Raw genomic sequence first — 57471 nt, forward strand, 5'->3', positions numbered from 1 at the left:
CCGCTCCGCTTCGGTGTGAATGACCTTGAGGCGATTCTTGTAGAGTGCGCATCTGAATGCACCAATTGTTGCACCAATAAGGCAACCGACGAGCGCGGCCTTCACAAGCGCGATGATCCAAAAGAGCCCCTTGGATCCTGGCGAGTAGCCTTGCGCGAGTGCGTCCCGCCCCGCTGCGGTGATACTCGATGGGCAAATCGGGACAAGAAAATCGCAGCCGGCGGCGACGGCCGCGTCTGTACGGTGCGTCTCGATGTCTGTCTGGAGGCGAACTTCGAGCTGGGAAAGTTCGTTTTGTCGGACATGCAGCTCAGCCTTGAGCTGTTTGTTCTCGGCGATCAGTCGTTCCGAATCGTCACAGCCTGACAGGATGACTGCGACGAGCAGTGGGATCACTAGTCGATCAGCTGACATACGAGTTTTCCTTCTATCCATTGAGGAACGGTGTTGACGCCGGTTCGGTGCCACCGACGCTGCTCGTCCTTTTTCCAGATGGAGAACTCCGCACCGGGGGTGAATGCAGTGGTATAGCGCCGGATGATGGCCGGGCTATCACTGACGATCGCCAACTGATCGAATCGATCCTGGTCGGACAGGCCGAGGAGGGATGAGGAGACGAACTGGTCAAGATGGCGATCCCATTTCCCGGATAGCTCAATTTCTACCGCCATGCGTGTGCCGCCGGGGAGCAGCCAGAGGATATCCGGCTGCTTGACGCCCACTTTGGACTGCCGTGCCATCTGACGCTCTGTCAGATAGCCTGTGATGACCCGCGCATTTAGATTGCGCACGGTAGCTGCCTGCGCAATTGCGTCGTGGCGCAGAAGGTCTTGCCTGATTTTGTAAGGATCGAGCTCGTACGGCTGCAGTTCGTCGATCACGCGCTCGACTTCCTGTTGGCCGAGTTCGGTGAGTGTGAGCATCCATTGCGGCACGCCCTTTACATTCCCTGCCGATTCGGTGCGAGTGCGGCTCAGCAGCCCGCGTTTGACCAAGCGTGCCGCGAGCCCGTTCGAAACATTTCCGCTGAGTTGTTCGACGATTGCAATTGTCGACCAACCCCATCGATAAACCCAAATCAGCGCCGAGTGCATCTTTTCCATGCCACGCGCTCGCGGACTTTTGCCGGCAAGCCGCTCGGCGAGTACCGCGCGTGCTGCCGCAGTCCGATCTTGATTAGTCATTTCGGTAGACATATTGTTGGTCATCCTGTCTTTCTAGTGACAATATGATCGGCTGAAGCGCCGGGCTACTCGCATACGAAACTTCGCACCCACTTCGTGGCTGCTGCGCCTTTCAGGCCAGCACCGTTGGGCCGGCTTCGCCGCCCGCCCTGGACGGGCGGGTTCGCCCAACTGGCGGGCTGGACGCCCGCCTGCCGGTCTTCCAGTTGCCTTCGCGGCGCGGCTCGTTGGCCGCGCCTCCAGCGGGACGGCTGCGCCGCCCCTTGGGGGACCGCCGCGCGAAGCGCGGCTACCTGCCTTTGCAGGCTCCTCTACGCACGTTGTGCTTCGAGTCGGCCCTCCGGGCTCGGCTGGACGCCGACCATCGCCGCCTTTGGGCGGCTTGCAAACACAGGTAGCCGCGCTTCGCCCGGCGGTCGGGGCTTCGCCCCCCAATCGACTGCCGGGCGCTGGGGCGCCCTCTGGCGGCTGGGGCCGCCAGCGTCGATCGGCTCCCCCCACGCCTGCCCGCGAGGCGGGCAGGGCTCCGGGCCGCTGGGCCCTATGCCCCGCTTCGCGGGCCCCCAAGTGGTGCGTCTCACGTATCGCTTTATCCATGACTAGAGATCGCCGCACGCCGCTTTTCACTCGGTACATGAGCTTTGCTACTACATGGTTTGGCTGAAGAGGAGGATTGCTCTCGCCTATTGAGCTTGGCCGCGTCGCTGGAAAGGCATTGTTTGTCGCGCTGTCTACCATTTAGTGCGTCATTCTGTTCTCCACTCCGATATATTGGGAGCAAGCAATGGAACTGTGCATCCCCAACATTGTGAGTAGTCCAATACGATCAAGCACGTGTAAGTTGGGGATGCCGGACAAGCGTGAGCGCAAGTGGCAATGAGCAATGCATTGCCCGGGGAGATCTATAGCGCTGACCTTCAGTTCCTGAGTCATGGCGGACTCCTTGCTGATCGCGGCACGCATTGACGCTACGGGCTACGCCCTCCGCCCCGACGCGTGCCAGCATGAGAAACCAACCACTGTCAGATTTAGTCAAGTTCACTGCACATGATGAATGACGATGCGAAGGCGTCTCGCCGAGCTGCCAGCAGAGTTCGCGACCATGCAGTGAAGAATGACGACATCAAGAATTGACTTCATGTCCAAAATGGATCGTCGTGCAGGTGCAGGTGCAGGTGCAGGTGCAGGTGCAGGTGCAGGTGCAGGTGCAGGTGCAGGTGCTCGTGCTCGTGCTCGTGCTCGTGTGGCCATTCATTGTCGTGATGATGGCGCGCACACCTTTCATGGACATGAGGATCGGTGTCGAGATCTTGTGATACCGACTGCGCCAGTATCCAGGCGGTCGAGCCTACATCTGTTGCGTCATTGGCTCTCGACGCCAGCCACGCTTGCGACCCCGGGATCGTTGGATCACATTGCTTTCCCATGTCCTCCCACATCTCGTCAAGGAAACCGTTTGGGACGATTGCTTCAGTCGTGTCATCGGGGCCGTTTGCGCCGAGTTTGCCCGGTCCGGTATTCACGGGACGCATGCAGCGCCACGCGACCGCGAATACTACGGTGGAGAGCAGGACAAGAATTGCTTGAGCGATACTCATTTCCCTGACTCCTTCATCGGTATCGGATCGGCGGTACTCGTGTTGACGGGGATCGTTGTAGTGGGAAACATTTGCTTCAACTGCGCTTCGATGGCGCCGCCTTTTCGCGGCACAATTGCCTCGGACTCGGCCGCCGCCCGTGCTACGGCCACGTCATTCATCGCCCGATCGATGTAAAGCGACCGATTCACATTTTCCATTGTGCCAACCAGAAGTCCTGCACCGACGACATCGAGTCCCACAGCCTGTAGCGCAGTCCCCATGACCGCTTTGGCAACGCTATTACCGGTGCTGTTCGGAGCGCAGCCGCAGATCAGTAGCGGACATACAACGATTAATATTAGTAAACTGGACGAAGTGCTCATTTTTCGACTAATTTTGTAGTGCAAATTGCAGCGAATGGAGCGTGGCCCGTTGGTTTTCAGTGATAGCTCGCCGCAAAGTGCCGCCGCGTGCCATCGAAGGGGTTGCTACCAAGTGCGTCCATCGGAGTACTCGACATCCAAGTAGTGTGTGTTGCCGTACCGATCGCGAGCGCTCCAAATCGCAGCTCGGTCAACACCTGGCACCACTGCTTCGCACTTTGCATGCCATACATGGAAGCCGAAGACTTTCTTGAAAAGGCGTTCGATACAGGCTTTGAGGATCATGCCATTTTTGTATTCCACGCTGAAACGCTTGTCCTTGCCCAGGATTCCAATTAATTTCACTGTCGGCATCTTCATCTGTTCTTCTGTTGTCGGGTATTTGAGTTGAACACCGACTAACCATACCTGAAGTAAATCGGGGCGCGTTTCGCAGATCGTCTCGCTTGATGCTTCTGCCAGTGCCGCAGGTGTTTCACCGATTTCATCCTCGAGGATGTCTTCAATGCGCAAACCGCAGGCGATCAACATCCGACGTCGTGCATCGGGATTCGACGCGAGGTGATTCATGAATGCTTTGATTTCGTGATGCTCGAATTTCGCTGCTTGCATGATTTGTACTCCTATTAGATAGGTTGTCGTACAACGTCGGTTGTTGAGTATTTACCCCAACTTCGCTGCCAGATTTTCCGCGGCGAGATGGGTATATCGCCGCAGCATTGTCAAATTCTTATGTCCGGTGATCGATGCGACTTCCATTGGGTTAAGGCCCCGCTCGAACAGGCGGGATGCGGCTTCGTGGCGCAGGTCGTGCCAGCGGAGGTCAGTTATACCCAGCTCTTTAAGCGTGCGCTTCCACACGCAGACGACAGCGTTTTGGGTGGTCTGGAAGACCGGCCCCCGAGCTGCCTGCGGAATGGAGCGCAACGTTTCGACGGCCTTGCTTGAGAGGGGGATCGCCGCTGGGACAACTTTGTTGCCGACTCCGCGGTGTTCGCCGGGGATGATGACGACGCGACGGTCTAAATGCACCCATTCCCACTGGAGCTTGAACAGCATCCCCTGGCGAAGTGAGGTCTCGATCGCGAGATCGAACGCCGGGCGAACCCAGCTGTTAGCGCTCGCCGAGAGCGCTTCTGCGATCAGTTCATACTCCCCGGTGCGCAGGCGCCGATCGCGCTCACGCGATCCAGACGGCTTGCGGATGTCCTTGAGGGGATTTAGGAGGCCCGACATGCCCCATTCCTTGCGGGCGATCTCGAACAGGTGTGAAACGAGGGCAAGCTCAAGACGAATCGTGTTCTCGGCACGTCCGGCAACGCGGCGCTCGTCACGGTATTGGGCGAAGTGGGCGCCCTTAAGGTTGGCCAGCGCGAAATGTCGGAGAGGTTGACGGAGCCAATGATTGATCCGGTAGCGCTCCTGCCGCGGGTGACGTTTGTGGGACGCGACGCTTGTCCAGTACCGCTCGAGCGCCTGCGCGAGGGTGGTGCGCTCGGCTTCGACTCGCGAGACGAACCGCCCCTGATCCATCTCGGATTCAGTGGCGCGTGCCCAAGCCTCGGCTTCGGCCTTGGTATCGAAGGTGTGAAACTGGGGTGGGAACCCCTTCCGGACAATCTGGGCTCGCCAGTATTTCCCGCGCTTGGTAATGCTTGCCATTGTGAGCCTCGGAATCGTTGATCCGGGGCCGAGTTTCGAGCTATGGCAAAACTATGGCAAACCCCAACATTGAGCGACTTTAGAACGTAAAAAGGGCCTGCACTTTCGTGCAAGCCCTTGAATTCGCTGGTGGGGCGTGAGTGACTCGAACACTCGACCTACGGATTAAGAGTCCGCTGCTCTACCAACTGAGCTAACGCCCCCAACAGAAGAAAGATTATGCCTGGGTAATTCGGGTCTTGCAAGCCCTTTCTGCAAATTTCCCAAAATATTTCGTCACGACTACGGCAGCTGTCGGCCCGATAACGAGCGATCGCAGTTTCCGCGCTCCCGGTATGATGACGCCACCGTGTTGCGCGGCGGTCGCGCAACGCTTTCTGGGCTTTCGAAGATGGACGAAAACGCAGTCCGCGAATTGCTGGATCGCCTGCTGGCCCCCTGGGTCCGCTCGCTCGGTCTGGTCCCCGTGTCGATCGGCGACGACAGCGTCACGCTGCGCCTGCCGTTTTCCGGCGAATTCCGCCATTCCGGCGGTGTGATCTGCGGCCAGGTGTTTACGGCAGCCGCCGACACCGCGATGGTGGTCGCGATCTCGGCCGCGCTCGGCGAGTTCCGGCCGATGACGACCGTGTCGTTGAACACGAACTTCATGCGTCCCGTGCGCAAGGGTGACGTGCTCGTCACCGCGCGCGTGCTGCGGATGGGCCGCAATCTCGTATTCGGCGAAGTCGAGCTGTTCGACGAGGACGGCAAGATGGCGGTCCACGCGACGTCGACCTACGCGCTCGTCAGCTGAGCGGCGCGATGTTCGACCAGATCGTCTTCGCGGGCGGCGGCAATCGCTGCTGGTGGCAGGCCGGCTTCTGGGACGTCGCCCAGCCGGCGCTCGGCTTGCGCCCGCGCGTGATCACCGGCATCTCGGCCGGCGCGGCAACAGCGTGCATGTTGTATACGCGCGATGCCGCATGGGTGATGCGCTATTACGAAGAGGCGCTGCGCCACAACCGGAAGAACGCGTACTGGGGCAACCTGTTCGGGCGTGAGCCCGTGTTTCCGCATTACCGGATTTACCGTCAGGCGCTGCTCGACATCTACGGCGAGCCGTTCGCGAAGCTTGCCGCGGCGCCGGAGATCCGCATCGGCGTGTCGCACGTGCCGCGCTGGCTCGGCGCGCGCAGCGCAGTCGCCGCCGGCCTCGTCGCGTACAACATCGAGAAGTACGTGCGCAAGACGCTGCACCCGACACTCGGGCGCACGCTCGGCTTTCGGCCGGAATTCGTGCGCGCGCAGGCCTGCACGCGAGTCGACGAACTCGCCGACCTGATCCTGCAGTCGTCCTGCACACCGCCGTTCACGCCGGTGCTGCGCCGCGGCGGCCGGCCCGTGCTCGATGGCGGGATGGTCGACAACGTGCCGGTCGACGCGCTCGACCCGACGCCGGGCGACGTGCTGGTGCTCGTCACGCGGCTGTATCCGCGCCCGCAGATGTTCACGGTCGCGCATGGCGAGCAGCAGCGGCTGTACGTCCAGCCGTCGAGCAAGGTGCCGATTTCGAGTTGGGATTACACGAGCCCGTCGCAGATGCGACATGCGTACGACCTCGGGCGGCGCGACGGCGAGCATTTCCTCACGCGCGTCGACGCGATGACGGGCGGCCGCGTGGCCGCCTGATGGCGGGAATCGTAAAAGCGGGCCGCGCGGTGCGCGCAGCCCGTGCGGTCAGCGCTTGCGGATCGGCGTCAGCGCTTCCGGGTTCGCGACGCTCGACATGTCGCCGTCGTCGAACGCGAGGATGTTCCGGAACGCTGCACTGAAATACAGCTCGTAGCTTTCGCGCTCGACGTAGCCGATGTGCGGCGTGCAGATCACGTTTTCCATACGCAGCAGGCTATAGCCTTGCAGGATCGGCTCGCTCTCGAACACGTCGATCGCGACCATCCCCGGGCGGTTGTGCGACAGCGCGTTGACCAGCGCATTTTCCTCGAGCAGTTCGGCGCGGCTCGTGTTGACGAGCAGCGACGTCGGCTTCATCCGCATCAGGTCTTCCTGCTTCACGATCCCGCGCGTGTCGTCATGCATGCGCAGGTGCAGCGACAGCACGTCGCTCTGCTCGAACAGCGCTTCGCGGCTTTCGGCGGCCGTATAGCCGTCGGCGCGCGCGGCCTCGAGCGAATGCTCGCGGCCCCAGATCAGCACGTTCATCCCGAACGCCTTGCCGTAGCCGGCGACGAGCCGGCCGATCTTGCCGTAGCCCCAGATGCCGAGCGTCTGGCCGCGCAGCACCTGGCCGAGGCCGAAGTTCGGCGGCATCGCCGACGTCTTCAGGCCCGACTGCTGCCACGCACCTTGCTTCAGGTTCGCGACGTACTGCGGAATGCGGCGCTGGGCGGCCATCACGAGCGCCCAGGTCAGTTCGGCGGGGGCAACCGGCGAGCCCGTGCCTTCGAGCACCGCGATGCCGCGGTCGGTACAGGCTTCGAGATCGATGTGGCTCGACACGCGGCCGGTCTGGCTGATCATGCGCAGGTTCGGCAGCTTGGCGAGCAGTTGCGACGAAATCGGGGTTCGTTCGCGAATCAGCACGAGCGCCTCGACTTCCGCCAGACGGCTGGCGAGCTGTCCCAATCCGCGCACCGTATTGTTGAAGACCTTCACGTCGTGGTCGGCAAGCATCTCGAAGCAGTTCAGCTTGCGGACGGCGTCCTGGTAGTCGTCGAGGATGGCAATTTTCATGGTGAGCGGGTGTCGCGCGTTGAAAGCGGCGGTGGCGGCGGCGCACGTCGCGCACCCGTCCCGCCCGGCCGGGGCCGACATGATGCTACGTCGGCCGCCTCCATGGTGTCTTTTTAACAGGTTGTTACGCTCCGCCGCAATTGGCGGCAGCCTGACCCGGCGCCGCTTGCGAGACGGGTGGAAGGGTGCGCTGTTGTGTCGCATCAAATACGTCCTTCCTGATTCGGCCACTTACTCGACGAGGTTCACCCAATTGTTGCTCCAATCAGAATAATTGGATCAACTATCCGCAGAAGGCGAGGATTTTTGACTATTTTTATCGTCAACCGGGGCCTTGTTGAGCAACTCTGCATCATTTCCGCTGTCGTAGGAGAATTACGCATTTGCTTCATCTTTTTGAAGTTGTAACAGCGGCAGGAGTCGTTTATGGATCATTTGCAGTCGATGCGCGTGTTCGTCAAGGTTGCAGATCTCGGCAGTTTTGCGCGGGCCGCGAGTGCAATGGATATCTCCAACGCGGTCGCGACGCGTCACGTCGCCGATCTGGAAGGCCGGCTCGGCACGCGTTTGCTGAACCGCACCACGCGCAGCCTTTCCCTGACGGAGTCAGGTCAGGTCTATCTGGAGCGTGCCCGGCAGATCCTCGATGAGCTCGAGGACGTCGAGCAGATGGTCGTCGCGCGCAATCACGAGCCGGTCGGCACGCTGCGCATCGTCGCGCCGGTCGTGTTCGGCCTGCATAACCTCGCGCCCGTGTTGCAGTCGTACACGGAGAATTTCCCGAAAGTGGTGCCGGATCTCACGCTGGTCGACCGGCAGGTCGATCTCGTCGAGGAAGGCTTCGACGTCGGCATCGTCGTTACGCGCCAGATGCGCAGCGCGAGCATCGTCACGCGGCGCCTGACCACCGGCTGCATGACCGTGTGCGCGACGCCGAGCTATCTGGAGAAGCACGGCGTGCCGACCCATCCGGAGCATCTCGCCGCGCACCCGAGCCTGAGCCTGCCGACCGAATACTGGGGCGACGAGCGCGTGTTCACGGGGCCGGACGGCGAAGTGCGCGTGCGCCCGACCAACGTGATCGTCGCGAACAACACCGCGATGCTGCGCCAGTTCGCGCTGCTCGGGATGGGGGTCGCGATCCTGCCGAGCTACCTGATCGGCAGCGACATCGCGCGCGGCGCGCTCGTGCGGCTGCTGCCGGAGTTCCGGCTGCCGCAGGTCGAGATCAACATCGCTTACCCGAGCCGGCGCCATCTGCCCGCGAAGGTGCGCACGTTCATCGACCACCTCGTCGAGCATTTCAGCCACTCGACCGACGCGATGATGGGCGAGCAGTGGGCCGCGCAGAGCTCTGCGCTCGCGCCGATCGGTGTCGAGACGCGTGCCGAGCAGCCGGAATCGGCCGACCCGAACCTGTCGCCGCGCCTGCCGCGTTCGTCGCGCACGCGCGTCGCGGTGCCGTCGCCGCTGTAACAGCGCGACGGCCGGGCGGCGGTTGCCGTCGGCACAAAGAAAAAACGCGGATCGAGTGATCGATCCGCGTTTTTTTATGGCTGCCTGCCGGAGCCGGATGCGCCGGGGGATGCCCCGGCGGCCCGGTCGTTACGAGCCGGTCTTGCGCGCCGTCGTTTTGCGGGCGGCCGTCTTGGTCGTGGTCTTGGCGGCGGTCTTGCGAGCCGGTGCCGGTTTCTCTTCGGCACCTTCCGTCACGGTTTCGGCATCCTTCGTCGCCGATTTTGCCGTCTTCTTCGCGGCGGCGGCCTTCGGCTCCTTCTTCTCGAACTCGAAGCCGATCTTGCCGTCCGGCTGCTTCACGAGGAATGCCTTGAAGTTGCGGCCCGTGCGCGACGACTTGAAGTTCGGCAGCAGATCCGTGCGGCCGTCGGCCAGCAGCTTGCCCATCTGCTCGCGCGTGATCTCCTGCTGCAGGATCACCTTGCCCGAGCGGAAATCGCAGGTCTTCGGGTTGGCCACCGAGTGCTCGCACACGTAGCTCATCCCGTGCTCGAACACGCGGCCCTTGCACTTCGGGCACGCGCCAACCGGTTCCTGCGCGGAGAAGTCCGGCGCTTCGCCTTCCTCGCCGCCCTGGTCCTGGCCGAAATCGAACTCGAGCTTGTAGTTCTTCGTCTCGTCGTCGAAGGACAGCTTGAGGATCGCCGAGAACGGGCGGCCCATCTTGCTACGGAAGCCGGACAGCGGGCCGATCGTCTTCTCGCGCAGCAGTTCCTCGACTTCCGGGATCTCGAACTGCCGGCTGCCCGGGATCTTCGAGATCGAGAACTCGCACTTCGTGCACGCGAAGCGGCGATAGTTTTCCTTCACCTGGCCGCCGCAGTTCGGGCAAGGCGTCTCGAGCGTTGCGTAATCGCCGGGGATCGTGTCGGAATCGTATTCCTTCGCGCGCTTGACGATCTGCTGCGTCATGCGGGCGATTTCCTGCATGAACGCTTCGCGCCCGAGGTTGCCGCGCTCCATCTGCGACAGCTTGTATTCCCACTCGCCGGTGAGCTCGGGCGCGGTCAGTTCCTTCACGCCGAGCCCGCGCAGCAGCGTCATCAGCTGGAATGCCTTCGCGGTCGGGATCAGTTCGCGGCCTTCGCGCAGCAGGTATTTCTCGCCGAGCAGGCCTTCGATGATCGCCGCGCGCGTGGCCGGCGTGCCGAGGCCCTTCGCGGCCATCGCCTCGCGCAGTTCGTCATCCTCGACGAGCTTGCCCGCGCCTTCCATCGCGGACAGCAGCGTCGCTTCCGAGTAGCGTGCGGGCGGCTTCGTGACGAGCGCGACGGCGGCGATTTCGTCCGTCTTCACCTTCTCGTCCTTCTGCACCGGCACGAGGTTCGCGTCCGCGCCTTCGGCGTCGCGGCCGTACACCTGCAGCCAGCCCGGCTCGACCAGCACCTTGCCTTCGGTCTTGAAGTGATGGCCGGCGACTTCGGTGATCCGCGTCGTGACGCGGAATTCGGCGGCCGGGAAGAACACGGCGAGGAAGCGCTTCACGACCATGTCGTACAGCTTCTGCTCAGGCTCGGACAGCGACTTCGGCGCCTGCAGCGTCGGGATGATTGCAAAGTGGTCGCTGATCTTCGAGTTGTCGAAGATCCGCTTGTTCGGCTTCACCCAGCCCTTGTCGAGCACCTGCTTCGCGTGCGGCAGGTAGTTGTTGCTCTCCTTGAGCATCTCGAGCGTGGACTCGACCGTCGACAGGTAGTCTTCCGGCAGCGCGCGCGCATCGGTACGCGGGTAGGTCAGTACCTTGTGCTTTTCATACAGCGCCTGCGCGAGGCCGAGCGTGTTCTTCGCGGAGAAGCCGAAGCGGCTGTTCGCTTCGCGCTGCAGGCTCGTCAGGTCGAACAGCAGCGGCGACAGTTGCGTCGACGGCTTCGATTCCTCCGAGACCGTGCCGACGTGGTCGCGGCACGCGGCGACGATCGTTTCGGCAGCCGGCAGGCTCCACAGGCGGGAGTCGCGCCTTTCCGGATCGAATTCGTCGCGCTTGAATTTCGGGTCGTACCACTTGCCTTCGTAGAAGCCGCCCGCGCACGCGAATTCGGCCTTCACTTCCCAGTAGTCGCGCGGGATGAAGCGGCGGATTTTCTCTTCGCGTTCGACGACGATCGACAACGTTGGCGTCTGAACGCGGCCAACTGTCGTCAGGAAGAAGCCGCCGCCCTTGCTGTTGAACGCGGTCATCGCGCGGGTGCCGTTGATCCCGACGAGCCAGTCGGCTTCCGAGCGGCAGCGTGCGGCGTCGGCGAGCGGCAGCATGTCCGCGTCGCTGCGCAGGTTCGCGAAGCCGTCGCGGATCGCCTGCGGGGTCATCGATTGCAGCCACAGGCGCTGGACCGGCTGCTTCGCCTTCGCGTGCTGCGCGATCAGGCGGAAAATCAGCTCGCCCTCGCGCCCCGCGTCGCATGCGTTGATCAGGCGGTCGACGTCCTTGCGCTTCAACAGCTTGGTGAGCACCTTGAGGCGCGACTCGCTTTTTGCGATCGGGTTCAGGTCGAAATGCGGGGGGATGACGGGCAGATGCGCGAAGCTCCATTTCCCGCGCTTGACCTCGTACTCTTCCGGGGCGGCGATTTCCAGCAGGTGGCCGACAGCGGACGAAAGGACGAAATCGTCGCTTTCGTAATACTCGTCATGCTTGGTAAAGCCGCCCAAAGCGCGTGCGATGTCGTTCGCGACAGAAGGCTTTTCCGCAATGATCAGTGCTTTGGACATGACAGGTGTGTGTTGGTAGACCGGGTTCGCCGGTTGTGGGTCCCTTTTACGACCGCTTTATAGCACACGCCGCAGCGATGGCGGCTCAGCGTGCAAAAAGCGGCCCATCATAGAGGGGGGCCGCAGCGGCGGCAAGCGCCCGGCGCGGCGGGGCGCGCAAATGCGCGCAAAACCACCGGGCCGGCTCGCGAATTCAGGCTTCGACGGTCAGGACGTTGCGCAATTTCGGTGCGTGCGGCGCACCGGGTACCGCGCTCAGGTCGGACAGCATTCGCTCGACGATCGCCGCATGCGGCAGCACCGTGCCGAAGAAGCGGGCGGTGTGGGTATCTTCGATCAGGATCGTCGGGAAATTCTCGACGTCGAGATCGTCGAGCTGGTCGGCATGCGTTTCGATGTCGATCCAGGCGAAGCAGGCGTCCGGATGCGCGTCGGCGAGCTGGTCGAAGGCCGTCCGGTAGTCGCGGCACGTGCCGCACCACTCGGCGCACAGGCAGGCGACGAGCAACGTGCCGGGATCGGCGAGGCGCTCGGCGATCCGATCCGCATCGGTGTCGAGATTCAGCGCGGGCATGGGTTTCCTTGGGTATCGTTGGCGGCCTGGCCGCCCCTATGCGGGGGAATGTAGCACGCCGTGCACGGGCGGGGTGCGCGCGGCGTCAAGCCGCGCGAAGCGTCCGCCGGGGAGGCTGGCGACGCGGCCGGACAGTTCCAGCGCAAGCAGCGCGCGATGCAGTACGTCGTCGGGCAGGCCGCTGTGCTCGGTCAACCATTCGTACGTGACGGGGCCGTATCCCAATGCAGCCAGCACGGCCTGTTCGGACGGGCAGGCGGGCAGCGGGGGCGCCGGCGACGGTGCTTCGTCCCGGACGGGCGCGATGGCTGAAACGGCGTCGCCAGTTTGGGTGACCCCGGCATCTGCGCGCCGAGTGACGGCTTCGGTTTCGCGGAGGTCGCCGGTGCCTGCGCCCGGATGCCCGGAGCACGCCTCACCGCCTGCCACGCCAGCTTTCGGTTCGCCCAGCCCGTATTCCTCGAGCACGTCGAGCGGCGCCGCCGTCAGCTTCGCGCCGTCGCGGATCAGTGCGTGGCAGCCCTGCGCGAGCGGCGCGTGGATCGAGCCCGGTATCGCGAACACATCGCGCCCCAGTTCGTTCGCGAGCCGCGCGGTGATCAGCGAGCCGGAGCGCGGGGCGGCCTCGACGACGAGCGCGCCGATCGCGAGCGCGGCGATCAGCCGGTTGCGCTGCGGGAAGTGTGCAGCGCGGGCGGGCGTGCCGAGCGGCCATTCCGACACGATCGCGCCGCGTGCGGCGATCTCGTGGGCGAGCGCGCGGTGCCGCGCCGGATAGACGAGATCGGCGCCCGTCGCGATCACCGCGACCGTACCCGACCGGCCATCGAGCCCGCCGCGATGCGCGGCGCCGTCGATCCCGAGCGCGAGGCCCGACACGATCGGCAGCCCGGCGTCGGACAACTCGCGTGCGAAGCGCGTCGCGTCGGCGAGCCCCTGCGGCGTCGCGTGACGGCTGCCGACCACGGCGAGCGCGCGCGCGTGCAGCAGGTCGAGCCGGCCCTTTACATATAGCAGCGGCGGCGGATCGTGCAGGTCGCGCAGCCGTGGCGGGTAGGCCGGATCGTTGAGCGTGACGAGCGTATTGCCCGGTGCGTCGAGCCAGGCGAGTGCGGCTTCGGTGCGCGCGTCGAGACCGTCACGCTCGCTCGCGCGCACGGCCAGGGCGGCGGCGGGGCTGGTTGCGGCGGCGATGGCCTGGTCGGATGCGCGCAGCAGCGCGTCCGGCGAGCCGAACGCATCGAGCAGTGCCTGCAGCACGGCGGGGGCGAGGCCGGGCGCATGCGCGAGCTGCAGCCACGCGCGCAGTGCGGAGGTGGTCAGCGCTTGCGGCGACATGAGGCGCCCCTCGAATGCGGTGGCCAGCGGACCGCGTGGCGCCATGATAAAATTTTCATCATCCGAAATACTCGACAGGGCCGCGCGCGCAGGCGCCCGGCCGATTGCAGGAGGCATGATCCGCGGCATTGATTCGCCGCGCGTCCGCCTCATCTTCATTGCATCCCGGCAGCAGCGCCAGCCGGCCGGATGGCCGATGCGGCACGCCGCTCCACCGAATACCGAACGCCATGGCTTTACTCAATATTCTTCATTACCCCGACAAGCGGCTGCACAAGGTCGCGAAGCCCGTCGACAAGGTCGACGACCGGATCCGCAAGCTCGTCGCCGACATGGCCGAGACCATGTACGCGGCACCGGGCATCGGCCTTGCGGCCACGCAGGTCGACGTGCACGAGCGCGTGATCGTGATCGACGTCTCCGAGGAGAAGAACGAGCTGCGCGCGTTCATCAACCCCGAGATCGTGTGGTCGAGCGACGAGAAGCAGATCTATGAAGAGGGCTGCCTGTCGGTGCCCGGCATCTACGACGAAGTCGAGCGTCCCGACCACGTGCGCGTGCGCGCGCTCAACGAGCAGGGCGAGACCTTCGAGCTCGACTGCGAGGGCCTGCTGGCCGTGTGCGTCCAGCACGAGATGGATCACCTGATGGGGCGCGTGTTCGTCGAATACCTGTCGCCGCTCAAGCAGACGCGCATCAAGACGAAGATGAAGAAACTCGAACGCGCGATGTAACGCGCGTTCGCCCAGCCCGACCCCGAACGCTGTCATGACCCATACGTTGCGCGTAGTTTTTTCCGGCACGCCGGAATTTGCCGCGGCTGCCCTCGCCGCGATCCACGAGGCCGGTTTTCCGGTACCGCTCGTGCTCACCCAGCCCGATCGTCCTGCCGGGCGCGGGATGAAACTTCAGGCGAGCGCGGTGAAGCGCTACGCCGTCGAGCACGGGATGCCGGTCGCGCAGCCGCCGTCGCTGCGCCGCGCGGGCAAGTACCCGGCGGAGGCGGCCGATGCGATCGAGCTGCTGCGCACGACTCCGCACGACGTGATGGTGGTTGCCGCGTACGGCCTGCTGCTGCCGCAGGAAGTGCTCGACATCCCGCGCGACGGCTGCATCAACATTCACGCGTCGCTGCTGCCGCGCTGGCGCGGCGCCGCGCCGATCCACCGCGCGATCGAGGCCGGCGACGCCGAAACGGGCGTCACGCTGATGCAGATGGATATCGGCCTCGACACCGGCGCGATGATCGAGGAGGCGCGCGTCGCGATCGCGCCCGACGAGACGACCGCGACCCTGCACGACCGGCTCGCTGCCGAAGGCGCGCGACTGATCGTCGACGCGCTCGTGAAGCTCGAGCGCGACGGCTCGCTGCCGGCGACGCCGCAACCGGCCGACGGCGTGACCTATGCTGAAAAGATCGGCAAGCACGAAGCGGCGCTCGACTGGCGCAAGCCTGCCGACGTGCTGGCACGCCAGGTGCGCGCGTTCGATCCGTTCCCGGGCGGCGTTGCGACGCTCGACGGCGCGGCGATCAAGCTGTGGGCGGCCGAGCCCGTGGCGGCGCGCGGCGACGCGCTGCCTGGCACGATCGTCGAAGCCGCGCCGGAAGGCGTGGTCGTCGCGTGCGGCAGCGGTGCGCTGCGCGTCACGCAGTTGCAGAAGCCGGGCGGCAAGCGGCTGCCCGCGCGCGAATTCCTGGCCGGCTCGCCGCTCGCTGCGGGCCAGCGTTTCGCGCTGACTGACGTTGCCTGAAGCGGCCTGACTGTCATTCGACACGGCCTGCCGGGCGTGCGCAATCGGCCGGACGGCCGAGTCGCGCGGTGCGGCAGGCGCGCGTAGAATTTCCCTGCGCTTCCCGGTTTCGAGGTTTTCATGTTCGGCATCACCCATTTCGGCTTCTTCGTGCTGGCAGTCTTCCTGCTGAACGTCACGCCCGGCCCCGATACGGCTTATATCGTCGGCCGCAGCGTCGCGCAGGGCCGCGGCGCGGGGCTGATGTCGGCACTCGGCATTTCGGCCGGCTGCTGCGTTCACGCGCTCGCCTGCGCATTCGGCCTGACCGCGCTGCTCGCTGCGTCGGCTGCGGCGTTCACGGTGATCAAGCTGGTCGGTGCCGCTTACCTGATCTACCTCGGCGTGCGGATGATCATCGCGAAGCAGGCGGCCGAGCCGTCGGGCACGGCCGCCGCGCAAGCCGCGAAGCCACTGCGCCAGCTGTTCATGCAGGGCTTCTGGACCAACGTGCTGAACCCGAAGGTCGTGCTGTTCTTCGTGTCGTTTTTCCCGCAGTTCGTGGCGGCCGACAGCCCGCACAAGGCATGGGCATTCCTGACCCTCGGCGGCGTGTTCGTCGCCATGAGCACGGTGTGGACCAGCCTGGTCGCCTGGGTCGCGGGCAGTGTCACGGCGCGCTTTTCCGGCAAGCCGGGCGTCAGGAAATGGCTCGACCGCACGGTCGGCAGCGCTTTCGTCGGCCTCGGCCTTCGTCTTGCAGCATCGCAACGCTGAGATTGAATTTTTCCGGCAAGACCTTATCTAACAAATCGCTTACAATTTTCTGCCGTGCCCTTTGATGCGCGGCGGGCCCCTGACGGATAAGGAGTGGGTATGTTCAATTGGGTCAAAACGGCGATGCTGATGGCCGCGATCACGGCCCTGTTCATCGTGATCGGCGGGATGATCGGCGGCTCGCGCGGCATGACGATTGCGCTGCTGTTCGCGCTCGGCATGAATTTCTTCTCTTACTGGTTTTCGGACAAGATGGTGCTGCGCATGTACAACGCGCAGGAAGTCGACGAGAACACGGCGCCGCAGTTCTACCGGATGGTGCGCGAGCTGGCCACGCGCGCGAACCTGCCGATGCCGCGCGTCTACCTGATCAACGAGGATGCGCCGAACGCGTTCGCGACGGGCCGCAACCCCGAGCATGCGGCGGTTGCCGCGACCACGGGCATCCTGCGCGTGCTGTCGGAGCGCGAGATGCGCGGCGTGATGGCGCACGAGCTCGCGCACGTGAAGCACCGCGACATCCTGATCTCGACGATCACCGCGACGATGGCGGGCGCGATCTCGGCAATCGCGAACTTCGCGATGTTCTTCGGCGGGCGTGACGAGAACGGCCGGCCGGCCAACCCGATCGCGGGTATCGCGGTCGCGCTGCTCGCGCCGATCGCCGGTGCGCTGATCCAGATGGCGATTTCGCGGGCACGCGAGTTCGAGGCCGATCGCGGCGGCGCGCAGATTTCCGGCGATCCGCAGTCGCTCGCGACCGCGCTCGACAAGATCCATCGCTATGCGGCGGGCATCCCGTTCCAGGCGGCCGAGCAGCATCCGGCCACCGCGCAGATGATGATCATGAACCCGCTGCACGGTGGCGGCCTGCAGAATCTGTTCTCGACGCACCCGGCCACCGAGGAGCGCATCGCGCGCCTGATGGAGATGGCGCGTACCGGCCGCTTCGACTAAGCCAAAGCCACGGTACACCGTGCGGCAGCTGCCGCGCGGGGCCGCCACGCCACCCCGCACGCTTCGCGCTGCGGGGTGTTTCATTTGTGTGCGCCGTAAAGGGGCCAAAGGGGCTGCTGCGTCGCACGCTACAATGCCCGGTTTGGGATCGCAGGGCCACGCGAGCGCCGCGATTCCGCTGTTTGCCGTATTTGTTTGCCGCGCTTGTTTGCCGAATTTGCTCCGATGACACGAACCCGTTCTACCGCTCCGTCTTCTTCCGGCCGCCCGGCGCGCCTGTCCGCGCTGCATCTCGCGCCCGATTCGCTCGGCTTCGCACTCGACGCGGCCGCGCAGGCGGTCGATGCGGTGCGGCGCGGCACCGCGCTGCCGGCAGCACTGTCCGCGGTATTCGCGCAGATGCCGTCCGGTGCGCAGGCACTCGGGCGCGGCGCGACGCAGGACGTTGCGTACCGGACGATGCGTCGCCTTGGCAGCGCGGACTGGCTGATCGGCCGACTCATCAGCAAGGCGCCGCCCGCGCACGTGCACGCAGTACTTGCCGGCGCGTTCGCGCTGCTGCTCGACCCGGCGGACGAGGCTGCGTATCCGGCGTTCACGGTGGTCGACCAGGCCGTGACCGTGATCGGCTCACGTCGCGAATACGCGTTCGCGAAGGGGATGGTCAACGCGGTGCTGCGCCGTTTCCTGCGTGAGCGCGACGCGCTTGTCGCGGCGCTGCAGGACGATGTCGTCGCACGCTGGAACTACCGTGCGTGGTGGGTCGATTCGGTGAAGCGCGCATGGCCCGACGCATGGCAGGCGATCCTCGCGGCCGGCGAGCGCCAGGGGCCGTTGACGTTGCGCGTGAATGCGCGCCGCGCGAGCGTCGACTCGTATCTCGATACGCTGCGCGCGAACGGGATCGAAGCGATCGCGATCGGCCGGCATGCGGTGCGGCTCGCGTCGGCGCTGCCGGTCGATCGCATTCCCGGGTTTGCCGACGGCGTCGTGTCGGTGCAGGACGCCGGCGCGCAGCTCGCAGCGCAATGGCTCGGCGCGCGCGACGGCATGCGCGTGCTCGACGCATGTGCGGCGCCTGGCGGCAAGACAGGCCACATTCTCGAACTCGCCGATGCGGAAGTCGTTGCACTGGAAAGCGACGCCACGCGTGCGGCGCGGATCGGCGAGAACCTCGTGCGGCTGTCGCTCGAAGCGGACGTGCGCGTCGGCGACGCGGGTGCACCTGACGCGTGGTACGACGGCCGCCCGTTCGACCGCATCCTGGCCGATGTGCCGTGCTCGGCGTCAGGCATCGTGCGTCGGCACCCCGACATTCGCTGGCTGCGCCGCGAGGCCGACATCCCGGCGCTCGTCGCGGAACAGCGCCGCATCCTGTCGGCGTTGTGGCCGCTCGTGAAGCCGGGCGGCGAACTGCTTTACGTGACCTGTTCGGTCTTCCCGGAAGAAGGCGAGTTGCAGGCCCGCTGGTTTGAAGCGGCCTGTGAAGATGCGGTACGATTGGACGCCCCCGGCCAGCTGCTGCCGGGCAGCGTACAGGGAGGGGCGGCCGCCGGCGCACTCGACCACAACACCGATCACGACGGATTTTTCTACGCGCGGTTTCAGAAACGGTGACGATCAAACACCTTTTTCCACTTCGGCTCGCGGCCGTCCTGATGGTCGCGTTGACGCTGTGCCTGGCCGTCGTCCGGCCGGCGCATGCCGAGTCGATCGCTGTGCAGCGCGCGTCGCTCCAGTCCGACGGAAGCGGCTGGAGCCTCGACGCCCGCTTCGATTTCGAGCTGAACCCGAACCTCGAGGATGCCGTCAACAAAGGCATTCCGCTTTATTTCACGACCGACTTCGAGTTGAGCCGTGCACGCTGGTACTGGTTCGACGAGCAGCCGGTGGCGGTGACGCAGACGATCCGCCTGTCGTTCCAGCCGCTCACGCGCGAGTATCGCGTGTCGACGGGCGGCCTGCAGCTCGGCTTCCCGTCGCTGAAGGATGCGCTCGCGGTCATCAGGCACATCACGTCGTGGCACGTGATCGACCGCAACCAGGTGCGCTCGGGTGAAACCTACACGGCATCGGTGCGGATGCAGCTCGATACGGCGCTGATGCCGAAGCCGTTCCAGGTCGATGCCGTGAACAACCGCGACTGGACGCTCGGGTCGGACTGGAAGCGCTTCAACTTCACGGTGACCGAACGTGCTAAATAAAGTGCGCCGCGCGGCCAGCGGGAAGAGCCTCCTCGTTCGCGTAATCGTCTCGACCGTCGCGCTCACCGCGCTGCTGCTGCTCGTGCTGCTCGCGGCTGCGAGCGCGAACACCGAATTCTTCGACCGCTATTACTCGTGGCTGTACGCGACGAACATCGTCGTCGCGCTCGTGTTCCTGCTCGTCGTGCTCGGGCTGATCGGGATGATCGTGGTGCGCCTGAGGAAGGGCAAGTTCGGCACGCGGCTGCTCGCGAAGCTTGCGGTGTTCTTCGCGCTCGTCGGCGTGGTGCCGGGCGGGATCATCTACATCGTGTCGTACCAGTTCGTGTCACGCAGCATCGAGTCGTGGTTCGACGTGAACGTCGAGACGGCGCTGACGGCCGGCCTGAACCTCGGCCGCGGGATGCTCGATGCGTCGCTGTCCGATCTGCAGACGAAGGCACGGCTGATGTCCGACCAGCTCGCGAGCGTCGATGCGAACACCAACGGCACGACGCTCACGCTGCTGCGGTTGCGCGACCAGTTCGGCGTGCAGGACGCGACGATCATCGAGCCGAGCCGTGCCGGCTCGGGTGCGGCGCCCGAACTGCACATCGTTGCGCAGGCATCGGGCAATTTCGCGGCGCTGATTCCGGACGACCTGCCGACACCGCTGATGCTGAACCAGGCGCGCGAACACGGCGCGTACGCGGCGATCGAGGGCGAAGTCGACGGCGACCCGCGCGCGCACGGCGCGAAGGGGGCGCTGCGGTTGCGCGTCGTGCGGCCGATTCCCGACGCAACGACGTCGCTGCTGCAGCCGGCGGAACGCTTCCTGCAGCTCACGCAGCCGGTGCCGCCCACCCTTGCCCACAACGCGGACGCGGTGCAGCGCGCGTATCGCGAGTATCAGGAAAAGTCGCTCGGCCGCACGGGGCTGCGCAAGATGTACATCGGCACGCTGACGCTCGCGCTGTTCCTCGCGACCTTCATCGCGATGATGCTCGCGCTCGCGCTCGGCCAGCAGCTCGCGCGGCCGCTGTTCCTGCTCGCGCAGGGCACGAAGGAAATCACGGAAGGCGACTACACGCCGAAGCGCGAAATCAAGACGCGTGACGAGCTCGGCTTCCTCACGCAGTCGTTCAACGCGATGACGCGCCAGTTGTCCGAGGCGCGGCTCGCGGTGGAGAAGAACCGCGTCGCGCTCGAGCATTCGAAGACGTATCTCGAGAGCATCCTCGCGAACCTGACGGCCGGCGTGTTCGTGCTCGACCGCCAGTTCCGGCTGACGACGGCCAATCGCGGCGCCGAGCGGATCTTCCGGCAGCCGTTCAACGCGCTGATCGGCACGACGCTCGACCGGATCGGCGTGGCCGCCGGGTTCGGCGCGATGGTGCGCAAGGCGTTCGCCGATCGCGAGGCAGCGTCCGACGGCGGCAGCGGCGATCACGGCCACTGGCAGCAGCAGTTCGCGATCGAAGTGCCGGGCGAAGCCGATCCGCTGACGTTGCTCGTGCGCGGTACGCGCCTCGTGTCGACCGTCGAGGGGCAGGCCGACGATCCGCAGACGTCCGGTTACGTCGTCGTGTTCGACGACATCTCCGACGTGATTTCCGCGCAGCGTTCGGTCGCGTGGGGCGAGGTCGCGCGGCGGCTCGCGCACGAGATCAAGAATCCGCTGACGCCGATTCAGCTGTCGGCGGAACGGCTGGAGATGAAGCTGTCCGACAAGCTCGCCCCGCCCGACGCCGACGTGCTCAAGCGCGGCGCGACGATGATCGTCAACCAGGTGGCCGCGATGAAGCGGATGGTCGACGATTTCCGCGAATACGCGCGCACGCCGCCGGCGGTGCTCTCGAATCTGCAGTTGAACGAACTGGCGAGCGAGGTGCTCGGGCTGTACGGCGTGGGTGAAGGCAAGAGCGCGATCGTCGCCGAACTCGCGCCGTCGCTGCCGGTGATACGCGGCGACGCGACGCAACTGCGCCAGGTGATTCACAACCTGCTGCAGAATGCGCAGGATTCGGTCGCGGAGTCGGCGCATCCGCGTGTGTTGATCGAAACCAAGACAGTAGAATATGGCGATCCCGACGCCGAGGGCAAAACGCGCGTCGCGGTACGTCTTACCGTGTCCGACAACGGGCCCGGTTTTCCGGCGCGCATCCTGACCCGCGCGTTCGAGCCTTATGTAACGACGAAGGCGAAGGGCACGGGTCTGGGGTTGGCCACGGTCAAGAAAATCGTCGATGAGCACGGTGCGCGGATCGATCTGCGCAATCGCATGCACGGCGAGACCGTCGAGGGTGCGCAGGTGTCGATCCTGTTCCTGCAGATGGCGAGCGATGCGCCAGGCGCCGAATCGGGCGTGCAGGACGGGGCGGCCCCCGCCAAGACAAAAGCAAGTGAGCAGACAAAGGCAGCGTAAATGGCAACCATCCTGGTGGTAGATGATGAAATGGGCATCCGGGAATTGCTCTCGGAGATCCTCAGCGATGAAGGGCATGTCGTCGAGGCGGCGGAGAACGCGCAAGCCGCGCGGGAATACCGGTTGAATCAGGCGCCCGATCTCGTGCTGCTCGATATCTGGATGCCCGATACCGACGGCGTGACGTTGCTCAAGGAGTGGGCAGCGCAGGGGCTGCTGACGATGCCCGTGATCATGATGTCCGGGCACGCGACGATCGATACGGCCGTCGAGGCGACGAAGATCGGCGCGCTCGATTTCCTCGAGAAGCCCATCGCGCTGCAGAAGCTGCTGAAGTCCGTCGAGCACGGTCTCGCACGCGGCGCGGCGCCGGTATCCGCGAACGCGGCCGCGAAGGTCGGCGCGGGGCAGGCGGCAGGGCCCGCGGCGGTTGCGTCCGCGGCCGCGCTGCCGACGCTCGGCGACGACATGGCTTCGGCACTCGGCCTCGCGGGCCAGACGGCCGCGATCCCGTTCGACATCCCGTTGCGCGAAGCGCGCGATGCGTTCGAGCGTGCGTACTTCGAATATCACCTCGCACGCGAAAACGGCAGCATGACGCGCGTCGCGGAGAAGACGGGCCTCGAGCGCACGCACCTGTATCGCAAGCTCAAGCAGCTCGGTGTCGAGCTCGGCAAGAAGCCGTCCGAAGGCGCCGTATAAAATATTTCGTGAAAGTACTTGATCAAGTAACGAAGGGTGGATATACTTTCTCTTCTTCGTTGGCCCGGTAGCTCAGTTGGTAGAGCAGCGGATTGAAAATCCGCGTGTCGTTGGTTCGATTCCGACCCAGGCCACCAGAATTAAAACCCCAAGAATCGGAAGGTTCTTGGGGTTTTTCGTTTGTGGTGGGGTTTGCGTGGTGAGTGGCAAGCGGAGTGGCTGCCCGGCAGCATTCGTGCGGGCATGATAAAATCCTTGCCCGCTCAATAACTTAGCGCATCGCTTCATGCGCACGGCAGGCTGCCAGCGTGGCGCCGCCGTGGCGCGCGGCAACGATGCCGCGCGATGGGCGGTATAAGCGCTCCGCCGCGTTCGCGGCCGATTGCGCTGCCTATACTGGTCGAGCCGGCCCAGGCCGGCACGCGTCGGGCCGCCCGGCGGCAGCCGGCCCCGGGGCGCAGCGCGACGCGAGCCTACACATTCACGGAGTATCACGGTGATTCGGACAGACGCTAAAGACGGCGCGCTCGTGTTGTTTTCCGGCGGGCAGGACTCGGCCACGTGCGTGGCATGGGCCCTCGAACGCTACCAGACGGTCGAGACGCTCGGCTTCGATTACGGCCAGCGCCACCGCGTCGAGCTCGAATGTCGCGAAGGCGTGCGCGAAGCGCTGAAGCGTGATTTTCCCGCCTGGTCGGAGCGGCTCGGCGACGATCACATGATCGACCTGTCGGTGCTCGGCGCGATCAGCGATACCGCGATGACGCGCACGATCGAGATCGAGACGGCGGCGAACGGCCTGCCGAACACGTTCGTGCCGGGCCGCAACCTGATGTTCATGACGATCGCCGCGGCGATCGCCTATCGCCGCGGGCTGCGCGTGCTGGTGGGCGGGATGTGCGAGACCGATTTCTCGGGCTATCCCGATTGCCGCGACGACACGATGAAGGCGCTGCAGGTCGCGCTGAACCTCGGGATGGACACGCGCGTCGTGCTCGAGACGCCGCTGATGTGGCTCGACAAGGCGCAGACCTGGCAGCTCGCCGAACAGCTCGGCGGCGACGCGCTCGTCGAACTGATCCGCGTCCAGACGCACACGTGCTACGTGGGCGAGCGCGCGGAGCTGCACGAGTGGGGCTTCGGCTGCGGCGAATGCCCGGCCTGCAAGCTGCGCAAGCGCGGCTATGAGGCCTACCTGAAGGGCGAACGCGTGACCGAAGCGCCGCTGTGAAGCGCGCCGCGGCACGGTGAATGAACAACGGATTCCGATCCGGATTTTGATCGACAGCGAGCGGCGCGAGCCGGACGAAGCACGATGACTTACGCGGTCAAGGAAGTTTTCTACACGTTGCAGGGCGAGGGCGCGAACGCCGGCCGGCCGGCCGTGTTCTGCCGGTTCGCCGGCTGCAATCTGTGGTCGGGCCGCGAAGAGGATCGTGCGGAGGCCGTGTGCCGCTTCTGCGATACCGACTTCGTCGGCACCGACGGTGAGAACGGCGGCAAGTTCAAGGACGCCGACGCGCTCGTCGCGACGATCGCCGGCCTGTGGCCGGAGGGCGAGGCGCATCGCTTCGTCGTCTGCACGGGCGGCGAGCCGATGCTGCAGCTCGACCAGCCGCTCGTCGACGCGCTGCACGCGGCCGGCTTCGAGATCGCGATCGAGACCAACGGCTCGCTGCCGGTGCTCGAATCGATCGACTGGATCTGCGTGAGCCCGAAGGCCGACGCGCCGCTCGTCGTCACGAAGGGCAACGAACTGAAGGTCGTGATCCCGCAGGACAACCAGCGGCTGGCCGACTATGCGAAGCTCGACTTCGAGTATTTCCTCGTCCAGCCGATGGACGGCCCGTCGCGCGACCTCAACACGAAGCTCGCGATCGACTGGTGCAAGCGTCATCCGCAGTGGCGGCTGTCGATGCAGACCCACAAATATCTGAACATTCCCTGAGCCACGGCTTTTGACATCGTGCTGATTACCCGAAAACTCGAATTCGACGCGGGCCACCGCATTCCCGACCACCGCAGCCAGTGCCGGAACCTGCATGGTCATCGCTACGTGCTCGAAGTCACGCTGCGCGGCGATCTCGTCGATACCGAGGGGGCGCCCGACCGCGGCATGGTGATGGATTTCGCCGACGTGAAGGCGCTCGCGATGGAGCACCTGGTCGGCAAGTGGGACCATGCGTTCCTGGTCTATGCGCGCGACGACGTCGTGCGCTCGTTCCTCGAGCAGATGGCCGACCACAAGACGGTCGTGATCGACCGGATCCCGACCGTCGAGAACCTTGCGGCGATCGCGTTCGACATCCTCGCAAGCGTGTACGACGCGCACTACGGCGTGAACCTGCGGCTCGAGCGCGTGCGCCTGTACGAAACGCCGAACTGCTGGGCCGACGTCGAGCGCCAGCCCGGCCGCTGATCCCGCCTTCCCGGCAGCCCCGCCAGCCGGCGCGGGCTGCCGGCGCCGCATCCCGCGGCTTCCCCGTCTCGCTCCCCGTCCGTTTCCACATTCCGCGTAACGCCGCGCTATGATCGTTGCGTGGCGCCGAAAAACGCAGCCGTGCGCCATCGCGCGGCCGGCGCTGTCAGATCGGCCGTCCACGGCCGACTGACGTTCCAGGGCCCGGTCCTGGCGCCGCCGTGCTTCGCTGCCCGGCGTGTCGCGCTCCGCTTTGCCCGTTGCTTGTCCCGTTCGATTGCCGTTCCGTCCAGGAGGCCGTATCGATGAGCACGCTCACCAATTCCCTCAAACAACGCCTGCGCGACGGCGACGAGCCGCTGTACGGCCTGTGGCTGTCGCTCGGCAGCGACTCGGCTGCGGAAGCGCTCGCGCATGCCGGCTACGACTGGCTCTGCATCGACATGGAGCACGCGCCGAACGACAGCCGCGATGTGGCATCGCAGTTGCGCGCGATCGCCGCCGCCCATCTGCCGAGCGAGCCCGTCGTGCGCGTGCCGGCGCGCGAACCGTGGCTCGTGAAGCGCGCGCTCGATGCGGGCGCGCGCACGCTGATGTTTCCGTGCATCGAGACCCCCGACGACGCCGCGCACGCGGTGCGGCTCACGCGCTATCCGTCGCCCGATTCGCGGGACGGGCTGCGCGGCGTCGCGGGCATGGTGCGTGCGGCGGCGTTCGGCATGCGCCGCGACTACGTGCAGACGGCCAATGCGCAGGTCGCGGTGATCGTGCAGATCGAATCGGCGCGCGGGGTCGACGAAGTCGAGCGGATTGCGGCGCTGCCCGGCGTCGACTGCCTGTTCGTCGGCCCGGCCGATCTCGCGGCGAGCCTCGGGCACCTCGGCGACATCCGCCACCCGGACGTCGAAACCGCGATGGCGCGCGTGCTCGCGGCCGGCCGGCAGGCCGGCGTCGCAGTCGGCATCTTCGCGGGCGATACGGCGGCCGCGCGCCAGTATCGCGAGGCCGGCTATCGGATGATCACGCTGTCGGCCGACGTAAGCTGGCTGTTGCGCGCAACGCGGCAGGCGCTGCAGGAGGTACGGTCATGAACGGTGGCGATGGCGCGTGCCGTGGGCGCGCACGGGGCGCGATCGGGGTGCGCGGGCAGGTCGGCGCGATGCTCGGCCTGTGGGCCGTGTGTATCGCGGCCGCTGCGCAGGGCGCACCGCAAGCGAAGCCCGATCCGTCGCGCGAGACGCAATCGGCGGTCGCCGACTACAACGCCGGCGACTATCGCGCGGCGCTGGTGCAGTTCCACGACGCGGCCGAGCGCGGCGACCGTCTCGCGCAATTCAACTACGCGATGATGCTGCTGACGGGCGAAGGCGTGACGGCGAACGTCGACGAAGGGCTGCGCTGGCTGAAGCGCGCGGCCGACGCGAACATGTCGCATGCGCAGTACGTGTATGGCCGGATGCTCGACGACGGCGAGTTCGTCGCGCGCAATCCGGCCGAAGCGCATCGCTGGTTCCTGCGGGCGGCGAAGCAGGGGCATGTGCAGGCCGAGCTGTCGCTCGCGAACCAGTTCCTCGACGGGCGCGGCACGCCGCGCGACAACCGGCAGGCGTTCGCGTGGTACAAGCAGGCCGCCGATGCGGGCGAGCCGACCGCGCAGTACGTGACCGCGTCGTTCTACGAGCGCGGCGGCGACGGCGTCGCGCAGAACCTGAACATCGCGCGGGCGTATTACGCGGCGGCCGCCGCACAGGGCGACGAGACGGCCGGGCTGAAATTCAAGGAGCTGAGCGCGCGGCTGAAGGCGCAGGGGCCGGCATCGGGTGCCGGCGCGGAGCCGGGAGGGGCGCACGCGCCGCCGCCGTGAGCGGGCGCTGCGCTACGCTGCGCTACGCTGCGCGGCCGCGTTCGGCACACGCGGTCGAAAAAAACGGCGCCGAGGCGCCGTTTTTCTTGGTGTGATGCGTGCCGCGCGGTCAGCTCTTCATCAGCCGCCGCTGCCGCCCGACGCTCATGATCATCCCGATCGCGATGCCGAGCGTCGTGAGCGCGGTGCCGCCATAACTCATGAACGGCAGCGGCACGCCGACGACCGGCAGCACGCCGCTCACCATCCCGATGTTGACGAACGCATAGACGAAGAACGCGAGCGTGAGCGAGCCCGCGAGCAGGCGGCCGAACAGCGTCGCGCCCTGCGCGGCGATATAGAGCCCGCGTGCGATCAGCGCCATGTACAGCGTCAGCAGCACGAGCCCGCCGACGAGCCCCCATTCCTCGGAGAACACCGCGAAGATGAAGTCGGTGTGCTTTTCCGGAATGAATTCGAGGTGCGCCTGCGTGCCCTTCAGGTAGCCCTTGCCGAGCACGCCGCCCGAGCCGATCGCGATCACGGCCTGGATCGTGTGGAAGCCCTTGCCGAGCGGGTCGGAGGTCGGGTCGAGCAGCGTACACACGCGGTGCTTCTGGTAGTCGTGCATCAGCGGCCACTGCACTTCGGGCTGGCAGATGCGTTCTTCGAACACGGCGATCGAGCCGACCGCGATCACGCCTGCGACGAGCACGGGCACGATCAGCTTGAACGACAGGCCGGCGAGGTAGATCACGAAGAAGCCGGCCGCGAACACGAGCAGACCCGTGCCGAGGTCGGGCTGCTTCGCGATCAGCCCGACCGGCACCAGCAGGATCCCGAACGCGGCGACGAAGTCGTACCAGCGCACGCCGCCTTCGCGGCGCTGGTAGTACCACGCGAGCATCAGCGGTGTCGCGATCTTGAGGATTTCCGACGGCTGGATCACGACGCCGACGTTCAGCCAGCGCTTTGCGCCCTTCTTGGTCATCCCGAACAGCGCGACCGCGACCAGTAGCGCGACCCCGAACGTGTAGAGCGGGACCGCGAAGCGCATCAGCGTGGTGGGCGGGATGTTCGCGATCACCCACATCAGCACGAACGTCAGCAGGATGTTGCGCAACTGATCCTCGACCCGGCCCGGCATGTCGATCGCCGCGCTGTACAGCGTGACGATGCCGACGCACAGCAGCAGGAACACGATGAGGGCGAGCGGGCGGTCGAAGCCCGCGAACATCTGCTTGATCTTGTCGAGCCAGGCGCGCTTGTCGAATTGCATGCCTTTCTCCGTTAATGAGCGGTGCCGGCGTCCGCCGCCTTCGCGGGGGCCGTCGCACGGTGGTTGTCGTCGCGCGGCGTGGCGACGAGCGGCTGCGCATCGCTGGCGGGCCGGCGCGGCCGGTGCGGGCGCCGGATCGGCGGCAGGCTCGCGGCCCTCGGCGCCGCGGCGTTGGCGGGCAGGGCGGCGCTCGCGGCGGCGGCAGCCGACGCTTCGGAGGCCGCTGCGGCCGATGCCGCTTCCGCCGCGCTGGCCGCGGTCGGTACGACCGGCTGCGGCAGCGCGGTGAAGCCGGCCGCGACGGCAGCAGGCTTGTTCGCGTCGCCGATCACCGGTGCGTTGACGGGTTCGGTCGCCGATGCCGCGGCAGCCACGGCCGCCGCCTCGTTCTGCGCGTTCTGGCGGTCGATGAGATAGAAGTCGAGCACGCGGCGCGCGATCGGGCCGGCAGCCTGCGCGCCCCAGCCGCCGTTCTCGACGACCAGCGCGACGGCGATCTGCGGATGGTCGACCGGCGCGTATGCGATGAACAGCGCGTGGTCCCGCAGGTGCTCGGCGAGCAGGTGGCCCTTGTAGTTGGAGCCTTGCAGCGAGAACACCTGCGCGGTACCGGTCTTGCCGGCGGCGAGGTACGGCGCGCCGCGGAACACCTTGTACGCGGTGCCGGACGGATTCTCGATCACGTTCTCCATCCCGCGCTTCACGACGTCGATGTCGGCCTGCTTGAGCGGGATCACTTCGCTTTCCTTCGGCACGGTCAGGTGGCGCCCGCGCGTGATCGGATCCTCGACTTCCTTCACGAGGTGGGGTTTCATCACGACGCCGTTGTTCGCGAGCGTCGCGGTCGCGTGGGCGAGCTGCAGGATCGTGAACGAGTTGTAGCCCTGGCCGATCCCGAGGCTGATCGTCTCGCCGTCGAACCATTTCTGCTGCGCGGCCTTCTTGAACGCCTTCTTCTTCCAGTCGGTCGACGGCAGGATCCCGCGCGCCTCGCCCTGGATGTCGATCCCGGTGATCTGGCCGAAGCCGAACGGCTTCATGAAGTTCGCGATCGAGTTCACGCCGAGGTCGCGCGCGAGCATGTAGAAGTAGGTGTCGTTCGACACCATGATCGCCTTGTTCATGTCGACCCAGCCCTGGCCCGAGCGCACGTCGTTGCGGAACGTGTGGCCGCCGAACGTGAAGTAGCCGGGATCCTGGAAGCCCCAGCCCGGCGTGCGCTTGCCGAGCGTCAGGCCGGCGAGCGCCATGAATGGCTTGTACGTCGAGCCGGGCGGGTAGGTGCCGTGCAGCGGGCGGTTCAAGAGCGGCTTGTCGGTCGAGTTGTTCAGCTCGTCCCAGGTCTGCTGGTCGATGCCGTCGACGAACGAGTTCGGGTCGAAGCTCGGCGACGACACGAACGCGAGCACGTCGCCCGTCTTCGGCTCGATCGCGACGAGCGCGCCGCGCTTGCCGGCGAACGCCTGCTCGGCGACCTGCTGCAGCCCGATGTCGAGCGACAGCACGAGGTTGTTGCCGGGCGTCGCCTGCGTGCGCGACAGCGTGCGCACCGGCCGGCCGCCGGCCGTCACCTCGACTTCCTCGAAGCCCGTCAGCCCGTGCAGCTCGGTCTCGTAGCTCTGCTCGACGCCGATCTTGCCGATGTAGTCGGTGCCCTTGTAGTTGTTCGCGTCGCGGCGCGGATCGTAGTTTTCCTGGTCGCTGTCGTTGTCGTCGCTCATCGCGTCGATGCGATCCTGGTCGCGCTTCGAGATCCGGCCGATGTAGCCGATCACGTGCGCGGCCGTCGTGCCGAGCGGATATTGGCGGAACAGCCGCGCGCGCACGTCGACGCCGGGGAAGCGGAAGCGCTGCGCGGTGAAGCGCGCGACTTCGGCGTCGGTGAGCCGGGTGCGGATCGGCAGGCTCTCGAAGTTCTTCGAGTCTTCCTGCAGCTTCTTGAAGCGGCGGCGGTCGCGCGCGTCGATCGGGATGATCTCGGACAGTTTGTCGATCGTGTTGTCGAGCGTGTCGTCGAGCTTCGATGGCGTGATCTCGAGCGTGTACGCCGAATAGTTCTTCGCGAGGATCACGCCGTTACGGTCGGTGATGATCCCGCGGTTCGGCACGATCGGCGCGACCGAGATGCGGTTTTCCTCGGCCTGCAGCGCGTATTTGCCGTGCTGCATCAGCTGCAGGTAGAAGAAGCGGCTCGCGAGCAGCCCGAAGCAGACGAACACGAACACGCCCGCCGCCGCGACGCGCAGGCGGAACTTCGAGAGCTGCTGTTGAGTGTCGTTGAATTCGGTCATGCGATTAGGAGCGATCTGGCCCGCGCACGGCGTGCCGGTGCGGGCGAGGTGCCGCCCCGGAGCGCGGCGCGCGGCGGGCGTGGGGGCGGCGGGTATTCAAGGCGGGCCCCTGGCTCAGATGGGGCGCGTATCGTCCGGATCGACCGGGCGGCGTTGCGGCATCAGCAGCAGGTGGCTCGCGATCGGCCACAGCGCGGCTTCGACGAAGCCGTCGACCAGGTAGCGCCAGCCGGGGAACGCGGCGCCCATCACGAGGCGGATCACGAACGGGACGAGCTGCGCGACGACCAGCAGCGGCGTGACGTACAGCACCTGCACGCCGATCGGCATCCACAGCACGCGGCGGTGGATCGTGATCGCGCCGTACGACAGCAGCGTATAGGCAAGCGCATGCTCGCCGAGCAGCCCCGCGTCATGCACGTCCATCAGGATGCCGAGCGCGAACGCGACGCCCATCCCGACCTTGCGCGGCTGGTGGATGTTCCAGAACAGCAGCACGAGCGCGACGAAGTCGGGCACGCCGGGCAGGCGGCCCCACGGCATCAGGTTCAGCAGGAACGCGGCGGCGAGGCTGAAGACGATGAAGTACGGATTGACCGGCTGCAGGATGTATTGCGGGCGATTCATCGCTGGGCTCCTGGTTGCCCGGCCGCGGGCTTCGCGGGCGCGGCGGCGGGCTTGGCCGGAGCGGCCGGTGCCGCAGGCTTCGCGCCAGGCTGGGCCGCGGCGGCCGGCTTCGCATTCGCGTCAGCCTTGTCGGCCTTCTCGCCCTTCGCGGCGGCTTTCGCGCCCTTCTTGCCCTTCGCGTTCTTGTCGGCGGCCGGATCGGGCTCGGCCGGGCGCGGCGGGATGTCGTTCTGGTAATGCAGCACGAGCATCTGGCGCGCCCCGCGCACGGCGGCGAGCGGGGCGCAGGTCACGCGCGCGAACGCCGTATCGGCGAGCTTGTCGACGCGCGCGACCTTCGCGACCGGCAGGCCGGGCGGATAGACGCCGTCGAGGCCGCTCGTGACGAGCTCGTCGCCGACGACGAGATCCGCGCTCGTCGGCACGAAGCGCAGGTCGAGCGAATCGCCCTTCGGCGTGCCGTAGATCACGCTGCGCAGGCCGGTGCGCAGCACCTGCACGGGAATCGCGAGATCGCGGTCGGTGATCAGCGTGACTTCCGACTGCAGCGGGAACACGCGCGTGACCTGGCCGACCACGCCGTCTTCGCTGACGACGGGCGAACCGCCCTGGATGCCCTGCTGCGAACCGTGCCCGACCACGATCTTCTGCGTGAACGGATCGCTGGTGTCGTACTGGATCTCGACCGGTGTCGATTGCGTCGCGATGTGCTGGCGAAGCTCGAGTACCGCGCGCAGGTGCATGTTTTCCTGCGCGAGCACGGCGGCCTGGTTGGCCTGCGTGGACAGTTGCAGGTTGCGCTTGCGGAGATCGTCGTTCTCGTGGCGCAGCGACGCGCCGGTGACGGCGATGTCGGCCGCGCCCATGAACAGGTCGCGCGGCACGAGCGCGGCGCGCTGCAGCGGATAGAGCACGGTGCCGAGCACGCCGCGGACGATTTCGAGCGTGCTGAAGCGCGCGTCCGATACGAGGAGCGCGATGGCGAGGGCGACGAAGAAGATGAGCCGCGCGAGCGCGGGCGGACCTTGCTTGAAGAGGGGCGGCGGACTGTATTCCATGGTCGGCGCCGGGCGCGTGTGATCGGTTAAATGATGCTCAGACGCGCAAACGGCGCGGCGGTTCGTTCTGAACGAGCGATCCGGCCACGCCGCGGGTGCGTCATGTCAAGAAACTGCCTAGACGATCACTCGTACGAGAAGATGCTGCCCAGCTTGTCCATGCGTTCGAGCGCCATGCCCGAACCGCGTACGACGCAGGTGAGCGGATCTTCCGCGACGAGCACCGGCAGGCCGGTTTCTTCCGCGAGCAGGCGGTCGAGGTCGCGCAGCAGCGCGCCGCCGCCCGTCAGCATCATCCCGCGTTCGGCGATGTCGGCACCGAGTTCCGGCGGGGTCTGTTCGAGCGCGATCTTCACCGACGACACGATCTGGTTCAGCGGATCGGTCAGCGCTTCGAGGATTTCGTTGCTGGAGATCGTGAAGCTGCGCGGGATGCCTTCCGACAGGTTGCGGCCCTTCACTTCCATTTCCTTGACTTCGGAGCCCGGGAACGCGGAGCCGATTTCCTTCTTGATCGCCTCGGCGGTCTGCTCGCCGATCAGCATCCCGTAGTTGCGGCGGATGTAGTTGACGATCGCCTCGTCGAACTTGTCGCCGCCGACGCGCACCGAACCCTTGTACACGATACCGCCGAGCGAGATCACGCCGACTTCCGTCGTGCCGCCGCCGATGTCGACGACCATCGAGCCGGTGGCTTCCGACACCGGCAGGCCCGCACCGATCGCAGCGGCCATCGGCTCTTCGATCAGGTAGACCTGCGATGCGCCGGCGCCGTGCGCGGCTTCCTTGATCGCGCGGCGCTCGACCTGGGTCGAGCCGCACGGCACGCAGATGATGATGCGCGGCGACGGCGAGAACATGCGCGACTCGTGGGCCGTCTTGATGAACTGCTTGATCATCTGCTCGGTGACGGTGAAGTCGGCGATCACGCCGTCCTTCATCGGGCGGATCGCCTCGATGTTGCCCGGCACCTTGCCGAGCATCTGCTTGGCTTCCTTGCCGACTGCCTGGATCGTCTTCTTGCCGTTGGGGCCGCCTTCCTGGCGGATCGACACGACTGACGGCTCATCGAGCACGATGCCCTTGCCGCGCATGTAGATCAGGGTGTTTGCGGTGCCGAGGTCGATCGCGAGATCGTTGGAGAAGTAGCTGCGCAAAAAACCGAACATTCAGAATCCTGTTTCGCTCTGGGCCGGCCCTGCATAGCGAGCGCTGAGGGCGGCAGCGGAAAAAATAACAGCCTCGGGAAGCGTGGCGGAAGCGGCCGCCGCGGCGCACGAAGCTGCGAGTGATGTCTACCGGGGATCGCACGATGCACGCATGGCTTGCCGAAGCGGGGCGAAACGGTGCGGGAAAAGGCTGCCGGGTTTGGGTCGAACGCGTAATGATACCTTATAATTTCACGGTATTTGAATCGAAACGGGCGGTATTTTTGCCGCTTCGGCCCCGATTTTTGAGGGTGGGATCGCACCCTCCAACCCCCCGCCGCAGTGCTGCTTTTGATGCGCTGCGCAGCCTTGTTTTTCCGGTGATCGCATGGCCCTGACCCTGACCGATGTGAAACGCATCGCGCACCTGGCGCGACTCGAAATGGCCGACGCCGACGCCGAGCACATGCTCGGCCAGCTCAATGAATTCTTCGGCCTCGTCGAGCAGATGCAAGCAGTCGACACCGCCGGCATCGCGCCGCTCGCCCACCCGATCGAACAGATCCAGGCAGTCGCGCAGCGCCTGCGCGACGACGCCGTGACGGAAGTCGTCAATCGCGACGACAACCAGCGTCCGGCGCCGGCCGTCCAGGACGGCCTCTATCTCGTGCCGAAGGTGATCGAGTAAGCATTCGATGACAAGCGCGCCGCCGTCTTCGCGCCGCGCGCCACCCAGAATTCCCAGGAAAACCACTCAATGCACGCAAAAAGCCTGACCGAACTGCGCGCCGCGCTCGCCGCCAAGGAATGCTCGGCCGTCGAGCTCGCGCAGCTCTACCTGAAACGGATCGATGCCGCGCGCGACCTGAACGCGTTCGTCCACGTCGACGCCGACCTGACCCTCGCGCAGGCGAAAGCTGCCGACGCGGAGCTCGCGCGCGGCGCGGGCGGCGCGCTCACCGGCCTGCCGATCGCGCACAAGGACGTGTTCGTCACGCGCGGCTGGCGCTCGACCGCCGGCTCGAAGATGCTCGCGAACTACGAGAGCCCGTTCGACGCGACCGTCGTCGCCCGCCTGCAGGCGGCCGGCATGGTCACGCTCGGCAAGACCAACATGGACGAGTTCGCGATGGGCTCGTCGAACGAGAATTCGGCGTTCGGCGCGGTGAAGAACCCGTGGGACACGAACGCGGTGCCGGGCGGCAGCTCGGGCGGCAGCTCGGCCGCCGTCGCCGCGCGCCTCGCGCCGGCCGCGACCGGCACCGACACCGGCGGCTCGATCCGCCAGCCCGCGTCGTTCGCGGGCGTGACGGGCATCAAGCCGACCTACGGCCGCGTGTCGCGCTACGGGATGATCGCGTTCGCGTCGTCGCTCGACCAGGGCGGCCCGATGGCGCAGAGCGCGTCCGACTGCGCGCTGCTGCTGAACGGGATGGCCGGCTTCGACGAGCGCGACTCGACGAGCCTCGAACACGACGACGAAGACTTCACGCGCCACCTCGGCCAGCCGTGGGTGGCCGGCAACGACGCGGGCAAGCCGCTCGCGGGCCTGCGCATCGGCTTGCCGAACGAGTATTTCGGCGACGGTCTCGCCGACGACGTGCGCGCGACGATCGACGCGGCGCTGAAGCAGTATGAAGCACTCGGCGCGACGCTCGTGCCGGTGTCGCTGCCGAAGACGGAACTGTCGATCCCCGTGTATTACGTGATCGCGCCGGCTGAAGCCTCGTCGAACCTGTCGCGTTTCGACGGCGTGCGCTTCGGCCATCGCGCCGCGCAGTACGGCGACCTGCTCGACATGTACAAGAAGTCGCGCGCGGAAGGCTTCGGCCCCGAGGTGAAGCGCCGGATTCTGGTGGGCGCCTACGTGCTGTCGCACGGCTACTACGACGCGTACTACCTGCAGGCGCAGAAGATCCGCCGCATCATCGCGAACGATTTCCAGGAAGCGTTCGAGTCCTGCGACGTGATCATGGGCCCGGCGTCGCCGACGGTCGCATGGGATCTCGGCGCGAAGGGCGACGATCCGGTACAGATGTATCTGGCCGACATCTACACGCTGTCGGTGAGCCTCGCCGGCCTGCCCGGCATGAGCGTGCCGTGCGGTTTCGGCGCGGGCGCGAACGCGAAGCGCCCGGTCGGCCTGCAGATCATCGGCAACTATTTCAACGAAGCCCGGATGCTGCAGGTCGCGGACGCGTTCCAGCGCGCGACCGACTGGCACAAACAAGTTCCGGCGGGAGTGTAAGCACATGACTCAATGGGAAGTCGTCATCGGTCTCGAGACGCACGCGCAACTGTCGACCGTCTCGAAGATTTTCTCCGGCGCGTCGACGCAGTTCGGCGCCGAGCCGAACACGCAGGCCTGCCCGGTCGACCTGGCGCTGCCGGGCGTGCTGCCGGTGCTGAACCGCGGTGCGGTCGAACGCGCGATCCGCTTCGGCCTCGCGATCGGCTCGACCATCGCGCCACGCAGCATCTTCGCGCGCAAGAATTATTTCTACCCCGATCTGCCGAAGGGCTATCAGATCAGCCAGTACGAGATTCCGGTCGTGCAGGGCGGTCAGATCACGATCCAGGTGCCCGCCAATGAAAAGGCCGGCAAGGAAGCGTACGAGAAGACCGTCAACCTGACCCGCGCGCACCTCGAGGAAGATGCGGGCAAGTCGCTGCATGAAGACTTCGCCGGGATGACGGGGATCGACCTGAACCGTGCGGGCACGCCGCTGCTCGAAATCGTCACCGAGCCGGAAATGCGCAGCGCGGCCGAGGCCGTCGCCTACGCGAAGGCGCTGCACGGGCTCGTCGTGTGGCTCGGCATCTGCGACGGCAACATGCAGGAAGGCTCGTTCCGCTGCGACGCGAACGTGTCGGTGCGTCCGGTCGGCCAGGAGAAGTTCGGCACGCGCGCGGAAATCAAGAACCTGAACTCGTTCCGGTTCCTCGAGGAAGCGATCAACTACGAAGTGCGTCGCCAGATCGAACTGATCGAGGACGGCGGCGAAGTCGTGCAGGAAACGCGCCTCTACGATCCGGACAAGCGCGAGACGCGCTCGATGCGCAGCAAGGAAGACGCGCATGACTACCGTTACTTCCCCGACCCCGACCTGATGCCGCTCGTGATCGGCCAGGACTGGATCGAGCGCGTGCAGTCCGGGATGCCCGAGCTGCCGGTCGCGATGCAGCAGCGCTTCGGCGACGAATACGGCGTGTCCGCGTACGACGCGGGCGTGCTGACGTCGAGCAAGGCGATGGCCGCGTACTTTGAGGCCGTGGTCGCGAAGGCTGGCGTGGCGAACGCGAAGATCGCCGCGAACTGGCTGATGGGCGATGTGTCGTCGCAGCTGAATCGCGATGGCATCGAGATCGACGCGATTCCGGTCTCGGCCGCGCAGCTCGCGCTCGTGCTGCAGCGCATCGCCGACGGCACGATCTCGAACAAGATCGCGAAGGAAATCTTCGCGACGATCTGGGACGAGAAGGCCGAAGACGAAGGTGCGGCGGATCGCATCATCGACGCGAAGGGGCTGAAGCAGATCTCCGACACCGGCGCGCTGGAAGCGATCATCGACGAGGTGCTCGCGGCGAACGCGAAGTCGGTCGAGGAATTCCGCGCGGGCAAGGAAAAGGCGTTCAACGCGCTGATCGGCCAGGCGATGAAGGCGACGAAGGGCAAGGCCAATCCGCAGCAGGTCAACGAACTGCTGAAGAAGAAGCTCGGCTGAGCATGACCGCGCGCCTGAACCGCGCTTGACGACGGGCCGCTCCGAACCAGTTCGGGGCGGCCCGTTGCGTTTGGTGGATGCGTTATCGTATGCACCACAGCGTCCAACGGAGGAACGAATGGCGAAACAACCATCGCTCGACGATTTCCGCGTGCCGTACTGCACGCGCGAGAAGGAAGCCGCAGCATTCAAGCTCGATGCGTTCGACCCGGCCGCGAAGCCGTTCTCGTCCGGTTCGAAAGACGACGATCGTGTACGGCTGTCGGCCGTGTCGACCGAGCTCGACGTGCAGCAGGAGCGCCTGCACACGCAGCAGAAGAAGCGCGTGCTGCTGGTGCTGCAGGGGATGGATACCAGCGGCAAGGACGGCACCGTGCGCGCGGTGTTCCGCGAGGTCGATCCGCTCGGCCTGCGCGTCGTGCCGTTCAAGGCGCCCACCCCGATCGAGGCCGCGCACGACTTCCTGTGGCGCGTGCATGCGCAGGTGCCGGCCGCGGGCGAGCTCGCGATCTTCAATCGCAGCCACTATGAGGACGTGCTCGTGCCGCGCGTGCTCGACCTGATCGACGCGAAGGAATGCGAGCTCCGCTACCGGCAGATCCGCGATTTCGAGACGATGCTGGTCGAGAACGGCACGACGATCATCAAGTGCTTCCTGCACATCTCGAAGGACGAGCAGCGCGAGCGGCTGCAGGCGCGCATCGACGATCCGACCAAGCACTGGAAGTTCGACATCTCCGATCTCGACGCGCGCAAGCACTGGGACGCGTACCAGTCCGCCTACCGCGACGCGCTCGCGGCGACGTCCGCCGAGCATGCGCCGTGGTACGTGATCCCGGCGAACTCGAAGACGCACCGCAACGTGATGATCGCCGAGCTGCTGCTGCGCGCGATGACCGACATGAAGCTGGAATTCCCGCCGCCGAAGCCCGAGCTCGAAGGCGTGAAGATCCGCTAAGCTGCACCCCTGAAAAAACATCGAACTGAACGGAATCCGACATGATGCGAGTGATTACCGCCAACCTGAACGGCATCCGCTCCGCCGCGAAGAAGGGCTTCTTCGAGTGGCTCGGCGAACAGAATGCCGATTGCGTGTGCGTGCAGGAAATCAAGGTCTCGGCCGACGACCTGCCCAGCGAATTCGTCGAGCCGCACGGCTTCAAGAGCTACTTTCACCACGCCGAGAAGAAGGGCTACAGCGGTGCGGGCGTGTACAGCCGCCGCGAGCCCGATGACGTGATCATCGGCTTCGGCAGCAGCGAATTCGACGCCGAAGGGCGCTATGTCGAAGCGCGCTACGGCAAGCTGTCGGTCGTGTCGGTGTACGTGCCGTCCGGCTCGAGCGGCGAAGAGCGCCAGCAGGCGAAGTACCGCTTCATGGACGCGTTCATGCCGCACCTCGCCGAGCTGAAGAAGAAGCGCGAGGTGATCCTGTGCGGCGACGTGAACATCGTCCACAAGGAAATCGACATCAAGAACTGGAAGAGCAACCAGAAGAACTCGGGCTGCCTGCCGGAAGAGCGCGAGTGGCTCACGAAGCTGTTCGACGATGTCGGCTATGTCGACGTGTTCCGCACGCTCGACCCGCGCGCCGAGCAGTACACGTGGTGGAGCAACCGCGGTCAGGCGTACGCGAAGAACGTCGGGTGGCGGATCGATTACCAGATCGCGACGCCGGGCGTGGCCGGCACCGCGAAGAGCACGTCGATCTTCAAGGACATCAAGTTCAGCGACCATGCGCCGCTGACGGTGGACTACGACTACAAGAAGTGACCTCCCGCGCTGCGCCGTGCGCGTAGCAGTCGAACCGTCCGGTCGCCGGATGCAGAAACGGGCCGCATGTCGAACATGCGGCCCGTTTCGTTTGGGGCGGCGATCGTGCATGCCGCCCGGCGGCGCTTACTGCTTGATCGACGCCATGTCGATCACGAAACGGTACTTCACGTCGCTCTTCAGCATCCGCTCGTAGGCCGCGTTGATCTGCTGCATCGGAATCGTTTCGATATCCGACGTGATCCCGTGCTCCGCGCAGAAGTCGAGCATCTCCTGCGTTTCCGCGATCCCGCCGATCAGCGAACCCGCGAGGCGGCGGCGCTTGAAGATCAGGTTGAACACCTGCGGCGACGGATGGTCGTGCTCCGGCGCGCCGACCAGCGTCATCGTGCCGTCGCGCTTGAGCAGGTGCAGGAACGGGTTCAGGTCGTGCGGCGCGGCGACCGTGTTCAGGATGAAGTCGAAGCTGTTCAGGTGCGCGTTCATCTGCGCTTCGTCCTTCGAGATCACGACTTCGTGTGCGCCGAGCCGCTTGCCGTCCTCGACCTTCGACGGCGACGTGGTGAACAGCACGACGTGCGCACCCATCGCGCGCGCCAGCTTCACGCCCATGTGACCGAGGCCGCCGAGACCGACGATCCCGACCTTCTTGCCAGGGCCGACGTTCCACTGCCGCAGCGGCGAGTAGGTCGTGATCCCCGCGCACAGGAGCGGCGCGGCGCCGGCCGGATCGAGCGTCTCGGGTACGCGCAGCACGAACGCCTCGTCGACGACGAGCTGCGTCGAATAGCCGCCGAACGTGATGTCGCCCGTCACGCGATCCTGGCCGTTGTAGGTGCCGACGAAGCCGTTCTCGCAATACTGCTCGAGGCCGTCGGCGCAGCTCGGGCAGGTGCGGCACGAATCGACGAGGCAGCCGACGCCGACCAGCTGGCCGACCTGGAAGCGCGAGACCTGCGGGCCGGTCGCGGTCACGCGGCCGACGATTTCATGGCCCGGCACGACCGGGTAGATCGTGTTGCGCCATTCGTTGCGGGCCTGGTGCAGGTCCGAGTGGCAGACGCCGCAGTAGAGGACGTCGATCTGGACGTCGAGGTCGCGCAGCGCGCGACGCTGGAATTCGAACGGGGCGAGCGGCGAGCGCGCATCGGTCGCCGCGTAGGCATAGGTAGTGCTCATGCAGGGGGCTCCTTGTCCGGGATGGATGACCGGCAAAACAGACTGCCGTCGCACCATGTGGCGATGCGGCGAGGCAGGACGTCATCGTAAGGATCGCGGCGCCGCGGCGAAATACACGAAGGTCTGGAAGATTTGCCTATTCCTCTCTAACTGCATCCAAACAGCCGTCAAAACACGTTCAAGGTGCTACATTGCGAGCCAGATTCTCTTGCCGGACAGGACTACGCAGATGAGCTTCGAGCCCCTTTTCGCCGACTCGGGCGACCGTGTGCAGCGCCGCATGATCGAGCTGCACACGCGCCTCGCGCCGAACGAGGGCGACACGCTTGCAACGCTCGACGGCGTGCGCTTCTTCCGCGTGAGCCGTCCCGCGCCGCGTATGCCCGTGCTGTACGAACCGAGCATCATCGTCGTGTGCCAGGGGCGCAAGCTCGGCTATCTCGGCGACCGTTCGTTCGTCTACGACGCGCAGCAGTACCTCGTGCTGTCGGTGCCGCTGCCGTTCGAATGCGAGACCTTCGCGAGCATGGACGAGCCGTTTCTCGCGATCTCGATCCGCGTCGATCTCGCCGTGATCGCCGAGCTCGCGATCCTGCTCGACGAGACGCTCGGCGCGGCTGTCAGCGAACCGGTCGGCGTGTATTCGACGCCCCTCGACGCGCCGCTGGCCGACGCGGTCGTGCGGCTGCTCGAAGCGCTCGCGTCGCCCCACGACACGCGCGTGCTGGGCCCGGCGATCATGCGCGAGATCGCGTATCGCGTGCTGACGGGCGAGCAGGGCGACGCGATGCGCGCGGCGCTCGTGCAGCAGCATCACTTCGGCCGCATCGCGAAGGCGTTGCGACGCATCCATGCCGACCTGAGAACCGATCTCGACGTCGAGACGCTCGCGCGCGAGGCCGGGATGAGCCTCGCGGTGTTCCATGCGCAGTTCAAGCACGTGACGGCGACGTCGCCGATGCAGTACGTGAAGGCCGCGCGGCTGCACCAGGCGCGGCTGATGATGGTGCAGGACGGAGTCGGCGCCGGCACGGCGGCCGCGCGTGTCGGCTATGCGAGCGCGTCGCAGTTCAGCCGCGAGTTCAAGCGGCTGTTCGGCCGCAGCCCGGGTGACGAGGTGCGCTGGATGCGCGAAAGCGTAAGCCGGCCCATCGGCAATCGGGGGGCGATCGACCTGACGACCTGAGCGAACGGCGACGCGCAGCGGCATTGCCGCGCGTGTGAAAGGGGTGTGCAGCGTTGTCGCGTGTTCAGCGCCGCACGACCTTGCGGCGTTGCGCGCTGATGCCTGCGTAGTCGGGCAGCGTGTCGACGTGCTTGCCCACCGCTTTCGCGTACAGCGGCATGAGATCGGGCAGGCGGTTCAGCAGATCCTGGCGGCGGGCCGTGCTGTACGGATGCGTGTAGATGTAGCCCGTCGCCTTGTTCCCGCGGGTTGCGACCGCGAGCTTGTCCCACAGCGTGATCGCCGCGCGCGGATCGAAGCCCGCGCGTGCGGCGATGTCGCCGCCGATCACGTCGGCTTCGGTCTCGTCGGTCGCGTTGTAGTGGAGCGCCTGCAGGCGCTCGCCGAGGTTCAATGCTTGCGGCAGCGGGTCGCCGACGCCGAACAGCGGCGGCAGCGTGGCCGCGCGCAGCGACGTTTGCGAGGTCGCACTGAAGTTGCTGCGCGCGTGTTCGCGCAGCGCATGGGCGATGCCGTGCGCGAGCAGCACGCCGAGCTCGTCGTCGTTCAGGCGGACGCGGTCGAGCAGGCCGCCGTACACGAGCACCTTGCCGCCCGGCAGGCAGGTCAGGCGAATGTCGCGCGAGCGGATCGCGTTGACGTCCCACGCCCAGCTTTTCACGCGGTCGTTCCATTTCACCGAATACGGTGCGAGCTTCGCGACGATCGCACGCAGGCGCTTCACGCGCGGCTGGTTCGCGGGCAGCAGGCGGTTGCTGTCGGCGGCTGCCTGCACGATCTGTGCGTATTCGTTTGCGGTGAGCTGCTCGAGCAGCGGCGACGGGATCAGCGTGCGGAAGGCAATGGCGTCGCCGTAGCGGACCTGCTGCGGCGTCTGCGCATAAGCCTTCGCCGATGCGGCCGCGCCGGTCGGCTGCGCGGGTTCGGCGGCGGCCGGCTGGGCGGCGGTGGGCGTCGAGGTCGCAGTCGCAGGCGGTGAAGCCTGCGTAGTGGCCGGCGCGGAGCCCGCGGCGGTTGCGGCGGGTGCGCCGGTATCGGCCGCATGGGCGAACCCCGCGGCAAGCGCCGCGGCACCGACGCTCAACGAAGCCGCAACGCGCGCGAAGCGGTGCAGGCCGTTACTGCGCACGGCTGGCCTCGCCGTTGCGTGCGGCACCGTTCCACGGCGCGATCTTGAACAGCAGCAGCATGCCGGGAATCGCGAGCGCGGTACACACGATGAAGTAGTCGAACCAGCCGATCTTCGCGACGATGAAGCCGCTCGCGGCCGATGCGAGCGTGCGCGGCACCGACGCGAGGCTCGTGAACAGCGCGAACTGCGTGGCCGTATAGCGCGGGTCGGTCGTGCTCGCGATGTACGCGACGAACGCGGCCATCGTCAGGCCGGTGGTGAACGTTTCGACGCCGTAGACGAGCGCGAGCGCCACGGTCATCGGGCTGAAGTGCGGCGTGACGGCAATGCCGAACACCGACAGCACCGACGCGATCGCATGGCTCGTCGACACGGTGAAGTCGTAGAGCATCGCAAGCACGGGCGAACCGGGGCCAAGCTGCGCGAGCCACGCGAAGCCGAGCGTCGACACCATTTGCAGCGCGCCGAAGATCCACAGCCCGCGGCCGATGCCGATCTTCACGAGCCAGACGCCGCCGATGATGCCGCCGGCGACGCTCGCGACGAGCGCGGTGGTTTTCGCGACGATGCCGATCTCGGTGCGCGAGAAACCGATGTCGAGGAAGAACGACGTCGACAGCGTGGTGGCCATCGTGTCGCCGATCTTGAACAGGAAGATGAACGCGATGACGAGCAGTGCGCCGGCCCAGCCGTCGCGCTGGATGAATTCGCGGAACGGCAGCACGATCGCGTCGCGCAGGTTGCGCGGCGGCGTGCCGACCACTTCGGGCTCGCGCACGACGAGCGTCATCAGGATGCCCGGCAGCATGAACGCGCCGGTGAGCGCGAACACGGCGTCCCACGGCATGTGGTCGGACAGGATCAGCGCCAGCGAGCCGGGGATCAGCGCGGCGAGCTTGTACGCGTTCACGTGTATCGCGTTGCCGAGGCCCTGCTCGGTGTCGCGCAGCAGCTCGCGGCGGTACGCGTCGATCACGATGTCGGCGCTTGCGCCGAAGAACGCGACGAGCGTGGTCAGCGCGGCGACCGTCCAGATCGAGTCGCGCGGCGACACGAAGCCGAGCGCGGCGATCGCACCCGCGACGAGCAGCTGCGTGAGCAGCAGCCAGCCGCGCCGGCGGCCCGGCCGCCAGCCGGGCAGGCGCGGGACGTAGCGGTCCATCAGCGGCGCCCACAGGAACTTCCACGTGTACGGGAACTGGATCAGCGCGAACAGGCCGATTTCCTTCAGGTTCACGCCCTCGGAGCGCAGCCATGCCTGCACGAGGTAGACGAGCGTGAAGAGAGGCAGACCCGACGTGAAGCCCAGGAACACGCAGATCAGCATGTGCGTGTTCAGGTAGGCTCGCCAGCCGGGGTGATCCTCGTGAGCGGTGAGTGCGGGCGCCTCGTGTGGCGTTTTCGACATGGACAGAAACTGGGTAGCGTTGACTGATTGCGGCGGCAGCGCAGGCGGCGGCGCGGGTAGCACAGCGGCTCGGCCGCACGGGCGTGCAGGCCGTCTGCGTTCGTCAACGGCTCCCCGGCTCAGCTGCGCTTGACGCGGTAGACAGCAAGACTACCACGCCAGTTCGCTCCCCATCGAATCGGTTGGCCTCCGTGCAGCACCACGCGGTCGAGGATCGTCACGCCGACTTCGGGCGCGAGCGCCTCGAAATCCTCGATCGTCAGCACCCGGACGTTCGGCGTGTTGTGCCACTGGTAAGGCAGCGACTTCGACACCGGCATCCTGCCGTTCAGCACCGACAGCCGGTGCGGCCAGTAGCCGAAATTCGGGAACGACACGATGCATTCGCGCCCGACCCGCGCGGTTTCGCGCAGGATCGCGGCCGTCTGGTGAATCGTCTGCAAAGTCTGCGACAGGATCGCGATGTCGAAGCTGTGGTCCTCGAACAGGCGCAGGCCGTCTTCGAGGTTCTGCTGGATCACGTTGATGCCGTTCTTCGTGCTGGCGAGCACGCCGGCGTCATTCAGTTCGATCCCGTAGCCGGTCACGTCCAGTTCTTCCATCAGCAGCGCGAGCAGCGAGCCGTCGCCGCAACCGAGGTCGAGCACCGTCGAGCGCGGTTCGACCCAGCGCGCGATCGTGCGGAAGTCCGCGCGCGCGGACAGGGAATTCAGCGCTTGCTGGTTCATGCACCCACCTCGTTGGCGATTCGTTCGTAATACGCGCGGATCAGGTTGTGATAGCGCGCGTCGTCGAGCAGGAACGCGTCGTGACCGTGCGGCGCATCGATTTCCGCGTAACTGACCGTGCGCTTGTTGTCGAGCAGCGCCTTCACGATCTCGCGCGAGCGGGCCGGCGCGAAACGCCAGTCGGTCGAGAAGCTCGCGATCAGGTATTTCGCCTGCGTGTGCGCGAGCGCGGCCGTCAGGTTGCCGTCGAACGCCTTCGCCGGGTCGAAGTAGTCGAGCGCGCGCGTGATCAGCAGGTAGGTGTTTGCGTCGAAGTAGTCGGCGAACTTGTCGCCCTGGTAGCGCAGGTACGACTCGACCTCGAATTCGACGTCGAAGCTGAAGTTGTACGCGTCGAGCGCGCCGTCGGCGCGGCGCAGCGCACGGCCGAATTTCTCGGCCATGTCGTCGTCGGACAGGTAGGTGATGTGGCCGATCATCCGCGCGACGCGCAGGCCGCGCTTCGGCTTCACGCCGTGCGCGTAGTAGTCGCCGCCGTGGAAATCGGGATCGGACAGGATCGCCGAGCGCGCGACCTCGTTGAACGCGATGTTCTGCGCGGACAGCTTCGGCGTCGACGCGATGTCGATGCAGTGCGCGACGCGCTCCGGATACATCAGGCTCCACGCGAGCGCCTGCATGCCGCCGAGGCTGCCGCCCATCACCGCGGCGAAGCGCTCGATGCCGAATGCGTCGGCGACGCGCGCCTGCGCGTGCACCCAGTCCTCGACGGTGACGACCGGAAAGCGCGCACCGTACGGCTTGCCGGTCGACGGGTCGACGCTCATCGGGCCGGTCGAGCCGAAGCACGAGCCGAAGTTGTTCACGCCGATCACGAAGAAGCGGTTGGTGTCGAGCGGCTTGCCCGGGCCGACCATGTTGTCCCACCAGCCGGTGCTGCGCGGATCGTCCGCGTAGACGCCGGCGACGTGGTGCGACGCGTTGAGCGCGTGGCAGACGAGCACCGCGTTCGAGCGCGCGGCGTTGAGTTCGCCGTACGTCTCGACGACGAGCTGATAGTTGCCGATCACGCTGCCGCTTTGCAAGCGCAGCGGTTCGGCGAAGTGCATGGTCTGTGGAGCGACGATGCCGATCGATTCCATTCGTTCCGCCTTATGACTGGGCAGCTAAATGGTGTCGGCGATGCGCGGAGTCGGAGGTGCGCGGCTGACGACCTCTTTAGCCGCATTTGTAGTGAACCGCCGGGACAAGGACGAATCAAGGCCCCGGCTGGTTCGCGCGCCCGCAATCGAGTCAGCAAATCGGCGCGTTTCTGGCTGCCGCCCGAGAGGCGACAGTCGGCAAAGTATAGCGGAAATTGCGGGGCGCGGATTCGGGCGCGCCGGGGTGGCCGGCTGGCGGCCACCCCGCGTGTTGCTGCGTCGGATGCGGCGGCCTGCACGGGAGGTGTCGCTCGGCACCGCGTATGGCAGGGGCGGCGTGGCCCGTCAGGCCGCCGCCGCCGTGCCGTCGCGTCGCGTTGCGTTGCGTTACCAGCGGTACTTCGCGGCGAATCCGCCCTTGACCACTGCGTAGTCGGACAAATTCGCCTCCACGCCGAGGCTGGCCGATACCGCGAAGCGCTTCGATATCTGCCCCGTCGCGCCGATGCGGAACGCGGCGCGGTCGCGCGGCACGCTGAACGAGAACGCGTTGCCGTCGAGCGTCAGCGACCGCGAGCCGGGGCCGTGCCACCAGTTTGCCTCGACGAACGGGCGCAGCTCGCGGCCGGCCGCGATCGCGGTGACGCCGTGCACGCGTACGCCGACGCGGGTCAGCACGTCGGTCGAGCCCTGGCCGTCGAGATAGCCGCCTGCCGTATGGTGCGCGGCCGCACGGTAGTCCGACACGACGAGTTGTGCCTGCGGCTCGACGAAGAAGCGGGTATCGCCGCGCTCGTAGAAGCGCAACGAGTGGCCGGCTTCGACCGAGCCCGTGACGGTGCGCGACCGGTACGAATCGCCGGCCAGACTGCCGCCGATCCGGTTCGCATACGCGCCGTACATGAACCACGCATCGACATACGGGCCGGACAGGATATCGCGGTTGCCGTACCACGTGCCGTACAGGCCGACGTTGTAACCTTCGACGCTGCCGCGCGCGGTGGCATCCGCGATGCGTTGCTCGGCGGCATTCCACAGCGGCCGCGTCGACCAGCTCGTCTGGCTGCCGTACATGCCCATCGCGCCGGCCCGGATGCTGCCGCCGCGGCCGTCGTCGAAGCGGAGCAGGTCGGCCCCTGCGTGTACCAGGCGGCCGTTACCCGACACGCTGCGCGCACCGCCCGACATCGACGTGAACTGGCCTTCGGCGCGCAGCCACGCGGCGCCGTCGAGCGGTTGCGATCCTGTGCGATCGGTGCGCAGCGACTGGTCTTCGCGCTGATGCAGCGTGTGGATCGCCATCATCGCGGCTGCGTCGGCGTTCGCGAGATACGCGTCGGGCTCGGGTGCGGCGGCGCGCGGTGGCGGTGGCGTGATTTCCGGGCCGATGGGCGGCTCGGGTTTCGCGGCGGAAACGAGATACCAGTCGTCTGCGTTGCCGCCGTTGCCGCCGCGCGCGAGCATGTAGTCGTAGCCGCCGGCGGACAGCGTGCGGAAGCCGCGACGGTAGCCGTCCGACGCGGTGTCGAGGGTGAATGCCGCGGCATCGGTCGTGCCGCCGTTGCGGGTCTCGACGATCGGGATGCCGACCGCGGTCTGCGCGCCTTCGCCAGCCGTGCGTTGCACGACGATGTTCGTGTTGCCCGACGCATGGCCGCCGTCGATCACGAGCCGGTCGGTGGGCGACGTGTCGTCGTGCAGCGTCGTGTGGACCAGCAGCCGGCCGTTCCGGGCCGCATAGTCGCCGCTGACGACGAGCGTGCGCGGGGTGCCGGCGCCCGGTGCGGCGAACGCGATGGTCGAATCGTTCAGCGTGACGGCGCCGACCGCCGAATCGCGGGTGACCGTCCACTGGCTGCCGCTGTCGAGCGACAGCGTGCGGACGACGTCGGTCGCACCCGTCCACGTGGAGGCGCCGGTGAGTGCGACTTCGGTGACGGGCGGTGTCGGGTTGCCGTCGTCGTCCGGGACATTCACGATGTCGCCGTCGGCCTGCGCGCCGGTATCGAGCGACAACCGAACGGGCTCGCCGGACGCTGCGTACACGGACATCAGCGTTCCATTGCCGCCAAACGCGCGCGCGCCGTTTCGCAGTGAAATGGCCGCGCCGGATGCGGCGATCGCGTTGCTTCGTTCGCTGACGAGCGAGCCGCCATCGACATTCAGCATGCCGCCTGCGCCGACAGCGGCTGCGGCAGCGCCGTTGCCGGTCGTCCGCGCATCGGTGCCCGCGAGGTCGATCGTGCCGCCGGCACCGACATAGACCGCGGTGGCGTTCTCGCCATGCGTGTCGACGGTCATGTCCGCCAGTGTGGCGCGGGAGCCGTTGCCGCTCGACAGCACGCCGTACGCGCGCTCGCCGCGGGTTTCGATGCCGCCGCCCTTCATCGCGACCTGGCCGCCGAGACGCGCGATCGCGCCGATCGAGCGCTTGCCGGTGGTCGTGACGAACGTGTCGCTGGCCTGCACGACGGGGGTATCGGTGTATTCCTTCGACGCGTACAGCCCGTGTGCGCTTTCGCCATGCGTGACGACACGCGTGCGGGCCAGCTCGACGCTGGCTTCACGCGTATCGACGCCGACCGCGGCATAGCCGTCGGTTTCCAGGTGTGAATCGGAGAGCGCGGCCGTGGTAGCGCCGGGCAGGTGGATCGCCGATGCGTAGTCGCCGGTCGTCCGGATGTCGGCGCGAGTCAGCGCTGCGCGGACATCGTCGTAGCTGATGGACATGCCATAGGCGAACATGCCGCTGGTGCGGATCAGCGTGTCGGCGACGTTGATGATGCCGCCGGGTGCGTAAGTGACGGCGATGCCGTATGCCTCCTTGCCGCGCGTCACGATCACGCTGTCGGTGAGGTCGAGCCGGCTGCCGTTGCCGTCGAGCGATGCGCCGTGCGAATAGTCGCCATCGGTATCGATGGACACGCTGTCGGCCGACACGCTGCCGCCGTAACGGATGTCGAGGCCGGCGCTGGAACCGCCGCGGGTCCGGATTTCGGTGTCGCGCAGCTCGACGCGCGAGCCGCGCCCCCACGCGGCAGCGCCCGCCGCGACGTTGCCGGACGAGAACAGGCGAGTCTTGCCGGTGGTGGTCAGCACGCCGCCGTTGACGGCGGAGAACACGGCTTCGCCGGAGACGAGCGTCGAGTAGAAGCCCGGTGCGACCTCGAGCGTGACGCCGTCCGCCTGCTGCGCGCCGCCGCCGTTGATCTCGGCCGCCGACGGCCACGGCATCACCGCGCCGGCGAGCAGCGCAGAGCGTGCGAGACGCCGGCCGGTGCGGACGGGAATGAATGGGAACCTGCGATTCACTTGCTCACCTCGATATCAATGAAATAGGTGAAAGTTAGCCTGTGTGGGGGATGTGTGAAATTGGACGAGTTCGAATTTCGACGGAAGCCGGTTGATTGCATGGCGTGTCATCGAAATCCGGGATACGCGATCCGGGCGGTGCGGGCATGCCGCGGGCCGATCAGGGTCGAACGGGCGATGGATGCAACGGCATGCCGTGCACGGCGATCAGGCTGCGTCGCGCGTGCGTCGTGTCACCGAATGGCGGTGCCGCATGCCGCGGCGATGGTGCGAGGCACGGGCAGGGCGCCGCGCAGGCGCATTGGTGTTGCCGGCGTGGTGGCGGTGCGATGCCCGAGCGTGCCCGCCGCGTGTGTATCGGCAAGCGATGCCGGACAAGCGGGGCATGTGCATCGCGATGCCACCGCGCCACGGCAACGAGCCGGTGCGCGGGCGCGCATTTACTGGTAGCTCATGGTGAACGTTGCAACGCCCTTCACCGTTCCGGCGGAAACGGGCCCGGTGGCGACGTATTGCGCGCTGAGCGGAATATTCGTCAATCCCGACGACGGTGCGACATACCACTGGTTCTCGTTGCCGATCGCGGCCGAGTCGGGACCGTAGAAAACGGGTTGCCCATTCCTCGTCACGCGGAGCTTCACGCCGGTCGCAGATGAGCCCTGCGCCAGCGTCAGCAGGTCGCTTCGGTTCGTGACGTCGGTCAGATCGGTCAGCGTCACGAATACGTTCGAGCCTGCCTTGCAGGACAGTCCGATGTTGAAGCCCGTATCGCCCGCCGTGGTGCCGACACCATTCAGCTTGCCGCTGCTGACCGGCGGCATCGGTACGCGGACATCCGTCGTCGTCACGTCGCAGCTTTTTTTCATCGGCTCGATCGTTGAGCCAGAGCTGGTCCAAGTAATGGCGTGGTACCCCGCCGTACCGCTTCCAGGCCACCGCCTCCGGAAATCAAAGTCCAGCATGCGGAAAGCTGCCGACGGTAGTTTGGCGCTGTAGATTTTGTCGCTGAGCTTGATCATTTCATACTTGATCCTGATCGTGCCCGTGATGTTGGTGGGCGCGGGAATCGGTACCCCCCATTTCTGCGGGTTCAGGGGTACGACTTGGCCTGTCTCCAGGTTTGTCACGCGAAAGCCGATCCATTCAAGTATCGGATGCAGTGACCAGAAGCCGCCCCATCGCCCGACGTCCGGGAACTGGGAGGGGTAGGTCGCCTGGCTCAGGACCAAAATTTCGTACCCGCCGTCCCCGCCGTTGCCCGCCTTGTTCGGGGGGCAAGAATAGGGAATGTTCACAACCAAAGTTGCAATGACGGCGCCGTCCGGTGTTTGGGGCGGGACGACGACTTTCGGGAAATCGATGTACGTAAAGCCACTTTTATTCTCGCTACTCGGGATATCGCCTGACGTGACACAGACGAGCGGGGCCGCATGGGCGAAATTGATCGTGCCCAGCCAGGCAATGCCGAGGCTCAACGAGTACTTCAATATTCGAGCGATAAATCTATTTTCAATCGAAATCATTTGCACCTCTTATGGCCGGCCCGACCGATTTCCCTGGAAATATTCCGCGGTAAAGCGAGTGGCAAGGCCGCAGAAAAAGCTTTTCATGCAGAAGTCGCGGTTCAGTGAAGAGCAGGCGATCGGGGTGTTTGCGTTGCTTCGAGCGACTTCGATCGCCGCCGCGTAGGGCGGCATGCGCAGCGGCAAGCGCCTTTCCATCGCCGATGACGCTGGCGCGCACGGACGGTTGCCCGCGCATCGATGGATGTCCGACGCGCGGGCGCGCGCATGACGCGCGCGGGGTGGTTACTGATACATGATCGAGTACATCACCGACGTCTTCACCGTGCCCGGGACCGCGGCGCCGGCCGTCGCGACGTACTGCGCGTAGTACGGCAGCGTCGCGGCGCCGCTCGCCAGCTCGACCGCCGTCGAGTTTTCGTCAGCCATGCCGAGGTTGATGCCGCTTTGATCGGCGCCGTTGAGCAGGCCGACTTCGACGTTCTTCGCGGTGCCCGTTGCGTTGAGCAGCTTGCCGGTTGTCGAGTTGACCGTCGTGCCCGGCTCGAAGTGCGTGTAGACGTTGCCGGTTGCCGGCGAGCAGTTCTTCAGACCGATATTGAACGGCGTGCGGCCGGCGGTCATGCCGCCGGCCGCGAGCGCCGACGCCGACACCTTCGGCAGTGCAACCGCGAAGTCCTTGCCGCCGGTACCGTTGCCGTCGATCGTGCAGGTCTGCGTGCCGATATTGCCTTTGATCGTGATGGTGCCGTCGGCGGCGTGCGAAACGGCCGGCAGTGCGGCTGCGGCAGCCACGGTCAGGGCGGCGATGCTGGAGAATGCGAATTTCATGTCAATTCCTCTGGTACTAGGTAGATAAACGGACTCCACCGTCGCGCCGTCCGCATGCCGTGACGGGCGATGCGGATGACGCGCGGTTTCGTCCAACAGTGGCCTCCCGATGCAACCCGTTCGGATTGCTGAGCAGAAGCCTGTTCCGGCCACCGGCTGAACCGGTGGCACGCCGGGGAGGCGTGCAGGTCGTCCGCGACAGGCCGGACAACCTGACGCTTCCCCGAAAGATGGTTACACCGGGCGCATTTGCCGGAACGAGCACGTTGCCGAATGAAAACGAATACCGATCGATATTCGCCTCGTCCGGGCTGATGCATGCGGCCCGATGTGCGCACGACAATTTCGAATCGAATGCCGCCAGCGCTGCGGCGAATCCGCACGCCAGGCATGCAAGTGGATTCGTTGCATCGATGCGGCGAGTCGAGTTCATCTAAAGACATCTCCCATTCCAGGACACTCAGTGTTGTGTCGCCGTGTCGTCGTGTGCATTTGCGTGAGACTCGGCATTGCCCGGCGTCGGCGAGCTGCGCTGACTGTCGGTTTTGGGTACGCAGTAATCGCAGATCGCGTCGGCGCGCGTATACACATCGCTGCCGCGTTGCTTGGTCGGCAGGTGATAGGTGAACGTGCAGGATTCCGTCGCGCGATTGCCCCATTTCGCGGTCAACGTGCCGGACTCGTTTAGCCCGCGAACGAACAGGTTGCCGCCTTGTCCGAGCGTGCCGACCATCTGGCCGTGTTCGTCCAGCACGCTGGCGCCGAACGGCAACGCGCCGCCGTTCGGCTGACGCACCGTGAGCAACGCCGCACGCCCGCTGACGGTCGCGAACCTGATCTTCACGATCGAGTTCGCGCGCGGCGCGATCTGCTGGCTCGTCGACAGCATTTCGACGTCCAGCGGAATGCCCTTCGGATCGAGTTCGACCGTATTCATCTGGTACGGCGTCAGATACGGCAGTACCGCATAACCGCGCCGGTCGATCCGGACGTCCGCGCCGCTCGTGATGCGCGCGCCGACGGCGTCCTTCGCCTCAACGATCGCGGCTGTTTCGCCGAGGTCGTTGGCCAGCGTGACGCCGCCCGCATGACCGACAAGCGCGCCCGATACGCCGGCGGACACGCTCGAGTAGCCGCTGCCGCCGCTCGCGCTGCCCGACAGGGTCGCGAACGGGCTGCGATACTGTGCGTTGCCGCCGCCGGAGGTCGTACCGCCGCCGGTGGCGGCATTCACGCTGTACGAGAACGCGTTGGTCGCGCCCGCGGTGCCGCTCAGCGACATCTGGCCCAGCGTGCCGCCCTGGTTGTCGTGCGTGACGCTCGTGCTCAGCGTCGGTGCGTACGACCCGCGGCCGAGCGGGAGCGTGACGTTCGCGTACACCTGGTTGTTCAACCGGCCGGTGTAGCCGTCGCGCTGCCGCGAGACCGACAGGTTGTAGCTCAGGTTGAGACGGCCCACGCGGAGGTTGTTGTTGTAGCCGAGCTGGAACTGCGTGGTGGTGCCCTGACGATTCCAGTAGCTGGCCGTCGAACCCACCGCGAACAGGCTGCCGCGCCCTTCGCCGAGCGTCTGGTTCAGCGTGAGCTGGACCTGGTTGCGTTGCCGGTACGCGTCGTTCGGATCCGCGCCCGCGGCCGCCTGCTCGCGGGCGTACATCGCATCGCGCATCGTCCAGTAGCCGCGCGACGAGTAGCGATACGCGGCAACCGCGATGTTCGTGCCGGTCGGCTCCAGGAACTTGCTGTAGCTCAAGCGCACGCTCTGACCGCTCGTCGCCGATACGCCGGGGATGCGCGCGCTGGCGTGCGTGACGTCGACGGCGAGTGCGCCCACCGGCGTGTTGAACGCCGCGCCGACCAGCCCGGCCAGGTAGCTTTCCGCGACGATTGCGCCGACATAGCCGGTCAGCAGGTTGTTGATACCGCGCTGATACGTGGCCTGTGCGAAGTTCGGGTGACGGTCGAGCTGGGGCTCGCGCATCTGGCCCACCGCGATCCTGTAACGCTTGATGCCCGGGCGCAACGATTGCACGACCGACGCGTACGGCACGGTGAAGCTGTGTTTCCTGCCGTCGGCTTCGGTCACGGTGACGAGCAGGTTGCCGCCGTAGCCGGTCGGGTACAGATCGTCGATCTGGAACGGACCCGGCGCGACGTTCGTTTCGTAGAGCACGTTGCCGTTCTGCGACACCTTGACGTGCGCGTTGCTCGACGCGACGCCGCGAACCACCGGTGCATAGCCGCGCATCGAATCGGGCAGCATCCGGTCGTCCGTCTCGAGCGTGGCGCCGCGCATGCCGACGCTGTCGAACAGCGTGCCGTCGGTATAGGTCTCGCCGAGCTTCAGCTGGCTGCGCCAGGCCGGCAGGTCGCGCTGCACATATGTGTTGAGGCTCTGGTAGCGGTTGTCGCCCTGCGATTGGGCCGTATAGGTGCCGTCGTGGCGGAAATGCCAGTTCCCGACGTTGACGCCCGTGTTCAGGCCCAGGTATGCCTGGGTGCTCTCATAGCCTGACGCGGTGTTGCGGAACACGTTCGCGTTGTACTTGACGGTCGCGCTCGGCACGCCGCTGTCCCACAGTTCCGGACTGACGTAGCCGCGCGGGTTGCGCAGCAGCGCCGCCTGCGGAATGCTCACGTTCAGGCGCAGGTCGGCCATGTCGAATTCGTACGTCGCGTCGGCAACGAGCTTCTCGATGTCCGTGCATTCGCCCGCCTGCACGCGCACCAGTTCGGCGCGCGCGGCGTCGGTGAGTGCCTGGTCGTCGAAGCCGAGCCTGGAGACCAGCGTGCGATCGAAGCACGGCTTTGCATTGACCGATCCGCTTTCCGCGGCGAAATTCACGGTCGAGCGGCCGTTCCACTGGCCGTTGACGTAGAGATCGACCACATAGTCGCCGGGCGTGACCGGATTGCCTTTCGCAAAGCGGTCGAGATCAAGTCGCTGCCCGCGCGGCTTCATCATCAACGTGTCGTTGAAGTGAACCTGCGCGACCTCGAAACGGGCCGCCGGCTCGACGGTGGCGTCGGCCGCGGCCGCATCGACAGCCCAGCCGCCGAGTGCCGCCATGACGAACAGGCAGCTCGGCCTGAGCTTGAAATGTGTGGTGGCCTCCGATGGCCAAATTTGATGATTCGCTCGCATGAGTTCAACGTTTTGATGCCGCATCGTCATAGTGCGAGCGACGGTGTGCCCTCGTCGGTGCGATCACTGCACCGACGATCCGACACGGGATGGAGTCAGGTACGGACGAAGACTTCAGCGCGCCGCTTTTGGCGCGTAGGTGCCCTTGACGCCCGCGCCGTAGTCGTCGAGGAACGTGTAGTCGACTTCGATCGGCCCGGCAGGCTGCGACGGCACGTTGCCGACGTCGAAGCGCTCGGTGGCCCCGGGCTTGACCATGCCGCCCACCGCGTTGGTCCAGGTCGTGGCGCCGGACTTGACGGTCAGCTGGGTGAACGTCACGTGGTAAGGCGTCGGATTCCTGGCTTCCAGCGCGTAGCCGCCGCCGGCCTTCGGCGCGAAGTTCCAGGTCACCTTTTCGGCGGATTCGTCGGCCACGCCCTGCAGCGCGGCGGGACGGAAGAACAGCTTGATGCGCGAACGGAACGCGAGCTGCAGCAGGTTCGGTGAATCAGGGTCGTCGGCCGCCTGCGGCGGGACGTCGAGCACGTTCAGCCAGTACAGCGTTTCCTTGTCCTGTGCGAGCGGTTCCTTCGTGTAGATCAGTCGCAGGCTTTGCCCCTTCTTCGGATCGAGGCGGAACAGCGGAGGTGTCAGCATGAACGGCACCTTCGAGTCGTCCGGCAGCGCGCTGGGGTTGCCGTCGTCGATCCACGCCTGCACGAGCGACGGCCTGTCGCCCTCGTTGGTCAGCTTGACCGTGACCTCGCGCTCCTTTTCCGGATACACAACGCGTGTGCCGCCGATCACCACGCTTGCCTCCGCCGCACCCGCGCCGGCCAGCGACGCGATCAGCATCGCGGCACCCATACGCGAGCGCCAGTTCATTGGCATCCCCATCGTCGATTTCTCCTTCTCGATTGACAAACATGTGCCCCGTCTGCCGGGGGAGGCGGCCCGTGCCACCATTGCTTCAAGTGCCCGGGCCGCGGGTCGGGAGGCCGGTTTACTGGTACGAGACCGAATACATGACCGACGTGTTGACCGAGCCGGCGGTCGATGCGCCACCCGTTGCGACGTACTGCGCGTAGTAGTCGAGGGTTGCCGCGCCGCCCGCGATCGGGACGGTTTGCGAGTTCTGCTGCGTCTGGACCGCGCCGAGCTTGATGATGCTGGTGTCCTTGTTCAGCAGGCCGACCTCGACGTTCGTCGCCGTGCCCGTGGCGTTCTTCAGCTGGCCGGTCGTTGCGTTGACCGTGAGGCCCGGCTCGAAGTACACCGATGCGTTGCCCGAGTTCGGCGAGCAGTTCGACAGCGCGATTCGGAACGGCTTGCGGCCGGCGGTCGCGCCGGACGTGGCGAGTGCCGACGTCGACACGTTGGGCAGCGTCACCGTGAAGTCCTTGCCGCCGCCGTCGCCGGAGATGTTGCAGGTCTGCGCGGTGATCTCGCCGGTGATCGTGATCGTGCCGTCGGCTGCCTGGGCCGACGAAGCGACGGCGAGGAGACCCGCTGTTGCCATCAGAATGGAAAGTGCTTTTTTGGACATGTAAGTACCTGTTGGTAAGGGGCTTGCGTCGAAAGACGACGCACCGACGTTTCCTTCGCGCTGACCATCGCCGGCGTTGCGATCGGGCGGTCGACAACAGCGCCAGGAAACAGAAAGCATTATTTCCAAGTAAGGCAGGCGAAAGAATTGGACGTTTTCTAAGTCGCCGCCTGAATGGATGGGACTGGTACTAAATTTGTTTGAAGAATGGTTAAGCGCAACGGGCGCACGGCCGAGGCGTCGCGTAGCGGTGGCGGTGGCGGTGCAGGAGCGAGACGGCGAGCAGTGTGGTCAGCCGGAGCGGCAGCGCTGGAGCGCCCGCCCGCATGTCCGGCGAAGTGACGCTCAGAAGAGCGGCGAGGATATTGATGTGGAATGCGAACTAATTGGCGGAGATTGCGTGTGCCAGTCAGACACCGGATCCGGCATCAGCAGGACCGGTTCGAGCGTATGCCCGCGAGTCAGCTCACGCGGCGTGCGGCCTGGCCTTCGTGCGTATCGACGATGCCGGCGGACGAGCCCGGCGACCGGGCGCGTTCGTCGCCGCGAACGTCATTGCAGGATCAGCTGCAGGTGCGCGTCGGCCTGCTCGGAGGGCGGTTTCTGAAACCCGCCCTTCGCGAAGCGGTGCCACCGGCCGATCACATAGCAGACGAGCAGGCTCGCGCGCGCGCCGGGATCATAGTCGGCCGGCAGCACGAACGGCGTCGCGCCTTCTTGCGGCGTGTTGGCCTCGGTGCGGGCAACACGCAGGCACTGCTTGACGGTCGCCTCGATGCGGTCGAGCAGCTGGTTCACGCGCTCGGTCAGCCGCTCGTCCTCGCCGACCAGCGCTTCGCCGGTCAGCACGCGTGTCATGCCGGGGTTCTTCGCGGCGAAGTTGAGCATCGTCAGCGCGATCGTGCGCGCCTGCTGCACGCCGTTCGGCTCCTTCGCGACGATCTGGTTGACGAGTCCGAACAGCGCCTGCTCGATGAACTCGATCAGCCCTTCGTACATCTTCGCCTTGCTGGTGAAATGCCGGTACAGCGCGGCTTCCGACACGTCGAGCCGAGCCGCGAGCGCGGCGGTCGTGATTTTCTCGGGCTTGGGGGCCTCGAGCATCGCCGCGAGTGTCTGCAGGATCATCACGCGGCGCTCGCCCGGTTTCGGGCGCGCGCGGGTGGGTGTGGCCTGGCTTTCGGTTACGGCTTGGTCCTGCGGGTAAGTCGGCTGCATTTCTGTCGCCCCGATCGTGTGCCCAGTCGGAGCGATTTTAACGAACGAATGCGTTGATCGACATAGTGCGGGCGACCGGTGGTCGGTAAATGGCCGGGCAGGTGGCCCGTGATCCACACCGTACCGATGCCGAGGCGCTTGTAGCGCTTCAGGTGGCCGCGCGTATCCTCGACGAGGATCGCGTCGGCCATGCGCGCGTTCGCGGCGCGCAGCGTCCGGCGCAGCATCGTGTGATCGGGCTTCGCGCGCCAGGTTCGGCGGTCGCGCATGTGCTCGATCGAGATCACGCGTTCGAACAGCCGCTCGATGCGCAACTCGCGCAGTACCGCGCGCGCGTAGTTCTCCGGCGCGTTGGTCAGCACGAACTTGCGCCCGGGGAGCGCGGCGACGATGCGCGCCAGCCCGCGTTCGGCGCGCAGCATCGCGGGCAGGTCGGAAAACGTATGCACCGCGCGCAGGAAGTCGTGCGGGTCGATCGGATGATGGCGCGTGAGGCCGAGGAGCGCGGCGCCGTAGCGCT

General features: G+C 66.1%; 50 protein-coding genes and 2 tRNA genes (2 of these 52 cut by a window edge). 24 read left to right on the forward strand and 28 right to left on the reverse strand.

Annotated elements, in window-relative coordinates:
• Both LGN19_RS33970 and LGN19_RS33975 read right to left on the reverse strand, forming a co-directional pair.
• On the reverse strand, positions 1–414 hold the 5' portion of the coding sequence (locus tag LGN19_RS33970; RefSeq protein WP_226219652.1) for a hypothetical protein. Its footprint begins 246 nt before the window's first position; the window shows 414 of its 660 coding nt (coding positions 1–414); the start codon lies at positions 412–414; its stop codon lies off the left edge, out of view.
• Entirely contained in the window at positions 396–1208 is an 813-nt protein-coding gene (locus tag LGN19_RS33975; protein ID WP_226219654.1) for a hypothetical protein, read from the reverse strand. The genes LGN19_RS33970 and LGN19_RS33975 overlap by 19 nt, the downstream gene beginning before the upstream one ends.
• 1106 nt (positions 1209–2314) lie before the next feature.
• Here LGN19_RS33975 and LGN19_RS33980 point away from each other — a divergent pair.
• Positions 2315–2500: a hypothetical protein gene (locus tag LGN19_RS33980; RefSeq protein ID WP_226219656.1), complete on the forward strand. Its 186-nt coding sequence runs from the start codon at positions 2315–2317 to the stop codon at positions 2498–2500.
• Positions 2501–2778: 278 nt separating this feature from the next.
• On the opposite strand, the gene LGN19_RS33985 is transcribed toward LGN19_RS33980, so the two are convergent.
• From LGN19_RS33985 to LGN19_RS34000, 4 genes are all read right to left on the reverse strand, one after another.
• Positions 2779–3147, reverse strand: a complete 369-nt coding sequence (locus LGN19_RS33985; RefSeq protein WP_226219658.1) for a hypothetical protein — start codon at positions 3145–3147, stop codon at positions 2779–2781.
• A gap of 105 nt (positions 3148–3252) precedes the next feature.
• Complete coding sequence (locus LGN19_RS33990; RefSeq protein ID WP_226219660.1) at positions 3253–3759, reverse strand: hypothetical protein; 507 nt, start codon at positions 3757–3759, stop codon at positions 3253–3255.
• A gap of 51 nt (positions 3760–3810) precedes the next feature.
• Positions 3811–4809, reverse strand: a complete 999-nt coding sequence (locus tag LGN19_RS33995) for a tyrosine-type recombinase/integrase (protein ID WP_226219662.1) — start codon at positions 4807–4809, stop codon at positions 3811–3813.
• A gap of 127 nt (positions 4810–4936) precedes the next feature.
• Positions 4937–5012 (reverse strand) — tRNA-Lys (locus LGN19_RS34000).
• A 188-nt stretch (positions 5013–5200) separates the two neighbouring features.
• On the opposite strand from LGN19_RS34000, the gene LGN19_RS34005 reads away from it, so the two are divergent.
• Positions 5201–5605 carry a PaaI family thioesterase gene (locus LGN19_RS34005; RefSeq protein WP_027785770.1) on the forward strand — a complete coding sequence of 135 codons (405 nt, stop codon included), beginning with the start codon at positions 5201–5203 and terminating at the stop codon, positions 5603–5605.
• A gap of 8 nt (positions 5606–5613) precedes the next feature.
• Entirely contained in the window at positions 5614–6480 is an 867-nt protein-coding gene (locus tag LGN19_RS34010; protein ID WP_226219664.1) for a patatin-like phospholipase family protein, read from the forward strand.
• A 48-nt stretch (positions 6481–6528) separates the two neighbouring features.
• Here LGN19_RS34010 and LGN19_RS34015 read toward each other — a convergent pair whose 3' ends face one another.
• Positions 6529–7542 (reverse strand): D-2-hydroxyacid dehydrogenase family protein, encoded by a 1014-nt coding sequence (locus LGN19_RS34015; RefSeq protein WP_043184746.1) that lies wholly within the window; start codon positions 7540–7542, stop codon positions 6529–6531.
• Between the two features lie 426 nt (positions 7543–7968).
• On the opposite strand from LGN19_RS34015, the gene LGN19_RS34020 reads away from it, so the two are divergent.
• Entirely contained in the window at positions 7969–9018 is a 1050-nt protein-coding gene (locus LGN19_RS34020; RefSeq protein WP_226219666.1) for a LysR family transcriptional regulator, read from the forward strand.
• Between the two features lie 129 nt (positions 9019–9147).
• Here the strand turns inward: LGN19_RS34020 and LGN19_RS34025 are convergent, their stop codons facing one another.
• The 3 genes from LGN19_RS34025 to dprA all read right to left on the reverse strand — a co-directional run bounded on the left by LGN19_RS34025 (position 9148) and on the right by dprA (position 13726).
• Positions 9148–11769: a DNA topoisomerase III gene (locus LGN19_RS34025; RefSeq protein ID WP_226219668.1), complete on the reverse strand. Its 2622-nt coding sequence runs from the start codon at positions 11767–11769 to the stop codon at positions 9148–9150.
• A gap of 193 nt (positions 11770–11962) precedes the next feature.
• Positions 11963–12343, reverse strand: a complete 381-nt coding sequence (locus tag LGN19_RS34030) for a thioredoxin family protein (RefSeq protein ID WP_021159864.1) — start codon at positions 12341–12343, stop codon at positions 11963–11965.
• A 36-nt stretch (positions 12344–12379) separates the two neighbouring features.
• Positions 12380–13726, reverse strand: coding sequence for a DNA-processing protein DprA (gene dprA, locus LGN19_RS34035; protein ID WP_226219670.1), 1347 nt, complete (start codon positions 13724–13726; stop codon positions 12380–12382).
• Positions 13727–13911: 185 nt separating this feature from the next.
• Between dprA and def the strand changes: the two genes are divergently transcribed.
• The 14 genes from def (at position 13912) to LGN19_RS34105 (ending at position 26739) form a co-directional block, all read left to right on the forward strand.
• Positions 13912–14415 (forward strand): peptide deformylase, encoded by a 504-nt coding sequence (gene def / locus LGN19_RS34040; protein ID WP_011353573.1) that lies wholly within the window; start codon positions 13912–13914, stop codon positions 14413–14415.
• A gap of 34 nt (positions 14416–14449) precedes the next feature.
• Positions 14450–15433, forward strand: coding sequence for a methionyl-tRNA formyltransferase (fmt, locus tag LGN19_RS34045; RefSeq protein ID WP_226219672.1), 984 nt, complete (start codon positions 14450–14452; stop codon positions 15431–15433).
• A gap of 120 nt (positions 15434–15553) precedes the next feature.
• Complete coding sequence (locus LGN19_RS34050; protein ID WP_205824028.1) at positions 15554–16189, forward strand: LysE family translocator; 636 nt, start codon at positions 15554–15556, stop codon at positions 16187–16189.
• Between the two features lie 99 nt (positions 16190–16288).
• The gene (htpX, locus tag LGN19_RS34055) at positions 16289–17146 is read left to right on the forward strand and encodes a zinc metalloprotease HtpX (protein WP_011353570.1); all 858 of its coding nucleotides are present in this window, start codon (positions 16289–16291) and stop codon (positions 17144–17146) included.
• Positions 17147–17371: 225 nt separating this feature from the next.
• A complete protein-coding gene (gene rsmB, locus LGN19_RS34060; RefSeq protein WP_226219673.1) occupies positions 17372–18763 on the forward strand; it encodes a 16S rRNA (cytosine(967)-C(5))-methyltransferase RsmB in 1392 nt (463 codons plus the stop codon).
• Positions 18760–19350, forward strand: coding sequence for a DUF4390 domain-containing protein (locus LGN19_RS34065; RefSeq protein ID WP_175222406.1), 591 nt, complete (start codon positions 18760–18762; stop codon positions 19348–19350). The genes rsmB and LGN19_RS34065 overlap by 4 nt, the downstream gene beginning before the upstream one ends.
• Entirely contained in the window at positions 19340–21754 is a 2415-nt protein-coding gene (gene esaS / locus LGN19_RS34070) for a sensor histidine kinase EsaS (protein ID WP_226219674.1), read from the forward strand. Before LGN19_RS34065 ends, esaS begins: the two co-directional genes overlap by 11 nt.
• Positions 21755–22456, forward strand: coding sequence for a response regulator transcription factor EsaR (gene esaR, locus LGN19_RS34075; RefSeq protein WP_060125975.1), 702 nt, complete (start codon positions 21755–21757; stop codon positions 22454–22456).
• A gap of 61 nt (positions 22457–22517) precedes the next feature.
• A tRNA-Phe gene (locus tag LGN19_RS34080) sits at positions 22518–22593 on the forward strand.
• A 359-nt stretch (positions 22594–22952) separates the two neighbouring features.
• A complete protein-coding gene (gene queC, locus LGN19_RS34085) occupies positions 22953–23687 on the forward strand; it encodes a 7-cyano-7-deazaguanine synthase QueC (protein WP_226219675.1) in 735 nt (244 codons plus the stop codon).
• An 84-nt stretch (positions 23688–23771) separates the two neighbouring features.
• Positions 23772–24404 (forward strand): 7-carboxy-7-deazaguanine synthase, encoded by a 633-nt coding sequence (gene queE / locus LGN19_RS34090; RefSeq protein ID WP_226219676.1) that lies wholly within the window; start codon positions 23772–23774, stop codon positions 24402–24404.
• An 18-nt stretch (positions 24405–24422) separates the two neighbouring features.
• Entirely contained in the window at positions 24423–24875 is a 453-nt protein-coding gene (gene queD / locus LGN19_RS34095) for a 6-carboxytetrahydropterin synthase QueD (RefSeq protein WP_089451443.1), read from the forward strand.
• Between the two features lie 305 nt (positions 24876–25180).
• Entirely contained in the window at positions 25181–25966 is a 786-nt protein-coding gene (locus tag LGN19_RS34100; protein WP_226219677.1) for an HpcH/HpaI aldolase family protein, read from the forward strand.
• On the forward strand, positions 25963–26739 hold the full coding sequence (locus LGN19_RS34105; protein WP_174962953.1) for a tetratricopeptide repeat protein: 777 nt from the start codon (positions 25963–25965) through the stop codon (positions 26737–26739). Before LGN19_RS34100 ends, LGN19_RS34105 begins: the two co-directional genes overlap by 4 nt.
• 109 nt (positions 26740–26848) lie before the next feature.
• On the opposite strand, the gene rodA is transcribed toward LGN19_RS34105, so the two are convergent.
• From rodA to LGN19_RS34130, 5 genes are all read right to left on the reverse strand, one after another.
• Complete coding sequence (gene rodA / locus LGN19_RS34110) at positions 26849–27997, reverse strand: rod shape-determining protein RodA (RefSeq protein ID WP_043184732.1); 1149 nt, start codon at positions 27995–27997, stop codon at positions 26849–26851.
• Positions 27998–28008: 11 nt separating this feature from the next.
• Positions 28009–30288, reverse strand: coding sequence for a penicillin-binding protein 2 (gene mrdA, locus LGN19_RS34115; RefSeq protein WP_122946529.1), 2280 nt, complete (start codon positions 30286–30288; stop codon positions 28009–28011).
• Between the two features lie 114 nt (positions 30289–30402).
• A complete protein-coding gene (gene mreD / locus LGN19_RS34120; RefSeq protein ID WP_009687274.1) occupies positions 30403–30915 on the reverse strand; it encodes a rod shape-determining protein MreD in 513 nt (170 codons plus the stop codon).
• Complete coding sequence (mreC, locus tag LGN19_RS34125) at positions 30912–31973, reverse strand: rod shape-determining protein MreC (RefSeq protein ID WP_122946528.1); 1062 nt, start codon at positions 31971–31973, stop codon at positions 30912–30914. The genes mreD and mreC overlap by 4 nt, the downstream gene beginning before the upstream one ends.
• A 125-nt stretch (positions 31974–32098) precedes the next feature.
• On the reverse strand, positions 32099–33142 hold the full coding sequence (locus tag LGN19_RS34130; protein ID WP_004189550.1) for a rod shape-determining protein: 1044 nt from the start codon (positions 33140–33142) through the stop codon (positions 32099–32101).
• Positions 33143–33509: 367 nt separating this feature from the next.
• On the opposite strand from LGN19_RS34130, the gene gatC reads away from it, so the two are divergent.
• The 5 genes from gatC to LGN19_RS34155 all read left to right on the forward strand — a co-directional run bounded on the left by gatC (position 33510) and on the right by LGN19_RS34155 (position 38619).
• The gene (gene gatC / locus LGN19_RS34135; protein ID WP_043184729.1) at positions 33510–33809 is read left to right on the forward strand and encodes an Asp-tRNA(Asn)/Glu-tRNA(Gln) amidotransferase subunit GatC; all 300 of its coding nucleotides are present in this window, start codon (positions 33510–33512) and stop codon (positions 33807–33809) included.
• Positions 33810–33878: 69 nt separating this feature from the next.
• A complete protein-coding gene (gatA, locus tag LGN19_RS34140) occupies positions 33879–35369 on the forward strand; it encodes an Asp-tRNA(Asn)/Glu-tRNA(Gln) amidotransferase subunit GatA (protein WP_226219678.1) in 1491 nt (496 codons plus the stop codon).
• Between the two features lie 4 nt (positions 35370–35373).
• Positions 35374–36846: an Asp-tRNA(Asn)/Glu-tRNA(Gln) amidotransferase subunit GatB gene (gene gatB / locus LGN19_RS34145; RefSeq protein WP_122946526.1), complete on the forward strand. Its 1473-nt coding sequence runs from the start codon at positions 35374–35376 to the stop codon at positions 36844–36846.
• A gap of 118 nt (positions 36847–36964) precedes the next feature.
• On the forward strand, positions 36965–37804 hold the full coding sequence (locus LGN19_RS34150) for a polyphosphate kinase 2 family protein (RefSeq protein WP_122946525.1): 840 nt from the start codon (positions 36965–36967) through the stop codon (positions 37802–37804).
• Positions 37805–37845: 41 nt separating this feature from the next.
• On the forward strand, positions 37846–38619 hold the full coding sequence (locus tag LGN19_RS34155; protein ID WP_174963152.1) for an exodeoxyribonuclease III: 774 nt from the start codon (positions 37846–37848) through the stop codon (positions 38617–38619).
• Positions 38620–38745: 126 nt separating this feature from the next.
• Here LGN19_RS34155 and LGN19_RS34160 read toward each other — a convergent pair whose 3' ends face one another.
• Complete coding sequence (locus tag LGN19_RS34160; RefSeq protein ID WP_205184504.1) at positions 38746–39798, reverse strand: NAD(P)-dependent alcohol dehydrogenase; 1053 nt, start codon at positions 39796–39798, stop codon at positions 38746–38748.
• A gap of 229 nt (positions 39799–40027) precedes the next feature.
• On the opposite strand from LGN19_RS34160, the gene LGN19_RS34165 reads away from it, so the two are divergent.
• Complete coding sequence (locus LGN19_RS34165; RefSeq protein ID WP_122946522.1) at positions 40028–40984, forward strand: AraC family transcriptional regulator; 957 nt, start codon at positions 40028–40030, stop codon at positions 40982–40984.
• A gap of 64 nt (positions 40985–41048) precedes the next feature.
• Here LGN19_RS34165 and LGN19_RS34170 read toward each other — a convergent pair whose 3' ends face one another.
• From LGN19_RS34170 to LGN19_RS34225, 12 genes are all read right to left on the reverse strand, one after another.
• Positions 41049–42113: a M48 family metallopeptidase gene (locus tag LGN19_RS34170; RefSeq protein ID WP_226219679.1), complete on the reverse strand. Its 1065-nt coding sequence runs from the start codon at positions 42111–42113 to the stop codon at positions 41049–41051.
• Positions 42103–43524 carry an AmpG family muropeptide MFS transporter gene (locus tag LGN19_RS34175; RefSeq protein WP_174963157.1) on the reverse strand — a complete coding sequence of 474 codons (1422 nt, stop codon included), beginning with the start codon at positions 43522–43524 and terminating at the stop codon, positions 42103–42105. Before LGN19_RS34175 ends, LGN19_RS34170 begins: the two co-directional genes overlap by 11 nt.
• A 119-nt stretch (positions 43525–43643) precedes the next feature.
• Positions 43644–44252, reverse strand: coding sequence for a methionine biosynthesis protein MetW (metW, locus tag LGN19_RS34180; protein ID WP_122946520.1), 609 nt, complete (start codon positions 44250–44252; stop codon positions 43644–43646).
• Positions 44249–45394 (reverse strand): homoserine O-succinyltransferase MetX, encoded by a 1146-nt coding sequence (gene metX, locus LGN19_RS34185; protein WP_122946519.1) that lies wholly within the window; start codon positions 45392–45394, stop codon positions 44249–44251. The genes metW and metX overlap by 4 nt, the downstream gene beginning before the upstream one ends.
• Positions 45395–45781: 387 nt before the next feature.
• Positions 45782–48706: an autotransporter outer membrane beta-barrel domain-containing protein gene (locus LGN19_RS34190; protein ID WP_226219680.1), complete on the reverse strand. Its 2925-nt coding sequence runs from the start codon at positions 48704–48706 to the stop codon at positions 45782–45784.
• 440 nt (positions 48707–49146) lie between these two features.
• On the reverse strand, positions 49147–50229 hold the full coding sequence (locus LGN19_RS34195) for a fimbrial protein (RefSeq protein WP_226219681.1): 1083 nt from the start codon (positions 50227–50229) through the stop codon (positions 49147–49149).
• Positions 50230–50514: 285 nt separating this feature from the next.
• On the reverse strand, positions 50515–51060 hold the full coding sequence (locus LGN19_RS34200; protein ID WP_226219690.1) for a fimbrial protein: 546 nt from the start codon (positions 51058–51060) through the stop codon (positions 50515–50517).
• Positions 51061–51520: 460 nt separating this feature from the next.
• Positions 51521–54130 (reverse strand): fimbria/pilus outer membrane usher protein, encoded by a 2610-nt coding sequence (locus LGN19_RS34205; RefSeq protein WP_226219682.1) that lies wholly within the window; start codon positions 54128–54130, stop codon positions 51521–51523.
• A gap of 189 nt (positions 54131–54319) precedes the next feature.
• Positions 54320–55084 carry a molecular chaperone gene (locus LGN19_RS34210; RefSeq protein ID WP_226219683.1) on the reverse strand — a complete coding sequence of 255 codons (765 nt, stop codon included), beginning with the start codon at positions 55082–55084 and terminating at the stop codon, positions 54320–54322.
• A 106-nt stretch (positions 55085–55190) separates the two neighbouring features.
• The gene (locus LGN19_RS34215; RefSeq protein WP_226219684.1) at positions 55191–55733 is read right to left on the reverse strand and encodes a fimbrial protein; all 543 of its coding nucleotides are present in this window, start codon (positions 55731–55733) and stop codon (positions 55191–55193) included.
• 552 nt (positions 55734–56285) lie between these two features.
• Positions 56286–56951 (reverse strand): nucleoid occlusion factor SlmA, encoded by a 666-nt coding sequence (slmA, locus tag LGN19_RS34220; protein ID WP_226219685.1) that lies wholly within the window; start codon positions 56949–56951, stop codon positions 56286–56288.
• Positions 56918–57471: the 3' portion of a pyrimidine 5'-nucleotidase gene (locus LGN19_RS34225; RefSeq protein WP_226219686.1), read on the reverse strand. The gene runs 238 nt beyond the window's last position; 554 of the gene's 792 nt are visible here — the last part of the coding sequence; its start codon lies off the right edge, out of view; the stop codon is at positions 56918–56920. The genes slmA and LGN19_RS34225 overlap by 34 nt, the downstream gene beginning before the upstream one ends.

This window comes from Burkholderia sp. AU30198 (genome assembly GCF_020419825.1).
Classification (GTDB): Bacteria; Pseudomonadota; Gammaproteobacteria; order Burkholderiales; family Burkholderiaceae; genus Burkholderia.

Excerpts from the sequence above, each read along its gene's own strand:
- LGN19_RS33975 (WP_226219654.1), bottom strand. The coding sequence starts at position 1,208 with ATGACCAACAATATGTCTACCGAAATGACTAATCAAGATCGGACTGCG.
- LGN19_RS33985 (WP_226219658.1), bottom strand. The coding sequence starts at position 3,147 with ATGAGCACTTCGTCCAGTTTACTAATATTAATCGTTGTATGTCCGCTA.
- LGN19_RS33990 (WP_226219660.1), bottom strand. The coding sequence starts at position 3,759 with ATGCAAGCAGCGAAATTCGAGCATCACGAAATCAAAGCATTCATGAAT.
- LGN19_RS33995 (WP_226219662.1), bottom strand. The coding sequence starts at position 4,809 with ATGGCAAGCATTACCAAGCGCGGGAAATACTGGCGAGCCCAGATTGTC.
- LGN19_RS34005 (WP_027785770.1), top strand. The coding sequence starts at position 5,201 with ATGGACGAAAACGCAGTCCGCGAATTGCTGGATCGCCTGCTGGCCCCC.
- LGN19_RS34010 (WP_226219664.1), top strand. The coding sequence starts at position 5,614 with ATGTTCGACCAGATCGTCTTCGCGGGCGGCGGCAATCGCTGCTGGTGG.
- LGN19_RS34015 (WP_043184746.1), bottom strand. The coding sequence starts at position 7,542 with ATGAAAATTGCCATCCTCGACGACTACCAGGACGCCGTCCGCAAGCTG.
- LGN19_RS34020 (WP_226219666.1), top strand. The coding sequence starts at position 7,969 with ATGGATCATTTGCAGTCGATGCGCGTGTTCGTCAAGGTTGCAGATCTC.
- LGN19_RS34025 (WP_226219668.1), bottom strand. The coding sequence starts at position 11,769 with ATGTCCAAAGCACTGATCATTGCGGAAAAGCCTTCTGTCGCGAACGAC.
- LGN19_RS34030 (WP_021159864.1), bottom strand. The coding sequence starts at position 12,343 with ATGCCCGCGCTGAATCTCGACACCGATGCGGATCGGATCGCCGAGCGC.
- dprA (WP_226219670.1), bottom strand. The coding sequence starts at position 13,726 with ATGGCGCCACGCGGTCCGCTGGCCACCGCATTCGAGGGGCGCCTCATG.
- def (WP_011353573.1), top strand. The coding sequence starts at position 13,912 with ATGGCTTTACTCAATATTCTTCATTACCCCGACAAGCGGCTGCACAAG.
- fmt (WP_226219672.1), top strand. The coding sequence starts at position 14,450 with ATGACCCATACGTTGCGCGTAGTTTTTTCCGGCACGCCGGAATTTGCC.
- LGN19_RS34050 (WP_205824028.1), top strand. The coding sequence starts at position 15,554 with ATGTTCGGCATCACCCATTTCGGCTTCTTCGTGCTGGCAGTCTTCCTG.
- htpX (WP_011353570.1), top strand. The coding sequence starts at position 16,289 with ATGTTCAATTGGGTCAAAACGGCGATGCTGATGGCCGCGATCACGGCC.
- rsmB (WP_226219673.1), top strand. The coding sequence starts at position 17,372 with ATGACACGAACCCGTTCTACCGCTCCGTCTTCTTCCGGCCGCCCGGCG.
- esaR (WP_060125975.1), top strand. The coding sequence starts at position 21,755 with ATGGCAACCATCCTGGTGGTAGATGATGAAATGGGCATCCGGGAATTG.
- queE (WP_226219676.1), top strand. The coding sequence starts at position 23,772 with ATGACTTACGCGGTCAAGGAAGTTTTCTACACGTTGCAGGGCGAGGGC.
- LGN19_RS34100 (WP_226219677.1), top strand. The coding sequence starts at position 25,181 with ATGAGCACGCTCACCAATTCCCTCAAACAACGCCTGCGCGACGGCGAC.
- LGN19_RS34105 (WP_174962953.1), top strand. The coding sequence starts at position 25,963 with ATGAACGGTGGCGATGGCGCGTGCCGTGGGCGCGCACGGGGCGCGATC.
- rodA (WP_043184732.1), bottom strand. The coding sequence starts at position 27,997 with ATGCAATTCGACAAGCGCGCCTGGCTCGACAAGATCAAGCAGATGTTC.
- mrdA (WP_122946529.1), bottom strand. The coding sequence starts at position 30,288 with ATGACCGAATTCAACGACACTCAACAGCAGCTCTCGAAGTTCCGCCTG.
- mreD (WP_009687274.1), bottom strand. The coding sequence starts at position 30,915 with ATGAATCGCCCGCAATACATCCTGCAGCCGGTCAATCCGTACTTCATC.
- mreC (WP_122946528.1), bottom strand. The coding sequence starts at position 31,973 with ATGGAATACAGTCCGCCGCCCCTCTTCAAGCAAGGTCCGCCCGCGCTC.
- LGN19_RS34130 (WP_004189550.1), bottom strand. The coding sequence starts at position 33,142 with ATGTTCGGTTTTTTGCGCAGCTACTTCTCCAACGATCTCGCGATCGAC.
- gatC (WP_043184729.1), top strand. The coding sequence starts at position 33,510 with ATGGCCCTGACCCTGACCGATGTGAAACGCATCGCGCACCTGGCGCGA.
- gatA (WP_226219678.1), top strand. The coding sequence starts at position 33,879 with ATGCACGCAAAAAGCCTGACCGAACTGCGCGCCGCGCTCGCCGCCAAG.
- gatB (WP_122946526.1), top strand. The coding sequence starts at position 35,374 with ATGACTCAATGGGAAGTCGTCATCGGTCTCGAGACGCACGCGCAACTG.
- LGN19_RS34150 (WP_122946525.1), top strand. The coding sequence starts at position 36,965 with ATGGCGAAACAACCATCGCTCGACGATTTCCGCGTGCCGTACTGCACG.
- LGN19_RS34155 (WP_174963152.1), top strand. The coding sequence starts at position 37,846 with ATGATGCGAGTGATTACCGCCAACCTGAACGGCATCCGCTCCGCCGCG.
- LGN19_RS34160 (WP_205184504.1), bottom strand. The coding sequence starts at position 39,798 with ATGAGCACTACCTATGCCTACGCGGCGACCGATGCGCGCTCGCCGCTC.
- LGN19_RS34165 (WP_122946522.1), top strand. The coding sequence starts at position 40,028 with ATGAGCTTCGAGCCCCTTTTCGCCGACTCGGGCGACCGTGTGCAGCGC.
- LGN19_RS34175 (WP_174963157.1), bottom strand. The coding sequence starts at position 43,524 with ATGTCGAAAACGCCACACGAGGCGCCCGCACTCACCGCTCACGAGGAT.
- metW (WP_122946520.1), bottom strand. The coding sequence starts at position 44,252 with ATGAACCAGCAAGCGCTGAATTCCCTGTCCGCGCGCGCGGACTTCCGC.
- metX (WP_122946519.1), bottom strand. The coding sequence starts at position 45,394 with ATGGAATCGATCGGCATCGTCGCTCCACAGACCATGCACTTCGCCGAA.
- LGN19_RS34195 (WP_226219681.1), bottom strand. The coding sequence starts at position 50,229 with ATGATTTCGATTGAAAATAGATTTATCGCTCGAATATTGAAGTACTCG.
- LGN19_RS34200 (WP_226219690.1), bottom strand. The coding sequence starts at position 51,060 with ATGAAATTCGCATTCTCCAGCATCGCCGCCCTGACCGTGGCTGCCGCA.
- LGN19_RS34205 (WP_226219682.1), bottom strand. The coding sequence starts at position 54,130 with ATGGCGGCACTCGGCGGCTGGGCTGTCGATGCGGCCGCGGCCGACGCC.
- LGN19_RS34210 (WP_226219683.1), bottom strand. The coding sequence starts at position 55,084 with ATGGGGATGCCAATGAACTGGCGCTCGCGTATGGGTGCCGCGATGCTG.
- LGN19_RS34215 (WP_226219684.1), bottom strand. The coding sequence starts at position 55,733 with ATGTCCAAAAAAGCACTTTCCATTCTGATGGCAACAGCGGGTCTCCTC.
- slmA (WP_226219685.1), bottom strand. The coding sequence starts at position 56,951 with ATGCAGCCGACTTACCCGCAGGACCAAGCCGTAACCGAAAGCCAGGCC.